Raw genomic sequence first — 57,671 nt, 5'->3', positions numbered from 1 at the left:
CATATACTCAATACAGTCAGTAATCCATTCAACATGCTGCTCAATCGAGACAGGCATGTTACTTAGAACAGAAGGACTTTCTGGACCGGTAATCATGAACATATTCGGAAAACCAGCGTTGGCAATACCAAGATAGGTCCTTGTCTGCGCACCCCCTGCCCATTTCTCCTTCAGTGTCACTCCGTCTTTCCCGCGGATATCAATTTTCAACAATGGCCCTGTCATTCCATCGTATCCAGTCGCAAAAACAAGAGCGTCCAGTTCATACTCCCCGTCCGTGGTCCGGAGCCCATTAGTAGTAATTTCCTCAATAGGTGCCTTCTTTACGTCTACTAATGTGACGTTGTCACGGTTATACGTTTCATAATAATTTGTGTCAATGATCGGCCGCTTTGTCCCATAAAAATAGCTTGGCAGGAGTTTTTCGGCTACATTAGGGTCTTCGACGATTTGACAGATTTTGTTCCGGATAAATTCGGCCACAGTTTCGTTGGCTGCTTCATTAATCGTAATATCATAATAAGCGCTAAACAGCCCTAATCCACCTTTCTCCCACGCCTCTTCGTAGACCAGCTCACGCTCCTCGGCGGTGACTTCTAATGCTGATTTAGTAGGTACTGGCACTGGCTGGCCGCCCTGAGATTCACGCATTTGACGTTTGATTTCGCTGAAATTCTCCTTCGTCTTCCGGATGTACTCTGGGTCATACGGATGATTTCGCGCTGGAGCGCAGTACTGTGGTGTCCGCTGAAAGACGGTAAGGTGCTTGGCCTCTTGTGCGATGACTGGGATGGCCTGAACACCAGTTGACCCCGTTCCAATAATCCCTACCCGCTTCCCCTTGAAATCAACTTTTTCATGCGGCCAATGCCCCGTGTGGTACCACTCGCCTTTGAAATTTTGGATTCCTTTAAAGTTTGGAATATTGGCGGCTGATAGACAACCAACACCCGTGATAAAGAACTTGGCTGTTACACTCGTCCCATCATTTAGATAGATCAGCCATCTATTCGACTCTTCGTTATAATGTGCTGCGTTAATCCGTGTCTTAAATTGGATATCACGGCGAAGATCAAACTTAGTCGCGACAAAGTTTAAGTAACGCAGGATCTCTGGCTGCTCGGGATATCTAGAGGTCCAGGTCCATTCCTTATAGAGTTCTTCTGAAAACGTATAGTTATAATAGATGCTTTCTGAGTCACAGCGTGCTCCCGGATAACGGTTCCAATACCATGTACCGCCAACACCATCCCCCGCCTCAAAAACACGGGTAGAGAAACCAGCCTCACGTAAGCGATGAAGCTTATATAACCCCGAAAAACCTGCCCCGACAACAACAGCGTCGTAATTAGCAACATGATTCGATTGTTTCATAGATTTCATCATACTCCTCCTCCAGGATCTAAATTATTCATTAAACCCTGCCAACCCTTTGGTCAATTTCACTTAGAAACTTGGCGAATTTAGAAATAGATCCTTTAATCCGCTCTGGAAATACCGCCATATTTGTAAAATAACCATGCACAAGTCCCTCTTCAATAATTGATTCAACCTTGATCCCTGCTTGCTTTAGGCGTTCAGCATAGGCTAAACCTTCATCTCTTAGGACATCATTTTCTGCAGTAATGACATATGCCGGCGGAAGATTGCTTAAATCGTCTGCCAATAATGGAGCGATGTATTTATTTTTTGTATCCTCTTCATTGTTAATATAGTAGTTGCCAAACCATTTCATTAAGTCTCGATCCAACCCAAACCCCTGTTGAAACTCTTCATATGATTTGGTGTCATATCCTAATGCTGTTACTGGATAAATAAGAACTTGTGCCGCAACCTCTGGACCGTTTTGTTCCTTTGCAATTAACGAAACGACTGCAGAAAGATTCCCACCAGCACTATCACCGCCAACCACTAAGTTGAAAGCGTTTCCATTTAATGCCGTAGCGTTTTCACTTACCCACTTTAAAGCAGCATAAGAGTCTTCTACAGGGATAGGGAATTTATATTCAGGTGCAAGCCTATAATCCACAGAAACTACTACTCTTCCTGTTTGATTGGCAATCATTCGGCAGCTTGGATCGGCCATCTCGAGATCACCTATTACCCAGCCGCCGCCATGATAATAGACAAACAGTGGAAATGGTCCTTGACCTTCCGGTGTGTAGATCCTGACCTTGATTTCCGCATTATTTGCTACAGAAATCATTCGGTCCTCTACCTTCGCAAGCGGCGCCAATTCTACCTCAACAGGAGGAGCTAAAGCAAACATTTCTCTAACGGTTTGTGCATCTAATGTCTGGATCAATGGCATCTGACTGAACATTTCTAAATAAAGTTTTGCTTGCGGATCTAAATTGGCCAAAGAACATCTTCCTTTCCTAATGAGGATTTATTAACTTTCATAGAAAAAGATTTTCCTAAAAGTCTATCTAAAGATTACAATTTTTTGTATAATTTGAATATTCCTAATTTTAGACGTGTTATATCCCCAAAAAGGAGATGATAATTTGACATCTCAGTATACCTTTCAGCAACAAATTCAAAAATTAGAGGAAGCAACGTGCCATGAAGAACGATTATTTAAAATTCTTGATGTCTACATGGAGCTTTATCCCGTCAGGAATGCCTATTTATTTAGATTTTCCCCGTTAGGCTTCCTTGGTGAAGGTATTATTTTATTGACCGCTGAGGGGTTGGTACATATTGGGGATATTCGGGATGATGTCCGTTCCCTGCCGATTATTTACTCAGCGATTCATGAAAAGAAAGCGAAGTATTGTTCAGGAATTGAGTATTTGAAGCAGACAAGTAGTAAATACATAACATCCTCGAGTGTACATTCGGTTGTGGTTGTCCCTATCTGTTTTCGTTCGGTGATTATTGGTTATATTTGCACGAATGAATTTATAAAAGGATCTAGGATAGATGAAATTCTTCTTTCCTCCTTCACTCATTATGGAAAAGAAGTTGGAAAGTTTCTTGAGAAATCCGACAGTGTGGAGGATCCACAATTTTTAAGTAAGCGGGAACTTGAAGTGATGCGCAGAATTGCTTGGGGAGAAAGCACAAAGGAAATGGCAGATCTAATGAAAATTAGCGAATTAACAGTCAAACAATATGTAAAAACAGCGATTAAAAAACTTGGAGTTCAAAATCGTTCCCATGCGATTGGCGAACTATTCCGCAGAGGAATTATCACGTAGTTTTTTGAAAGCGCTTTATTTTGTTGTAGTCTCGGATGGTTCGATTAAAGGCTCAGCACCCAAATGGGTGCTGTTTTTGATTTTTATTTAGGTGGTGCAAGTGCTCCATCCACATCATAATTTTGGGGGTCAATTTCTGTTTGTTTACCTACGACTAGTTTGGCTAGTTCTGCACCAAGATACGGACCGCTCGTTAACCCCGAAGCCCCAAGACCATTGGCTAAATAGATTCCTTCAAATCGTGGCAACGCCCCAAATACAGGCAAAAAGCCTGGGGTGAACGGACGAAAACCAACTTTTGTTTCAAGATATGAGCATTCTGCGAGACCAGGCGCTGTTTCTAGCGCTTTGCTTAATATCTCATGAATTCCACCAGCAGTTATACGCGTGTCAAATCCAACCTCGTTTTCATGTGTCGACCCAACAACAACTCGGCCATTTTCAAACGTAAGGATGTAATGGTTTTGAGGCGGAATAACCACTGGCCATTGGCCTGTATCCGTCTTGGGTATTTCCAGATGAATGATTTGCGCTTTTTGAGGTTGGACTAAAAACTCCATACCTAATGGCTGCAAAAGCTCGTTAGACCATGCACCGGCGGTCAGAATTACCTGATCTGCAGGATATATTATATCTACAATCTTAATCCCAATGACTTGATTCCCCTGCATCTCTAGGGACGCATTCCCGTGGAGAAGTATAACTCCTTGTTTTGTGGCAGCGCGTATTAATGAATCACGCAATGCCCTTCCATTAACCCGTGCTCCCCCACTCACATGAACAGCCCCATATTCCTCCGATAATGGTGGGAATAGACGCTTTGTTTCAGACGGCGATAGTATCGTAATTTCTCCGATTTCAGGAGCATCTTCGCGACGTTTTTTCGCTCGTTCCGCCATTTGTTCGAGTTTATTCAGATCCGTATGTAAACTGATAGCACCAACCTGTTGGTATCCAGTTTCTCTCTCTCCATCTGCCTCTAGTTGAGCAATTAATTCTGGATAATAACGAGCTCCTCCTTTGGCTAACTGGTACCAAGCTTTGTTACGCCGCTGTGAAAGCCAAGGACAAACAATCCCGGCAGCGGCATCAGTCGCCTGTCCCGAGTCAGCTCGATCAACCAATGTTACATTTGCACCTAATTTCGCAAGATGATAGGCGGTCGATGCACCAAGTATTCCTGCTCCTATTACGATTATTTTCTGCATAACACACCTGTTTCACATTTTTTAAAAAAAGGACTTAATAATTTCTTGTTCATTCTTACATTCGGTACAAGTATATTCTATCTCTAATGCATCTTCGTGTACCATATGCTCGGTTTCTTTGCCGCACTTTTCACAATAAAGATTTTTCGGAAATTCAATCATATCATTCATCACTCACTTTCTCAATTAAATGTATACCCAACTATAAGGGTAATATTCCCTACCCTTGGGACACTATTCCCTGTGGTCACCCTCTCGAATTCCTAGTGTACTTTTAATGAAAATAATAATAATCGGTTAAATTATATACGAGCAATGACATATTGCTCAAAAAACTTCGTCGGGAGTGATGTATCATGGCTAGAAACAAACTATTGGTTCCTGGAGCTGACAATGCTTTAGATCAAATGAAACAAGAGATTGCCAACGAGTTTGGAGTTCAACTTGGTGCTGATACGACCGCACGAGCAAACGGTTCAGTCGGCGGCGAAATGACGAAACGTCTTGTTGCTTATGCTGAACAAAGCCTCAGAAATCATCAAAATCAATAACGGATGATTTCAATCAAAGGCTGTCCCACGGATTTTGGGACAGTCTTTTTCGATTTTAGATATACAACCATCGCTATTTTACGTTTAATATAGTAGAAAAGGAATTCTAGGAGGAAATCATGATACAACGAACAGCGATTGTTACAGGGACTTCAAGCGGTTTCGGGATGTTAACCGTGATTGAATTGGCAATAAAAGGCTTTACAGTGATCGCAACCATGAGGGATATCAATAAATCAGAGTCGTTATTCACTCTTGCTAAAGAAAACAATGTCGAGGATTTGATTCATGTTCAACCGCTTGATGTCACTTCCAGTGATTCCATTCAACATTTTCAAGGGATCCTCAACGAGTACCCAGCTATCGACGTATTAGTAAACAATGCCGGATTTGCCCTTGGGGGTTTTAGTGAGGAGCTTTCAATTGACGAGTATAGGAGTCAATTCGAAACAAATCTGTTCGGAGTAATTGCTGTCACCCAAGCAGTTATGCCCTTGATGCGGGCAAGGAAACAGGGCAGAATTATCAATATCAGCAGCATTAGTGGGAGACTAGGATTCCCAGGATTATCTGCTTATGTCGCTTCTAAGCACGCTCTTGAAGGTTATAGCGAAAGCCTGCGACTTGAGTTGAAACCATTTGGGATCGACGTTTCCCTCATTGAACCTGGATCCTATCAAACCAATATTTGGGCAAGTGTGGACGGAATGGAAGTCAATCCTGAGTCTCCATACCTATCCTATATGGAAAGTTTACTACATGAAATTGAGGGCGGTAAGGCCAAGCATGGTAATCCCATCGAGGTTGCCAAGTTGGCAGCAAAAATTGCTTCTCAGCCCCAATCACCAAGCCTTAGGTATCCCATCGGGGCTGGTGTGAAGACGATGTTGAAGCTAAAAAATTTGCTGCCGTGGAAACTATTAGAAGCAATTATTCTCAAGCGACTTAAATCTTAATTATTGGTCGCATCAATCATAACAAGGTTATTTTTTCGAAGGGCTTGTTTATCACGAATCCTTGCAAGTCTTTTCGTTTTTTCTTTTTCATAAAAATAATGAACAAAGAAGTAAGAAATAATACCAAGGATGATGCCAAAAATCGTCATTCCAATTAACACATGGACACCACCGTGAAGTAAACTGACTACACTGCGGAAATCTCCTTGCATCAACTGTTCAAACGAAAAAGGGGACTTATGCCCTATACTCTCGTTTATAGGATAAATCAGTTTACCGATAGTCTTAGCTAAAGGTAGGAGTAATACTGGTAGAAAGGATAGTTTTCCGATTACATTTCCGATAATCGCCGCTGGCAAGGAACCTCTTGCCATTCGAACCATTGGTAAAAATACGATATAAACAAGGGAAGCTGTTGAAAGAACAATCATTTCTAAGCCAAAACCAATTGCAAATCCCAACGAAACTTTTTTGGCTCCACCTGGAGAACGAAGCAATTTTATAAAATTCAACTTAAATGCTCGTCCAATTCGCTTAAAAAAAGGATACTTTTTGTGTTTAAGGTTCATACGAAGACTTCCTTTTTATATCAGATTTTCGTGACTAAATAGCATCGTGTTTAGGGCGATTTAACTAATACCTTTATCATAACATTAAATAAAGAAAAATTAAGATAATTGTAAGCGAACTCATAAATTACCAAGGATAATTTTCCCACATACCACTTCAATTAAAAAGGAATGATTCTTATTATGCCTTTTTTAATGAAAAAAAAGCCGTGAAAGGTGATAAAAAATCACTATTCACGACTTTTCCTTTAGGATGGGAAAATTCGATCAATTTCTTGAATCTCTTCAGTTGTTAATTGGATCTGTAAGGTTTTTAGATTATGAAGCACTTGGTCTGCTCGCTTTGCACCAGGAATAATTACATCGATGCATGGGCGGTACAGATACCAGGCAAGAATCACTTGGGCAATTTCAGCACCCTTTTCTGATGCAATTTTACGGACCTGTTCAATCTTTTGCAAGTTTTGTTCGAAAACGCCTTCTTTAAACTGTGGTCTTTTACGGTTCTTTTCATTGATATTCGTCTCTCGAGAATACTTACCAGTTAATAATCCAGATGCTAATGGGTAAAAGGGAACGAATGAGATTTGCTGGTCGGTAACGTATGGGAATATTTCCCGTTCTGCACCACGGCTTAGCAGGTTATATTCCCCTTGGTAGACATCAACATAACCATCTTTATTAGCTTCTTTTAGTTGATCAATTGAAAAATTAGATACCCCGATTGCTCTAATTTTTCCTTCATCCTTCAATTGCTTTAAAGCCCCAACCGCTTCGTCCTTCGGTGTATCCTGATCGGGAAAATGGATATAAAATAAATCGATGTAATCGGTTTGAAGCTTTATTAAACTCTCTTCGACAGCTTGTTTTAAAAAAGCTGGTGAATTATCAAGAACCATTTCATTTCCAATCAATTTATGTGCTGCTTTGGAGGCGATGACTATTTCTGAACGATTTCCGCTTTCCTTCACGACTTCCCCGATGATTTCTTCGGACCGTCCTAAACCATAGACATATGCTGTGTCAAGGAAATTAATCCCATGAGCCAAACCGGTTCGAACTAACTCCCTGCCAGCTTCTTCATCTAAGTTCGGAAAAAGATTATGACCCCCAACGGCATTGGTACCAAGTCCAATTGGATTGACAAATAAATCAGTTTTCCCGATTCGAGTATGTTTAGTCATTAGCGTTCACTCCCTTATTTTACTAATTTGATGATAACAAACGATTGGAAAAGAATACAAAGTTAATGATTTAATTTTTCAAATAAATATTATTATTTTTCTATGTATAAAAAAGACCATCAGGGATCGATGGTCTTTAAACGCGTTTTGTTCCAATGTATCTTGAATGCCAATATGGGTTATTAGTGCTTGTAATCATGACTCCTTTTAATGAAGAAGCCATAATTATTTTACCATTTCCGATGTACATCCCTACATGTGTCGGTTTACTTGCCTTGGTTGGAGCATAGAACATTAAGTCACCTGGTTGTATATTTGAATATATACAATGTCCGTTCCCATAAAACATTTGTGCCGCTGTACGATTTAAGGTTTTTCCAGCCCTTGCATAGGAATACTTAATAAGACCTGAACAATCAAATCCGCCGGGCGACATTCCACCCCATTGATATGGTACTCCAATATTAGACTTTGCTACCGAAATAGCCTTTGTATGATAATAAGCCGCTTCCGCTTTATCACCCATGTTAGCAAACAAAGAGCCACAAGAAACGATAATGACAAATGCAACGATGAATTTCTTTAGCATAATTGTTACCCCCTAGTGTGATTTGGTAGGTCAAATATACTAGAAAGGTGTAACAGTGACATCTCAGCAATATTACAATATCATTACAAAATTATATTGATATATCTTTTGCAGATCGTCTGTTTTCATTAACAGAGACAAAATAGATAGGTATTTAGGTAAGAATACTATTGTGTAGGAAACGTATGGTGCCCGTGAAGGCTGAGAAATCGAGGAAATGGTAATCATACCTGGTGTATGTTACCCGTAAAGGGTGAAAAATCGGGGCAATGGTAATCATACCTAGTGTATGTTCCCCGTGAAGCGTGAAAAATCAGGATAACGGGAATCATTCGTTTTGTATGATTCCCGTGCACGTAGAATAAACGGAGGTTTTAGAAATCATCGGTAACCAAATTAAATTGACGAGGAGGATTTGATGAAGGTAACAGATGTACTTGTCCATTGTTTAGAAAACGAAGAAGTAGAATATGTGTTCGGAATCGTTGGCACGGAGGTCCTAGACCTCGTTGATTCCCTTTCCAAATCGACACAAATTCAATACATAAATGTCAGGCACGAGCAAGGAGCGGCATTTATGGCAGACGTCTATGGAAGGTTGTCAAACAAAGTTGGTGTATGCTTATCAACGCTCGGACCTGGCGCCGCCAACTTAATAACGGGGATGGCCAGCGCCTGGCTCGACCACTCCCCAGTAGTGGCCATCATTGGTCAGGCCGGTGTGGAGCGACATCATAAGGAATCCCATCAATACCTTGATCTTGTGACGATGTTTGAACCCGCAACAAAATGGAGCACACAAATCAATGAATCCCAAACAGTGCCGGCGAAGGTTCGAAAAGCATTCAAGATGGCAAAAATGGAGAAACCGGGTTCCGTTGCCATTACATTACCAGAAAACTTTTCAAGTCAAATGATCGGCGGTAGTCCCTTACCCGTTACATCCTTGCCTGTATGTGTTCCGGCTCAAGAGTCAATTGAAGCTGCAGGTACCCTTATCAAAAAACATCTTAAACCATTTGTCATCGTCGGAAATGGTGTAATCAGGCAAGAGGCAGTCCCAGATCTACTGACCTTTGTCGAAACCCTTCAATGCCCTGTAACCCATAGTTTTATGGCAAAAGGAGTCCTCCCAAAAGAACATCCGCTTAACTACTATACCTTTGGTTTTAAGGAAAATGACGAGGTGTTACCTGGATTAAAAGAGGCAGATCTCCTGATTGTCATCGGCTTTGACTTTGTCGAAAAACTGCCTATAGACTGGAATGTGAAGAAACTTCCTATTTTACATATTGATTCTTTACCTTCAGAAATTAATGACTATTATCCTGTAGAGGTGGAGCTGGTCGGAAACATAAGAAACACCTTGCAACTTTTAAATCAATCCATCCTTCCGATGAAATCATGGCTTCCCTCCGGCGGGCTAAAGGACCAAATTAAAACTGCATATCAAATTGATCAGCCGGTGTCAGGCACTCTTTCCTTTACAATTGAGCATGTTCTCCACTGTGTTAATTCTCATACAACAGAGGATACGGTTGTGATATCGGATGTCGGTGCACATAAGGTTTCCATTGCGAGAACCTATCAGCCGAAAAAGCCAAATCGGCTTGTTATTTCAAATGGGCTTGCATCCATGGGGATCGCCATTCCCGGTGCGATTGGGGCGAAGCTTGCTTGTCCAGATGACCTAGTTATTTGCATAACCGGGGATGGTGGTGCTTTAATGAATTTTGCAGAAATTGAGACAGCTAAACGACTCGGACTTTCGTTCATAATTATTGTATTAAATGACTCGATGTTAAAACTTGAGGTCCAGCAAATGGACAAAAAGTTCGGAGAAAACTACGGAGTAACGTTCCAAAATCCGAACTTTGTCCAATTGGCCGCTAGTTTCGGAATTAAAGGTATGCGGGCGAGTACGCTTGATGAATTTGAAAACATCTTTAATGAGGCAATGCCGTCTGATGGGGAAATCTTCTTAATCGAGGTTACCTTAGAAAATTAATTTACAATTTCATTCATCCAAAAAAAGCAACTACATCTGTTTCATGTAGTTGCTCGTGTTTTTATTCTTGGTGCCTGACACCCTATTGGGCTTTTGCTTCAATGCGGCGCTGATGTAAAATCGGTTCGGTATATCCGTTTGGCTGATTATATCCTTTAAATACTAAGTCGCAAGCTGCTTGAAAGGCTACAGATTGATCTAAATCTAGAGCCATTGGACGATACGACGGATCTCCCGCGTTTTGTTCGTCGACTACCTTTGCCATTCTCTTTAGGGTTTCCAGTACCTGTTCCTTCGAACAAATCCCATGATGGAGCCAGTTGGCAATATGCTGGCTTGAAATCCGGAGTGTCGCACGGTCTTCCATCAACCCAACGTGATTTATATCCGGTACCTTCGAACAACCAACCCCCATTTCTACCCAGCGAACAACATAGCCAAGGATTCCCTGTGCATTGTTATCAAGCTCTTGCTGAATTTCCTCGGCAGACCAGTTTGTTTGTTCAGCGACAGGTATAGTTAATATCTCATCTCTTAAATCCTGGACACCCTTTGCTAATTCATCCTGCACCTTTGAGACATCCAATTGATGATAATGTAGCGCATGCAGGGTCGCCGCTGTTGGTGAAGGTACCCAAGCCGTCGTCCCGCCTGCTTGCAGATGACCGATTTTTTGCTTGAGCATTTCGGCCATAAGGTCCGGCATTGCCCACATTCCCTTCCCAATCTGTGCACGGCCTTTTAGACCAGCTGCCAGCCCGACAAACACATTGGATTTTTCATAGCTTTGCAGCCATGTAGAGAACTTCATTTCATTTTTCCGGATAACGGCCCCTATTTCCATTGAAGTATGGATTTCATCGCCAGTCCGGTCCAAGAAACCAGTATTTATGAAAACAATTCGTTCCCTTACTTCACCAATGCAATTTTTCAAGTTCAACGACGTTCTTCGCTCTTCATCCATGACCCCAATCTTTAGCGTATTCCGCTCCAGTCCTAGCATATCTTCCACGCGATTAAACGTTTCATTAGCGAAAGCGACTTCTTTAGAACCATGCATTTTTGGTTTAACAATATAAATCGATCCCTTTGCAGAGTTCTGATATGGACCATTGGCCAAAAGAGAATGCTTGGCAATTAAACTAGTAACGACCGTATCCATTAACCCTTCTGGTACCTCGTTTCCATCCTTATCTAGGATAGCAGAATTCTTCATTAAATGACCGACAATACGGACAAACATGAGAGAACGCCCTTTTAGGGCAAATTCCTCACCAGTTGGTGAGATATACGTGCGGTCAGGCTGAAGCGAGCGAGTAATTGTTTTATTATTTTTTGTGAATGCAGTTGTTAAGTCACCTTTCATTAACCCGAGCCAATTGGAGTATACAAGGACCTTATCCTCTGCATCCACGGCGGCAACGGAATCCTCGCAATCCATAATCGTCGTAAGAGCCGACTCTATGAAAATATCTTTAACGCCAGCTCGGTCGGTTTTTCCTATTGGATGGCAAGGGTCGATTTGAATTTCAAAATAGAGACCATTATTTTTCAGTAAAATGGCGGAAGGCTCGCCTGGATTCCCTTGGTAGCCACAGAATTTGGGTTCATCTTGAAGCCCAACGGTCGCGCCATTCCCAAGTAAAACTGCTAATCTTCCATCAACAATCGAATATTTGACAGCCTCCTTATGGGAAAACTGCTTGAGCGGGATGGCTTGATCCAGGAACTCCCTTCCAAAAACAATAACTTTTTCTCCGCGAATCGGATTGTAAGCCCCTGCACGATTAGCACCCCCTTCTTCACTAATCGCATCCGTCCCATATAAGGCATCATAGAGGCTTCCCCAACGGGCATTAGCTGCATTTAGTGCATAACGGGCATTATCGACTGGAACGACGAGCTGCGGACCTGCCTTTAAGGCTACTTCTTCATCCACATTTTCCGTGTTGATCTGAAAATCAGAAGTCTCCGGTTCTAAATAGCCGATTTCTTTCAAGAAAGATTGATAATTTTCAAAGTGGAAGGATTTATTGATTCTGTGCCACATATTGATTTTACGCTGGAGGTCATCTCGTCGATCTAATAGTTGGTTATTGATTGGTGTTAAATCAGCAAAAAGTGCTTCAAAATCAGTCCAGAACTGCTCACGGTCTAAGCCCGTACCTGGTAATGCGCTGTCGTTAATAAAATGATAAAGTACATCCGCTACTTGAAGATTTCCTACTTTTACATAGTTTGACATCTTATCAATTCCCCCTTATGTAGTTTAAACATTACATCGGATCAAAATCTCTGAATCTGCGAATCTCTTTGCTGTTATCACAGCTGCCCTCCCTTCACTTGTTTACCACGGACACAGTTACATTTATTATAAAAAAATGAAACGCTTCCTTTATTATACAATACTTAAAAAGAGAAAAAACCTTGCATTGAGCAAAGGTTATTTAAAAATTTTATTAATGAAGTATTATGGCAGCTGCGGCTGCCATTTGATATTAACTTCAGAAAAAATTACTTGACAGAGAGGATTCTGATTTCATTTTCTGCCTCAACCAGCCGCCCGAATCGATAGCCTTCAATGAGAACATGCCTCTCATGATCACTTAGTCGACGCTTCCATTTCGTTTCTAAAAAATAGATGACTTCGTTATAGTACATTTCCGGGTATTCAAAAGGTTTATTCATACATATGTCTCCTTCCTTATCTTAATCACCTCTGCATATCAGTTTTGACAATTTGCAGAGAAATTAAAAATAAGATTTTTATCAACAAATATAGCCATCAACCAAAAAACAATATTAATGGACAGGAAGCCTACCACATCCTGTTTATGGGTTATTCATTTAGGGTAAATTGAAGAGCAAAAGAATTCGTTTCTTAAAGGAGAAGAAAATGGCGGAGAATAATAACAAAACAAATTACCCTAAAAATCTCTGGTCCGGCTTACTTTTTGGCATAGGACTTGTCGCCTTTATCGATGAAGCAGTTTTTCATCAACTACTGCATTGGCATCATTTTTACGATAAATCCACGACTGGAATCGGACTTGTTTCTGATGGATTTTTTCATGCCTTTAGTTGGTTTGCTACAGTTGGATCCTTATTCATGCTTGCCGACCTTCGCCGCCGAGGTGGTTGGCTGCCAATGAGGTGGTTTGGAGGGTTATTACTGGGTGCAGGTGGATTTCAATTATACGATGGTACCATCCAGCATAAATTAATGGGTCTCCACCAAATTCGCTACGATGTTAATATCGTCCCATACGACATGGTTTGGTACATTACCTCAGTTTTGATGATAATAATTGGCATTGCTATCCTCGCTCGCTCAAAAGGGAAATCAAGTCAATTAGGAGTTACAACGAATCATGCACCTAAATAATCACATACATGATGGATCTGAGATGGAATTTCATGGATTAAGCGTCCAACTGATTTTATCAGTGCCGTTTTTCATTGCATTAGTCATTTATCTTTACGCAGCCATCCTATCTAAGCGGCGAAAAAGATCATGGCGGTCTTACCGAATTGTCAAGTGGATTACAGGTATTTTCTGTGCATTAGCGGCTATTATTGGGCCGCTTGCTACTCGTTCTCATTCAGATTTCACGGCTCATATGCTCGGCCATCTCCTTCTCGGAATGCTGGCGCCGCTATTACTGGTCTTGGCATCCCCAATGACACTGATTCTTCGTACACTAGACGTGAAGCACGCACGGACTTTATCCCATATTTTAAAAAGTAATCCACTTCGACTAATCACTCATCCGTTAACGGCCTCTTTTCTGAATGTTGGAGGCCTTTGGGTCCTATATACGACCAGCCTTTATCAGACAATGGAACAAAACGAGCTGGTTCAAATTGCGGTTCACCTGCACGTATTTCTAGCAGGCTATCTTTTCACAGGTGCCTTCATTTATGCAGATCCAAACCCACACCGGACGGGTTATATCTATCGTTCATGCGTATTAATAATCGCCTTGGCATGTCACGGCATCCTTTCAAAATATATTTATGCTCATCCCCCTATGGGAGTTCCGATTGACCAAGCCAAAACGGGCGGATTGATCATGTATTATGGCGGCGATGTCATTGATTTGATTCTGATTACGATCCTTTGTTACCAATGGTTCAAGGGAACCCGACCAAGAACGAATAAGGCTTTAAATGTATTGAATAAGTAAAAGACTGTCCCAAGAAATCTTGGGGCAGCCCTATGTTCTTACGTACCTTTCTCGTCACCTATTCTAGTTAAATAATAATTTACTAACTCCGGGTATTCTTTTAACTCTGCTTTCCCCTTTTCCGTTATCACATAGGTTCCTCGTTTGATTCTTTCAAACCAACCATAATAATTTTTCGTAAGAATGGATGAGGTATTTTTCCCTGTTCCTAATTGAATTAGCATCCTAGGGGACAATGGACCCAAACATTCAAGATTACAAGCAATCTGGACACAATTTTCTTTATATGCAGTCATAATCTTGGTCCGATTACTGCCCCCTACATTATAGTCTGCACTGCGGCCGTTAATTTCCTTTATAATAGATTCGCGCCTTAGTTTGTTTTTTCTATACTTAAATGGCGAAGGATCAAATATTATTTCAGCTTTTCCGCGTTTCCCAGGGCTCGAAACAACGATTAATCCCAACTCTAGCTTGCGAATTAAATTGCATTTCTCTGCCCACTTTTTGGAATTCAGACGTTGCTTTGGTTTCGGGATTGCCACATAAACTTTATCTGTAATCCGCTGTCTTTTGGCTGCTTGGACAAGTAAGTCCACACTTAAAGTGAGCTTTAATTCGACTACAACTATCTCTTCATCCTTGACTGCAACAATATCACAGTCCTTCACCTCACCATATACCTCATAACCTTCACGGACAAAATAGGTTTGAATGGGTTTATATAAATCGACTTCTTGCAGTTTTTTTGTTTCCTTCATATTGTATCACCATCCCAATGCAAACCTCTCGAATCATTCTATCAAAATGTAACGCAAATTTTCTTTTAGAAAAAGTATGTTTCACCGGTCAACGAACTTTATATGTAAACCTCTAATAAACTAATCATCAGGGGGTGGATGTAATGAGCTCTGATTTATCATTTTCATTAGAAATGTTAACCCTATATGGGATTGCTTTATTGGGATTTATATTACGAAAAACGGGTATTCTTAACAACCATGCGAATGAAGTCTTAACACAGTTAATCCTCTATGTGACCTTGCCGGCCCTTATTTTGGTTTCCTTGGATATCCCCTTTTCCAATTCGTTGGTGAAAGAATTTATTTGGCTTTCCGTGATGTCCGTCTTCATTCTTACATTTTCCTGTTCCTTAGCTGCCTGGATGCGCAAGCACGCAAAACTTCGGGAAGATCAAAAGAGCGTCTATGAAGGTTTAATTATTTTTGGAAATCAAGGATATATAGGGTATGCAGTCAGTTATATCCTTTTAGGCGAACAAGGAATCCTTTACCTGACCATGTTTAATATGTGTTATTTGATTCTTATTTGGACCTATGGAATTTACCTGTTTAGCAAAAATAAAGAAACGATTAAATGGAGAAAAATTTTCTTCAATCCTGGAATTCTCTCCACATTAACAGGACTAATTCTATTTATTTCCCCGCTAAGTTGGCCTGAAGTGGTATTTAAAGGGCTGGATAGTGTTGGAAAAATGACCATCCCACTTTCAATGATTCTGATTGGTTGTTTAATCGCAAATGTTAGTTACAAAGGCTTTTTCCTGTCGTTAAAAAATCCGTATCTTTGGACATCCGCATTTACCAAACTGATCTTTATCCCACTGTTTTTACTCCCGTTTGCGGCTTTTTCTGTCCCATATCCAGTTCTTGTGATTGCGGTGATTGTTTCAGGGATGCCATCCGCGCCAACCATCTCGCTTTACTCGCAAAAATTTGGGGCGGACACCTTTTTTGCATCTATGGGAACATTATTAACGACATTATTATGTGTCCTAACCGTTCCGCTGCTTTATTTTCTTTGTAAACTATTTTACTAATGTAATTGCAGTTGTTCTCTAACCTTTTTCCCAATATTCATAAATTAATTTTTGAAATAATTCATTTAAACTTTTCTTTTTATGTTTTTTAATCCATTCGACCTGGTCGATTGGTAAATTTAGTTTAATACTAACGTCCTCATTGGGCATTTCGATTTTTCTTATTTCTTCTATTGTAATGCCCTCTTCTATATTCGGAAACCAAGCATCATTTTCGCCAACCCGAGTGAACCCTTCGTAGTCATGAATATCATCGAGTTCACAGAATAAATTTATTTGAGGTAATCCGCCAGTCAATATTTTCACATGCATGATGGAATTGATCGTTCTACCATCCTCTAATTCTATCTCGACAATGACGTTTTCAAGGGTCTTATATTTTTTTACAACAATCTCACTAACAATTAAATCCAATTCTAGGGTAAAGCCGGAGCTCGATTCAAAGATGTAGATCCCGTTTCGAAAAACATGGATACTTTCACCATCGATTGTAACTGATTTTACAACTACCATAAACCTATCCTCCATACATTTGTATAAATCATTCTGACCTAAAATTCACTCTTTAAATTTACCATAGTAATGTGATCTGTTGTATTTTTCCTATAAACTTTTGAAAAACAATAATTTTTATATCAATGGGGAATAATAAAAGTGGCAATTTATTGGAAAGAGGTGCTTTTGTAAATGAATCAAGATTATTCTATTGATCCTAATCAAATGCCTAAATTCACTAGTCATGAGGAAGCAAGAGAGTGGTTTAAAGGGCAATTTGGGGATCGATTTTTACTGAGAATGACTGATATGAAAGATGGAAGAAGAGTCAATTTCTACCATCTCGTCAAAGATCCTGAAGTGTACAAGCCATACATGGAGAGCTTTGCAAGCGTTGTTCCGCATGAAATCACCAATATTGACACCTTTAAAAGCTATACAACCATCGAAATTGATGAAGATGGAAATGTTGATATTAAGGATTAAAAAAATAGGGGGCACGGAACTAGTGGCTTAAAAGTAACAGGCTGCTCCTACATGGTTACCATGTATAACCTGTAGCAGCCTCCTTTTTTAAGCCCTATTTCCTATTTTCTGCTTCTGCAAAAACAAATAAATCCCGATAATATTGATGCACTAGAATAATAGGTATTTCTTTATTCCTTAGTAACTCTAAGGTGTTCCTGTTTAAATGGCACCCATCACAAATTTCTTTCCACGCTGGAGTCAGCCAGTTCTGAAGTGAGGATAGGAACCGATTTTGCATTTTAACATGCTCAAATAGAAGGATCTTCCCACCTGGTTTACAAACACGTTTCATTTCGATAATGGCTTTTTCCGGATTGGGAATAGTGCAAAATACAAGTGTCGCCACAACGGTGTCAAAAGAATCCGTAGCAAAGGGCAGTTCTTCTGCACTTGCCTGTACGATTTCAATGGGGACAACTGCTTGCCCGTGTTTAGTTAATGATCGCTCAATCATGTGCTGACTCGGTTCTATCGCAGTTACTATAACATCTTCCTTATATAAAGGAAATTAATCCCAGTACCCGACCCTAATTCAAGAACGCTCCCCGTTGCCTTCGCTAGGAGTTCCTCACGAATTCTCTTAAACTTCTTTTTCTCCAACGGTTTCATAAAAAAATCATACCAATTGGCAAATAATTGACTCAAAATTCTCCACTCCAAACAAGTTTTTAAAGTTTACATAACACTTTTACAGGTAACTAATTTTGTTATTTTGTCATCATTCCCTCTGACAAAATATGGTTTGCCGGCCTGCCGATTCATTTTCTTCAAAAAAATGAATCGTCCAATCTCCAAATTCAGCCAATAACTCATTGGGGAGAAGTTTATATTGACTAGACACTCCTTGATTTTCGGTTCCCGGTGATTGGTAGAAGGTCTCCATAAAAAAATATCCTCCCTCTTTAACTACGCTTTTAACAATCGGGAAAAGTGAACGATCAAGGTAATAGGAAATAACAACAATATCATAAGTATGGTTGGTCCAGTTAGGATTATTCAAATCAGTTAGATCACAAACTTCTGCTTGAATCTTGAGATGGCTCTGTGCAGCACGTTCCTTAATAAAGTCAATCGCAACATCCGAAATATCAACAGCCTGAACGTGATAATTCATACACGCAAGGAACAAACTGTTCCCTCCAAGGCCACACGCAAGATCAAGTGCAGTACCTCCATTTAAATACCTTGAAAAGTTTTCTAGTCTTGGATTTGGTACAGGGTCTTTTAAGTCACTCATCCGTTCTTTATATTTATTATTCCATTTCGTTTTACTGTCCATTTGAAACCTCCTTAACACTTCGATATGAACCTAAACCTACATTATCAAAGTGGAATTGTCCATTTAGATTCAGATACACATGAATAAAATTTTTATTTTGTTACATTCCAATATTAGTTAATTGTGTCTGATATAATGAAAGTATCTAAAGTAAACTGAAAAATCAATAAAGGAGGGCAAAATGAGAAGTTATATTATTAATCGCTTATTAAAACCAAAATATATAAAAATCATTAAGGCTGAAGGGTATCCTTTTACAATAAAGATTAAAAATATAAATATACTTTATGAACAAATGAACAACTATAAAGACACAAAAAATATCCTTTGTCCTTCCAAACCGATTTTAATAGACAATCATGGGCTCAAACGATGGAACGAAAGAGTTGGCCCGATCATCTGTCTAGACTCTTTGCAAAAATCATTGGAAATCATTTTTCGAAATTGTTCTTATCGAATTGACCAGTTAGCACATGGCATTGGGTCCATTGATAATGATATAGTCTTTACTTACGAAAACACGGAAAAATTATTTAGAATTACCACTTTCTATGGACGGAAGAACCTGCATCCTAGTCTAAATCAGGTCCAGAACCTAAGAAGATATAATTTATATAGCAATGAATATGTTAATCTAGCACTTACCACAGAAGAAATTTGTAGGCAGAATTTGCCGCTAATCCCCAAAGAAATGATTCATTTCCAAGGTAGGATCACTTCCTACATTCTAGAAAAGTATCTGATTTCCAATCGGAAACTCCCCTGTTTTCTTTGCTATAGCAAGGACAATAAAAGTAATGACTATTATTCCTTTGTGATTGACTTAGAAAACCCAGAAGAAATGATGATCCCCAATAATGTTTTGTACCTTTTAAACAAGCTTGGTTACAGTGATTTCATCTTAAAATACTTTTCATATCACAATCCTGAAAAATTAGATAGGGCAAGAAGCAAAGCACTCGACTATTATATGACATCAATGCACAATGGGATATTTTTTCATTAAAACAGGTCGCCAACAAGAATTGGCGACCAACTTTATTATTGATTATTTAATTGGCTGCATTAATGTCGCTTCATACTCCGTTAATGCTTCATCAAACATCCGGAGACCCTCATCAATTTGTTCCTTGGTGACGACTAGTGGTGGAATCATTCGAATGACTTCTCCATGATTTCCGCAAAGGTAGAATAGTACCCCCTTTTCAAGAGCAAGATCAAGAATTTTTAACAATCCTTCTCCATTCGGTCCACCTGTCACTGGGTCAATGATTTCAATTCCAATCATTAAGCCCACCGCGCGGATGCTTCCTATAACAGGGTGTCGTTCCTTGATTTTTTCGAGTTCCTGAACAGCATAACTCCCCATATTTCTAGTGTTTTCAAGAAGGTTTTCTTCTTTCATCACTTCCAAGGTAGCCAGTGCAACAGAACAAGCAATCGGATTACCCCCAAAAGTCGTTCCGTGGCTTCCGAGCGGCCATTGTTTCATTAACTCAGCGGAAGCAACTGTTGCGCTGAGCGGCAGGCCATTGGAAATTCCTTTAGCGATGGCCATAATATCAGGGGTCACATCAAAAGTTTGAGCTGCGAACCATTGACCGGTACGGCCAAATCCGGTTTGAACTTCATCAAATATTAGTAAAATATTATGGCGGTCACAAATTTCTCGAACTTTCTTTAACCAGCCCTTCGGTGGAACAACATAACCGCCTTCACCGAGTACCGGTTCTAAAATAACACAGGCCACCTCTTCCGGTGTTACTTGATGACTAAATAAGGAAGCGAAATCTTTTTCTAATTTCTCAATCACATACGTCTCTGGATCCATACCTTCTGGACACTCTTTAACATTAGCATAGGGTACTTGATAGGTAAGACCAGATGGCTGAATGAATTTCCGATATTTGCTTTTCGATGTAGTCACACTTAATGCACCTAACGAACGACCATGAAAACAACCGGTAAAGGAAATAACATACGGGCGTTTGGTTACATATTTTGCTAGTTTGAGTGCTCCTTCGATAGCTTCTGTCCCACTATTAGCAAAGAAAAAGCAATCAAGCTCTCCTGGTAAAATTTCGGCGAGTTCATCGGCCAATCGTAAAATGGACTCATACATAATTACCCCAGAAGGACCATGCATCAATCCATCGGCAGCATCCTTAATTGCTTGGACTACCTTAGGGTGACGGTGTCCAACATTTGTTACCGCAATTCCAGAGGTAAAATCAAGATATTTCTTTCCATCCACTCCAAAATAATAACAGCCTTCCTCTTTCACCACCGGTAGATTTGGATGATCCTTTGCCATGCTTGGTGCCAGTCGATTTGGCATATTTTTCACGAGGTGATCCCATTTGTTATCCATACTTTGACCTCCGTATTCAAATTCCTTAACTCTGAAAATTGCTGTTTTATTTAATTGCTTTTAACGTTTCATCTCGAATCAATGATAATAATCCCTCTTTGTACTCGGCAAACTCTGCAGTTGTTTTCACACTGAAATCCCTTGGCCGCTCCAATGCAATCGGGATTCTTTTCTTTAAACGTCCTGGTCTTGCCGTCATAACATATACCGAATCTGCTAAAAAGATCGACTCATCAACATCATGAGTGATAAACAGAATTGTCTTCTTCGACTCTTCCCATGCTTTCAAGAGCACTTCTTGCATGATGTTTCGTGTTTGGGCATCCAATGCCCCAAACGGTTCATCCATTAATAGAATCTTTGGATCGTTTGCCAGCGCTCGAGCAATTGCAACACGTTGTTTCATCCCACCGGATAACTGAATCGGAAAATGATTTTCAAATCCTTCTAAACCGATTAATTGCAAGTAGTGTCTAGCAATATCGTCTCTCTCTTTTTGAGAAACACCCTTTAGCTTTAACCCAAAGGTAATATTGTCTTTCACTGATAACCATGGAAATAATGTGTACGATTGAAATACCATTCCGCGATCAGGTCCTGGACCATGGATTTCCTGCCCATCAAGGAGTACTTGGCCGGAAGTTGCTTCTTCTAACCCTGCAACAATCCTTAAAACGGTTGACTTCCCACAGCCCGAAGGTCCTAAAATCGTAACGAATTCCCCTTCCTCAATCGAAAAGGATGTTTTTTCCAATGCGGTCGTTTCACCTTTTTTTGTTTTAAAAACTTTTCCAACCTCTTTAATTTCTAATTTCGGGGTCCCAGTCATATTTAAAAGAGATTCTTTCTGGTTTGGTACAACTATTTTTTCCTTTTCTTTAACACTCAATTGAGGTGTTACCATTTAAAAACCATCCTTTCTCATCCAAGAAAACGAAGCCTTATATATGGCTTTAAAGAGAATGTCTGTAATCAGCCCGAGGATACCAATAATCAAGATTCCGACAATGATTTTATCTGGCTGCAGAAAACGAGAAGCCTGCATGATCATATATCCTAAACCGCTAGATGCACCAACAATTTCAGCAACCACTAAATAGGTCCAAGCCCAGCCGAACGTAATCCGGAGGGTATCAACAATTCCCGGTAAGGAAGCAGGGAGGATAACTTTGGTAAACACTTGTGCCTTCTTTGCCCCTAATGTATAGGAAACATCAACTAAATCATTTTGAACATTCTTGGTGACGTCCATAATCATCAACGTCAGCTGAAAAAACGTTCCAAGGAAAATAACACTCATTTTTTCTGTCTCACCAAGTCCAATCCAAAGAATCAGTAAGGGAATAAAAGCAGATGCCGGCATATAACGAATGAAACCAATGATTGGTTCAAAAGCACCCTCCATAATCCTTAGTGAGCCCATTAAGATCCCAAGCGGTATACCAATAATGGCTGCAGCAAGAAATCCAAACAGAACCCTGGTAAAACTGATCCCAATATCTGAAAGAATTTGACCATTTACAAACATATCCACCGCGGTAGATAATACGGCAGTAGGAGTCGGAAGGAATAATGGATTCACGAACTGTCCGTAACTAAGTACTGACCAAACTAATAGAAAAATAATAAATGTGATAAAGCCCGCGGAAGTATAAAATACTTTGGGTATTTCCTTATTAGGAGTAAACAATTTTGTGATCAATTTTTTCACCTTCTTATGTGTCTATTTTGTAAAAAAGCCTAACTGATGAGGTTAAATAAAACATCTCATAAGTCAGGCTGTTTAAAGTGAATCCTTAAACTAACTTAAACCTTATCATTATTGGAAACTCGGATTGATAATATCTTCTGCTTTTGGCTCGGTTTTAAGAAGTTTTTGATCCTTATAAAACGAAATCGCATTTTCTGTAGATTGATAGATGGAACCTTTAGCGCTTTCTGTCCCAAATAACTTTTCATTATCTTCTTTCGAGAAGAATTTCAAACCAGTAACCGTTCCTTCAAATTCTTTCACATCAATATTTAAACCTTTTGCCATAATTTCATTGGCTTCTTTTTCATGTTCTTTCCAATACGTCATGGCTTCGCCCATCGCCTTAACAAAAGCTTTCACATCTTTCGGACGGTTTTTGATTACATCTTCTTTAAAGCTGACCGTATCAACAATGATTCCAGATAAATCTTTAGTTGTTAATAAAACTTTACCGTTTGCTTCTGCTCCCTTTGATAACCAAGGCTCCCATGTAACAGCTGCATCCACTTTACCAGCGGCAAAAGCAGCACCGGCATCACCGGCAGACATTTGCACGACTTGTACATCTTTTTCAGTTAATCCGCCTTGTTTTAATGCTTGCAGTGCTAACATATGGCTAGTTGAACCTACCTCAAATGCTACTTGTTTGCCCTTTAAATCTTTTACACTATTAATTCCATTTTTTACGAGAATCCCGTCCCCGCCGTAAGAATCATCTAATAACCAAACTACTTGGACAGGAATTTCAGATGCTGCCAGGGACACTTGGACATCCAGTGCCGTTGCCATCCCATCAATTTTCCCACTGGCTAATGCTTGTTTACGTTCTCCTAATCCTTCTACAATGGAAAGGTCCACATCAATCCCATTCTTTTTGAAAAAGCCCTTTTCTTTTGCTAAAAATAACGGACCGTACCCTGTCCAGGTTGGCAGTGTCACTTTCAATGACTCAGACGACTTCCCATCCTTAGCAGTACTTGCTGCATCCTCTTTCCCACACGCTGCTAATGCAAATAGCAACATCAATGAACAAAAAACCAATAACCACTTTTTCACTCCAAATTCCCCCTTGTAATTAAATATATAGCTATTTAAATCTGTTTCTCTGTTAAACGAAATGAAGAATGAAGAACACCTGTTAACATTCTATTTCCAATTTCATCAGCTCGGCGAACAGCTTCAATCACCATTTCAGGTGAGACTTCAAATGGCATATTTGCCATATCCTCGATTGTAACAGTAATTTCCCCAAGCTTCTGCCACTGACTTTCTGTTAAATTTGTAATTCCCATTTGCTTTAAAGTAAATGGAAGTCCAACTTCCTGGTAATAACTTATTAACTTTTTAAGTTCGACCTCGCTGGTATTCTCCATACACAACTGTGCAAGGATCCCGAAGGCAACAATTTCCCCGTGATAGGTGTGATGTACTTCAGGGAAAATCGTTAACCCTGAATAAATCGCATGGGCTCCAGCTGTTCGGCAATCATCCCCGCCATATCCACTGACACTGCCACTGACTAAAATAATGGTATCAATCACATCTTCGAACTCTATTGTTACTATTTGGGTTTGAACAGATGTGACAGCATTTTTCCCGATTTGAAGCAGCGTTTGATAAACCTGACCTGCGATCGCAACAGCCGTTTGATTTAAAATGTTAGGCACCGCTTTTTTCACAGAGGATTTGGTCTCAAACCATTTAGCCAATGTATCGCCAATACCCGCGATTAAAAAGCGTACCGGTGCGTTCATGATGATTTCCGAATCAACTAAGACTAAATCAGGTGCCTTCGACTTTCGTTCGATCCCAATAAATTCACCATCATTGCTATATAGGATGGTAATAGGTGTTGCTGCTGCACAAGTTGCAGCGATAGTTGGGATGGCAATTAACGGTTTGTTAAGTTGATAGGCAACAGCTTTAACAGTATCAATGGCTTTGCCTCCACCTGTCGTAATAAGGACATCAATCTGTTCATCTTTTAGTACAGCTACTAATTGATCGATATTCGCTTGAGACGATTCTCCGCCATACCAAAGCGAATGTTTTAATAAAATCTCGTGTTCTGTCAAACTCTTTCTTAATGAATCTTCCACAAGTCCTCTACTAATTTGGCCTCCTATGAGAGCAGCTGCTTTTCCAAAGTTTTTTATGTACCTACCCGCTTCTTCTAGTAAACCTTTATTTCTAATATATTGAGCTGGTCCTACCGTTACTTTCATATTACACCTCAAATCCTTTGTAAATTGTTTAAAAATGAATAATATTCTTTAAATATAAATACTTGTCTATTTTATGTCAATATATTTTCTTAATATTCTATCATCAAGTAAAAATACAAACTTAACTATAAAAATACAAAAATGACGCTATTTAAAAATATCATCTTTCATTATTTCTGTATAAATATAATCAACCACCTTTCTTTTCGCCGTGGAATTTCTCCCGTTTGATATGGATTTCTATACATATGTGGCCGCTTCGTTTGTGTCTTACATCTAAAAATAATGCAAGTTTTGTGCCATTTTTAATCTATTCCGTGCTTTCTGATTTTTCTAAACACCGAAGGCTGACTTATCCCTAATGCTTTTGCCATGTCTATCGTCGTTTTGTATTGTTTCCTAGCCTTAAGTAACACTTGTTTTTCTACACTATCTAGAATCTCATTCAATGAACGATTATTGTCATCAACAGACGTCACATGAGGAAAAGATTTTCGAAAATGAGGCGGCAGGTTTTCGATTTCAATCAATTGTTTTGGAGAGGTAACTACCAATCTTTCAATTAAATTGATTAGTTCTCGGACATTTCCTTTCCATTCTTGTGTAAACAACAGATGCAGAACACCTTCATCAAGGCTTCGTTCACGATGATACTTTTTAGAAAAATACGTTAAGAAGTGTTCAATTAACGGGATGATATCGGTTGAGCGATTTCTTAATGGCGGAATGGTAATCGGTACAACATTTAAACGGAAGTAGAGGTCATGTCTAAAGATTTTTTCTTCCACGGCTTTCTCTAAGTCTCGATTTGTTGCGGCAAGAATACGGAAATCAACGGTTCGCAGCTTCGTTCCACCAACACGGTAAAATTGCTTTTCCTGAATGAATTTGAGGATTTTCACTTGATTGACTAACGATAACTCACCCACTTCATCTAAAAATAAGGTCCCGCCTCCTGCAAGCTCCGCTAGCCCGATCTTGCCTTTTGGATGGGCTCCCGTAAATGCTCCTGATTCATATCCGAAAAACTCTGCCTCAAACAGGGCTTCGGGTATGGCACCGCAGTTCACCTCGATAAAAGGGCCGTCTTTCCGAGAACTTTTTTTATGAATGAATTTCGCAATATGTGATTTGCCTACCCCTGTTTCACCCAGCAGCAACACATTGACATCAATTTCAGCCACTTGCAGAGCAAGCTGGAGTACTTTTTTCATTTCTGTACTCGTGGCAATCATTCCGTCAGAATCAAATTGGAGATTTCTTAGCATTTCCAGTTCACTTTTCACTCGTTCCATTTCGTCTTCGATGTCCGTTAAGTATTTTTTCATGTTAAGTAACTCGGTAACATCATGTGAATAACTGACGATTCTTACTAAATTATTGTTATGATCAAAAACAGGAATCCCAGTTACAAGTAACTTTTCTCCCTTATTAGTTGTTTGGACTAGAGTGACTTTCTTTTTTTCCTTAATAACCAACGGCGTCAAAATCGGTGTAAATACCCCTTCTTTTTCAAGTTCATAAACAGACCGGCCGACCATTTCATTGGACTTCATATTATAAATTCCTTCGGTAGCTTCACTTACTTTCAAAATAATCCCATCTGTGTCGGTGACTAAAATATCGTCTTGTAATGAATGTAGAATGGCTTCATTTTCATTCCAAACTTTTTTTTCATCACTCACATATTCCCCTCCTTCTTGAATTATTCAGACTCAATTATTATTCATTATTGAATAGAAAACAGGGTAAACTTCTTGATATTACAGTTATATCAGATAATTAATAAAATTTATACTTTTTTAAATAAATTATTCAATTTTGTATAATGAAAGACAATTTATTTCCGGGTCACGCCCTCAGCAATTTTACCTTTATGATAAAATATCAGTATGTGGAACGATGAGAATATCTAAATGAGGAGGATGAAGCGTGAAAAATAGAATTGCTTTATCGTGGAGTGGCGGGAAGGATTGTTGTATGGCGTTAGATACCCTAATATCACAGGGATTTGAAGTAGTATCCTTGGTTACAACAGTACCTAAAGAATTAGGGAGAACATTTGGTCATGGCGAGCGAACAGAATTGATTAAACTACAAGGTGAATCGCTAAACATACCTGTTCATTTTATCGAATGTACATACGAAAACTATACAAGTCAATTTGTAAACGCGATAGAACACTTGAAAAACCAATTAAATATCACGGGAATCGCCTACGGTGATCTATATTTAGACGAACATCGAAAATGGGGAGAAAAAGTAGCAGCCGCTGCAAATGTGGACTCATTGTACCCATTATGGATGAAAAAGGAAGAAGCCCTACAATCTTTAGGGAAATTTGTCCAATCGGGGTATGAAGCAATTGTGATTCGTGTACGGGAAGATGTCTTGGAAGACAAGTGGCTTGGTAGAATAGTAGATGAAACCTTTCTGCGAGATGTACAACAGACTACTATTTGTCCGATGGGAGAAGCGGGTGAATACCATACCTTCGTCTATGATGGGCAATTATTTTCAAAAAGAATTCAATTGGAACAAGGAGAATTAATCCAACTGGAAACCACAAAGAAACTAGAATTTAAGAGTTATAGTATTATTGAGCGTTAAGGCATTGAATTGGGTAAAATAACAAAGGGGGATGCCCCCCTTTGTTATGTCTTTAACTGATTTTCAGCTTTTGTAAATTAATTATTGTTCTGTATATTTTTTGAAGTTATCTAAAATCGCCTGCCAGCCTGCTTGTTGCATCTCAATTGGATTGGTCGTTTCCGCATCAAACGTTTCAATTACCTCAGTGTCGTTTCCTTGACCTTTAAAGGTAACAGATACTTTTCTTCCATCACCCATGGTATAAGAAATAACCTCATTTAATTTGACTTCGTCATATACTCCGCCAAAATCAAAACCAAAACTGCCATCTTTTGCTTCCATTCTTGTAAGGAATTTTCCACCAACCGTTAAATCATTTTCTGCAAATGGTGTATGCCAGTCTTCTGAAGCATTATTCCATTGGGTGATGTGTTTTGGCTCTGTCCAATGTTCCCATACTTTTTCTACCGGCGCATGAACAGTTGTCTGTACAGTGATCTTTTCAAAATTGCTTGTTGTCATTTGAATTTCCACCTTTCAACATATACTGAGTTTATTATGTAGATTGAATTCTTGCTGTCACAAACCTGTTAATATCTTATCAACTCTTCCTTGTAACCGCAATCACCAGTATTGATAAAGAAACACAAAAAACAATACAGCCAGGATGGGGTTTCCCGTCCTGGCTGTTTAAATGTTTAAGTGGTGCCTGACACCCTACTCAGAGGCTCTTGGACTGCTTTCAAATCCACCTTTTTTATGTGAACCATCACAGAACGGCTTTTTGTTGGAAAGGCCGCAACGGCATAGATACACTTTTGCCTTTTTTGGATATTCCTTGCCCTCAGAATCAAAGATCTGAAAATCACCACTTACCTGCAATGGTCCATTATCATTAATCTTAATTTGATTTTCCATTCTTATCACATCTCCTCAGTTTTTGATTAACGAATAAAATTCTGAACTCTTTTCGCCTACCCATCCACCATTCGACTAATTTTTGATAAACCTGTGATTTTCTCATTTGGGAAATAACCTACATGGGCCACGCCACACGTCATTCCTTTGACATGGGATTGAAGGGTTCATCCTCGATGATTAAACAAGGGGTGGGATGATTCACTTGCTCATTTTGTTGAATTCGAAAGGCGCAGCAGCCATCACCATTCTGTAGGCGTTGTTCTCGGTACACCTTGCATCCAAGCAACCGGGTAAGTACTGAAACAGTCACACTACACAAGATCGGACGCTCAAGAGCAACATTATGAAAGGGACAATTCCGTTCAATTAAGGAATAATCCTTACCCTTTTTGTCTATTTCCATATAAGAGTCATCTTTTACGTAAAAATCCTTAAGCACCTTTATTCTTTCGTTGATATTAAGCCCCAACAATTTCGGTTCCCATTCACGAACCCTTTCTTCAACCATCGCGGCAAGTAAATTTTTCAGAGCACTCATTCCTAGATGTTTGACCATCGTGTCAATTACTTCAATCGTTAAGTGATCATAATTCTTATCAAAGAGGTGTTCACCAGCAGAAGTTAATTGATATCGGATATGAGGCCGGCCAATGCCATTTTGCTTTTCAGAAATCCTCACAATCCAGCCATCTCTTTCTAAATGGAGGAGATGCTGACGGACGGCCTCACCGGACATATCTAACAATGAGGCCAGTTCACTCATGGATGAAGCACCACTTGTTTTTATCGCACGGACGATTCTTCTTCTTGGCTCCGACAAATGTTCGGCTTGAAAACTCAGGTCTCTTCCCTCCCTGCTCTTTCTTAAATGTATATTCACCTGCCTTTCGAATAGTTCAAGTTTTTTATTGAAAAAATGGAAAAATTCCCATATAAAAAATCGAACACAAAAAGCCCAATACTTTGATTGAGCCTAATATTTTTTATTAATGATATAATTCCAAGGTATATTTAACTAAAAATAGTTTTTAAAATGTAAACACTCGGACAAACCATTTTACTATTTTAATATTCCACGTATCTCTGATAAACAAATAGCACCATAGCCCGCTAAGTCATCAAGCTCCTTATTATCGATGGCAGTGATTTTATGAAAATACGCATCTTCATTAAAAATGACTTCATAAGCTTGTTTTAATATATCTTTACCGGCGATAACAATATGAGAATCCTGTTTCAAGGATAGTGCTTTACTATTCTTAACTGCTTTTAATTCATCAGATAACACTGCTCCTAATAAAAAGTTTGCCTTTTCATTAATTGATAAATTTGTAAATTGATCCAAAATCCTGACCGAGAAACTAAGTCTGCTAAGACCGTATTGTTGATTATTTTTATAACCTTGAATAATCATTTCTCTATTTAGCTCTTTTGCGAAAGACTTTTCTAGCGCATTTGCGATTATTGTATGATTTGTAATTACAGATAGCAGCTCTCCTGCCAAAGATGTTAAACACCCTGTAATTTTATTATCCTCATTAATGGCAACATATTTAGAATGTGATCCAGGTAATACGATCACGGCAGGTCCTTTTATTTTTAATCGACTAATTAAAGCTACTGCTTCAACTTCTTCTCCTCGCATAATATCCATAGCTTCACAATTATCAATAGTTACTTCCGAAACATGGTTCTTAACTCCTGGGACAAACCAAATCTCTTTTTCAACTATGTCAGAAAGATAGTGAGGAATCATTCCGTCAGCAAGTTCTTTCACTCCAACTGGTGCATTTAGATGGGGGACCTCAAAAATGCCTACATTTGAAGTAATCATTCCTGTAGCAAGAATATTGGTCACATCATATAAATGTAAGTTGTTTTTCAATAACACTTCTTCAATCCCTGCTTTAATGCCAGCTTTAAGTCGGAGATTGTTACCATCTACTGCCGTATCACGAACACCTACTTCACGAAAACTCCTATAAACGGCTTTTTTATTTTGCCATAAACTGATTCTGGTATTAGTTGTCCCTGTATCAATGGTAATGGTATTCATGTTGATTCCAGACCCCCTATTAAATACGCCCGAACTTATTTAATAACTCCTCCACTGTTGCCCCTCTTAAAATTTCCTCACGGGTAGCAATTTCTTTATCTGCTTGTTCACGTGCAATTTTATATACTTTTTCTAAATCCTCGTATGGGACGACAGATACACCAATTTCATCTGCGACAATTAAATCGCCTGGGTTTACAATTACACCTCCACAAGATATAGGAACATTGATTTCAATAGGCTCTTTTCGGCCAGAGTAAGCAGTATGAGCAGCACGGGGACCCGAAACCTTTGCAGTGATTGGGAAGTCTAGGAATCTTGCTTCATCATTATCACGACAGCTTCCATCAATAACTGCACCAACAATCCCTGCATTTCTTGCTAAACCTGACATTAAACCACCCCAGATGGAGGTTTCCGTTTCACCAAAGGCATCAATAACAATCACGTCCCCTGGTTTTGCTATCTCAAATACGCCTAAGCAATCGACAATATCACCCGCAGTCAATTTCACCGTAATGGCTGGACCGATTATTTTTTTGTCTGCACCCTTAGGTTTCATGTCATGACGCATAACATTACTACGTTCCATCGCATCGCCAATTACACATGAAAGGGAAAAGATATTATACATTTCACGAAATGGTGCAATTAAATTTTCATCAATAGCGGGTCTGGGTTTTACAATATTTTTCATGCTTCATTCCTCCGAATACTGTTTTATATTTAAAGTAAATTGTTCAGCAATACTTGTGATTAATTGATAGTTTTTATTATTAATAGCTTTCTTATTTACTAAACTAGTGGCTACCCCTACACCACGGACACCTAATTCCAAATACTCTTTTACATTATCAGGAGTGATGCCACCCACTGAGAGAAAAGGAATATGCTCAAGAGGTGCAAGTAACGCTTTAATGTAACTTTTACCCAACTCACCCGCTGGGAACAGTTTGACAAAGTCAGCGCCTAAATTATAAGCAAGAACAGCTTCTGTAGGTGTTAATGCACCTGGTATTGATACTACATTTAATTCATTGGCCTTTTTAATAACAAGTTCATCGACATTTGGCGAGATAATAAATTGTGCACCTGCTTCTACAGCAGCCATTACCTCTCTCTCAGTTAAAACAGTTCCAGCACCAACAGAAACTTGGTCACCAAAACTGTCAACAATTTTCTTTATTTTATTTATTGTATTTCCAATACAATTGTCTTGATTATGATCAAAAGTAACCTCTACTAGTTGAATGCCGCCATTTATCATTGCCTGGACGGTTTCAAGCAGATTATTTTCTTCAATTCCACGCATAATTGCGATAATTTTATGTGTATGTATTAATCTAGTAGTCTCAGTTTTTCCCATTAAAAGCCACTTCTTTCTAGTTTTACTTTCCACCATTAATTATTACTATTCTCACAATCAGAAAGTGGAAGCCAAGGATTTATATCGAAATAAGAATTTTCACACAGTCACCATTTTTAGCAATCATTTCGAATGCATGATCCACTTTTTCCAAGGATAATTCTTGTGTTATGATTCTTTCAAAATCAACATCCTGCTTGAGAACTGAAATGGCAATTTCATAATCTTTTTTGGTATAGACCCGAGTGCCTTTAAGCGAAATTTCCTTAAACGTTATATTTTGCAAATCCAATTCTGCAGGATATTTATATGTTCCAACGAGGACAATTTGTCCCCTTATTTTAGTTGCATTGACCAACTGTTCAGCTACTTTTGGATGTGCGGCACAGTCAAAAACGATATCATTAGAAGGTCCATTGATTGAATCTTCAGATACTTTAAATCCTAATTCTTCTGCTAGTTTTTTTCGAAAGGGATTGACTTCAACAATTGAAATGTTATTTGAACCAAAAAGCCTCAATACAATAGCTACAAAAAGACCAATTGGACCTGCACCAAACACAGTTGCAGAATCTCCTGGTTTAAATGATGATTCTCTCACTGCATGAACAGCTACTGCTAGAGGTTCAACAAGTGCACCTTTCTTTAGCGACATTCCATTTGGTAGAGGGTATACATCATCAGCAGGAACGCGAACATACTCAGACATCCCACCTGCTTCATCTATTCCAAGAAGTCTCAATGATTCATATACATGTGAATGTCCTAGTTTACATGATTCGCATTCCCCACAACTCAACAAAGGTAATGCGGTTACAAATGTACCTGGAAGAAGTGTCGGATGTTCGACCACTTCTCCCGAAAATTCATGACCCACAACTAATGATGTTTGGGCTCGTGGATGACTGCCAGCATAAATATTCATATCCGTACCACAAATACCACAGTAGTTAACTTTTATCAATGACCATCCTGGTTCAACATTCGGCCTAGGAACATGATGCATTGAAATCTTTTTTGGGCCTTCAAATACCGCTGCCTTCATCAGGTCCATTTGTCTTCCCCCCTTAACCTCAAAGAAAGTCGGATAAGATATCTTCTCTAACTTCATCAATATGCTGTTCCATTAATCTCTTTGCATCATCTACTCTGCGGTCATAAATTGCCTGGACAATTTCACGATGCATAGCATTTGCTCGAAAAGGTCGTTCATGATTGATCGTCATTATAATTCCAAACCATCTCACTTGAACTTCTAAAGAGTTCATAATTTCAATCAAACGACTGTTATCTGATTGGTAAATAATCTTCTGATGAAAATGTCGATCTGATAGGAAAAAGGGTTCTACATTTCCTTTTTTCAACTCTGACTCTACCTGGTCGGCTTCATCAAAAAGTGCTTGGCATTGCTCTTTGGTAATCGTTTTTGCTGCATTGGCAATCGCAAGAGTTTCCAACGACTTGCGCACATCATACACTTCTTTAATGTCCTTTGGTGTTGGAATACCGACATACGTACCCGAGCGGGGCTTAACTTCTACCAACTTGTCATGTTGCAAACGGTTCAAAGCATCTCGCAATGGAGTCCGACTAATGCCAAGTTCCACCATAATCTGATCATATTCTATTTTTGATCCCGGTTTTAAAACATTATTAATAATTTTCTCGCGCAAATGCACGTAAACTCTCTCATTTAAATTCAAATTATCAAATAATAATTTCTCTTCCATAATTTATCCCTCAATGTCTTTGATTGGTTGAACGTTGAAGCGATAGGGATAATCATCGAATCCTACCACTCTAATATTTGTAGCAGAAGAAACATGCTCAGTTCTTAAGCTCCCAACTTCCTATTATAACCTTAGATCAGCATTTTTCATCTCTTTTTTAGATAGCCAAAGCTTCTTAATAATTGGAGTAAACAAGGTGATAACGGATAGTAACAACAAAACAAGTGTAATTGGACGAGTGTAGAAAATGTCATAGCTGCCATTTGAAAGCGTCAAGGCACGTCTGAATTGGCTTTCTGCCATCGGACCTAGAATAATTGCCAGGACAATCGGAGAGGCCGGGAAATCATATTTCTGCATATAATAGCCAATAACACCTGCAACTAACATAATAATGACATCAAACAAATTATTATTAATCGCATATGAACCAACAACACATAACATGAGAATTACTGGAGTTAAAATTGCTTTAGGAATTTCAGTCACTTTAGCAAAATATCGCGCGGCAAACAAACCAATTATAAGCATGGCCACATAACACAGAATCATTCCACTAAATAACGTATAAACAAGATCTCCGCTATCCTTAAACAAAAGTGGACCTGGCTGAAGTCCTTGAACCATAAGAGCACCGAGCATAACAGCTGTTACCGAATCTCCTGGAATCCCAAGTGTCAATAACGGTACAAGCGCACCACCGGTACATGCATTGGCACCTGACTCACATGCGGCTACTGCCTCAATGCTACCTTTTCCGAATTCATCTTTATTTTTACTAAAACGTTTTGCTTCATTATATGAAACAAACGAAGCAATATCAGCACCAGCCCCAGGAACTATCCCAATAAATGTTCCCATTCCCGTAGAACGTAAAATTGTAGGTAAAATTTTTCTTACATCTTTTCTGGTTATACCAAAGTTTTGTATTTTCGTTTTAACATTTTCTTTAATGTTCATCTCTTCTAATGACTTAAAAGCCTCTGAAGCAGCAAATAAACCAATCATAATCGGAATAAAAGGGATTCCACTCATTAATTCAGTTATTCCGCCAGTAAATCGTGGGAAACCTTGCATAGGATCCAGACCTACAGTTGCAATAAGGAGGCCGGCAGTCCCTGAAATTAGCCCCTTAACTAAAGATACACCAGATATGCTTGCAATAATACTAATTCCAAACATCGCTAAGGCAAAGGATTCAGGGGCACTAAACTTCAAAGCAAAATTGGCAAGAATTGGCGCAAGAAACATTAGAATAAACACGCTGATTGTACCACCCGTAAATGACGAAACAGTTGCTACAGTCAATGCCTTTCCTGCCATTCCTCTTTGTGTTAAGGCATAACCGTCAATAGCAGTTGCAGCGGCAGCTGGTGTTCCAGGAGTACGCAGTAATATAGCGGTAATCGATCCACCATATATACCTCCAAAATAAACACCCGATAATAAGAGCAATGCTGGCGCTGGTTCCATTCCAAAGGTCATTGGCAATAGCAATGCCACACCCATAGTTGCTGTAAGCCCAGGTAACGCACCTACAATGATTCCTACTACAACCCCAAGTATTGAAATCAATAGAATTGATGGCTGCGAAAAAATACTCATAAACCCTTGTCCTATTAATTCTGTCATACAAACCACCTCCGAACTGTAATTTTATCCGAAGAAAATTCCCACTGGTAATGGAACCTTCAATAAATTCACAAAACAAACATACATGATTCCTGTAATGAATAAGGACCATAAAACAAGGCTAAATTTTTTTCGATATTGATAATACCACATCATTCCAGCTAGAAATAATGGTGTAGCTATTAAATAGCCGATGTAGTTTAATAGCAAGAAGTAAATGAATGTATACACCATTGCAAGAACAGCCTTTTTCCAATCTTTTTTTTCAGCGGCTTCGCTACCTTTTTTCATTGCAGTAAAAATTAGTATTACGGATAATAAGATTAAAATAATCGAGAGAATAGCAGGAAAAAAACCCGCTCCAACATCATGACCTTGGGCTTTTGGGAAGCTGGTACTTGTAAAAATAATTAATCCAGCAAGTAATATAAGGACTCCTGCAATCGATATGTCAATACGCTTGGCCATACTTTCACCTCTTTATTAACAGTTACAAGGAGGCTTAGCCCCCTTGTAACCATTCAAATGTTATTGCTTTAGGTTTAGCTTCTCAATCAACTCTTTAAAACGTGAAGAATCATCCTTAATTAAAGCAGCAAAAGCGGAATCATCTTGATATTTAAGTCCTAAATTCATTTTTGCAAGTACATCTTTAAATGCTTGCTCCTCAACAGCCTTGCTTGTTGCTTCTTTCAAAGTATCTACTACTTCTTGAGGAGTATCTTTTGGAACTGCGATCCCTCTCCACGTACCAATCGATAGGTCAATATTTTTTTCTTTTAAGGTTGGGACATCTTTGTACGATTCCAGAGGTTCATCAGCCATGACCCCTAACATACGCAATTTGCCAGCCTTAACTTGAGCACTAACTTCTGCAGGACTAACTGTAACCGCTTCCACGTGACCGCCTAATAAAGCTGTTACTGCTGGTGCGGCTCCATCATATGGAATGTGGCTGAATTTCACACCAGTTTTTTCACCTAAAGCTGCAGCTGCTAAGTGCCAGATGGAACCGCTTCCGGCATTCCCCACACGGACTTTTTCTGGATTAGCTTTTGCATAGTCAAGAAATTCTTCAAGTGTCTTCCATTTCGAATCAGCCCGAACAGTCACGGCTGATGGGTCAGCATTTAATTGTGCGACAGGTTTTAAATCATCTGTTTTAAATGATGCTAATCCCAAATTTGGCAGAATCGCATATTCAACGGTAACCAATGTGGCCTTATAACCATCCGGTTTTGCATTGACACCATCAGCCATTCCAATCGCTCCACCGCCGCCTGTCTTATTAACAACACCCATCGGCTCCGGAAGATGTTTTTTTGCCACATCCGCAAATGCTCGAGCTACCGCATCCGTACCTCCACCTGCTGCAAACGGAACAATGAGTTCAATTTGCTTTTTTGGATAATCACTCTTATTCGAAGCTGTACTTGCCGATCCACCATTACTGCAACCTATTAAACTAACAGACATTACTGAGGCAAGTATTAACCCTATCAATTTATTCTTCCGTTTCATGAGAGCCCTCCATAGAATAATTTTGATAAATTTGCGGATGAAACCTAATATTTTAAGTTTTCAATTGGAATATTATGTTGTTCACAATAATTAAAATAGAGGTTCATCTTACTAAATAAATCATCCTGATGGATGACCTTATCGTTGTCATCTAAATATTGAATGATGCCTTCAAGGATAAATAATGTAATCATTTCCTCTTCTCCGTCAACAACAAGGGTATGTATATCTCCTGGCGGCTCATATACAAATGTACCTGGCTTTGCAACCCAATCCCTTTCCAAATATCTCCACTGGCCTTGAAGTGTATATGCCATGACCTTTCCACCAGAATGGCGATGTCTGTTAACTGCTCCACCCGGCTTTACTTTTAATAGGTTAATCCAGCTTCCTGTGGTTAAATCAAAGCGAACTGGTTTGAACCATACTCTGTCGGATTGTGGAATCCATGGGATGTTGTCAAGGTTAATCGCCTGGTCGTCTAATTGAAATTGCTCCGTAAATTTATTCAAATCTGTAATCATTTTGCTTCCTCCTTATAAATGTCTCTATTAAACTAGCTCTTTTTGTGTAACTGGTGGAAATAGGCATGGATCTCCTGCAAGTAGTCCCCCATCAACCGGTAAAACAGCACCTGTTACAAAACTTGATTCCTGTGAAACTAAGAAATTAACGACTGATGCTACCTCATCAGGGGTTCCAAATCTTCTTTGTGGAGTCCTTGATAGAATTCTCTCTCTAAAACTTGGATCTTGTGTGGCTCCAACCGCTAATGGTGTTTCAATATATCCCGGGCTAACGGCATTAACTCGAATATTGTATTGTGCCCATTCGACGGCAAGGCATTTTGTTACCTGTACAATTCCACCTTTGGATGCTGCATAGGATAAAAGATTGGTACTGCCGTAATGGGCAAGCATGGATGCAAAGTTCACGATGGCACCGCTTCCATTTCGCTCCATATATGGCTGAACAGCTTGGCACATATACACGCTTCCTTGTAGGTTAATACGTAAAATCGTATCTAGTTCATTCGCATCAACTAATGCTGCCGGTGAACGCCTTATGATTCCAGCACAATTGATCAGGATACTTACGAATCCAAATTTGTCATTAATCTTCTTTACTACTTCTTTAGTTTCACTTTGATTTGTCACATCTGCCTTAAAGAAAGCGACATTTTTCCCTTGACTGACTAGATATTGTTCTTGTTCCTCCCCTTTTTCGACTGATATGTCAATAATTGCTACTGCTATTCCTTTATTGGCAAGCTGGTTTACAACTGCAAGGCCAAGGCCTGAGGCACCTCCTGTAACTATTGCCACATCTGAATTATTCATTTTTCCACCTCCTGTTTGTATTTAATATCTAATGCATCAGATATTAGTTATATTTACATTGTAGAAACAGTGTTAACTAATGTCAATGATATTTTTATAATTTTCTTATTTCTCTAAATTTAATTATTTCATAATAATATCCCTTTACAACTCTTTGAAATACGCGCAAAAAAAATCCCTAGAAATAGGGATTCACTAGAAAACAATCGTTTTATTTTGATGAACGATAATGCGGTTTTCGATATGCCATTTCACAGCACGTGCTAAAACACTTCTTTCAATTCTTCGGCCAATCTTTTTAAGGCTGTCAACATTATCCTGGTGATCGACCCGGCTGATATCCTGCTCGATAATAGGACCTTCATCCAGGTCATTGGTCACATAATGAGATGTGGCGCCAATCAATTTCACACCGCGGCCAAATGCTCGTTCATATGGTCTTGCACCAACAAAGGCAGGTAAAAAGGAATGATGAATATTAATGATTTTGTTTGGATTTTCTTTAACAAATGTTGGAGATAAGATTTGCATATAGCGGGCCAACACCACGAAATCAATCTCATACTCTTTTAGAAGTTTAAGTTGGGTGGCTTCGGCTTGTCCACGGATATCTTTATTGGCTGGAACATAATAAAACGGGATGTTCAGCCCTTCAACAACCTCTCTTGCCGTTTCATGATTACTGATCACAAGGGCAATATCAGCCATTAAATCACCGCTTTGCCATTCCCATAAAAGTTCAAGTAAACAATGAAGTTCTTTCGATACAAAGATTGCCGCTTTTTTCACATGATAAACATGCGTAAGGTTCCATTCCATGGATAACTCCTTGCCAATTTCAGCAAACTTCCGCTCCATGTCTTTCGCCTTTTCCTTTAAACCCGGGCATTCAAATTCAATTCGGATGAAAAAAGTACCGCCCTCTGGATTGGTGGAATACTGGCTGGATTCAATAATGTTTGCATTATAAGAGAAAAGAAATTTAGAAATCGCTGCAACAATTCCGGGCTGGTCAGGGCAGCTAACTAATAGACATCCCCGGTTCTTATTCTTTTCTTGAAATAATTCAATCTGATCTTTTATATAGGCATTCATGTCCACAAAACCTCTCTAATATTGTTTTACACATTATACATTAGATGGTCGAATTAGTTAATCATTATTTTGAAAATTCATATCAATCAATAATTTCCTGATTATAACATATTAACGGACAATGAGCCCCTTCCTGTTGTTGCAGCAGCGCCAACTTTATTTGCAAATTGAACATACTCTTTTAACAGAGATAGCTTGGCCGGCAAACCTTTTTCATGAAAGGAATACAATAAGGCTGACATAAATGCATCACCTGCACCAGTTGTATCAATAGCTTCCACGATCGGTGCAGGTACAAAAACTTTGTTTCCCTTAAAAATTGCACATGCCCCCTTGCTTCCCATCGTGATAAACAGATAGGGAATCTGCCATTTAGCTAATTGATCGATTCCAGCATCTAATGAATCCTTTTCGGTTAAAAAATACAACTCATCTTCAGCAAGCTTCACGATATGAGCAAATTTAAGGAAGGATGAAACGGTTTGGCGGCAATACTCCTCGCTTTCCCAACGCTTGAGACGAAGGTTGGCGTCAAAGGCGATGATGTTGCCAGCGTCCTTAGCATATTTCAGTGCCCTTTCAGTTGTCTTCCGGGCTTTTTCATGAAAAAGTGTTCCAGATCCAAAATAAAAAATCTTTGCCCTTTCAAAAACTTCCTTTTGCAATTCATCTTCAAATAATACCTCATCAGGAGTAAGATTCACGTACGAATGAAAATAGCGCTCACCGTTTTCATTTATATGGACATATACACCACAAATGCTCTTATTCGAAGTGCGTACAGAAAATGAAGAATCAATTTGCTCGTTCATAAATTCTTGTTCCACAAATTGACTAACTTCATCGGTCCCTAGTTTACATAAGTAATAAGCAGGAATACCAAGTCTCTTCGTCCCCACTGCCACATTTACGGTGGCTCCGCCCAACAGCTGCTGGTATATGGTATTTGTTTGATCCATTGAACTAAAGTCTACAAATGCTTCCCCTAGTGAAATAACTCCTGTTTGCACCAAGATGGTCCTCCTCCAATGATGTATCTATGATGATTATATGAAAAAACCTCCTCAATTGAAAATGGTTGAGGAGGATCAGTTACGATATTAAACTAGTTTATGTGCATACCACTTTTTCCCTTTAAACCGAAAGCCAAAGATGAGTCCGCGTGTTCCCCATTCTACAATCATCGCGACCCACACACCGACAATCCCAAAGCCTAAAGTAATTCCTAAAACATATCCCAAGATAACCCGCAGCAACCACATCGAGAGCAATGAAGCAATCGAAGTAAAATTGGAATCCCCTGCTGCCCGTAGTGCTGATGGCATAATAAAACTTGGTGACCACAGGATTGGCTGTGCAATGGCCGCTATTAATACTAGTGTAAAAATCGTAGGAATAATTTCTTCCGGTGGATTGAACATTTTTATCAACAACGGAAACAATGGCAATAGCAAGAAATCCGCGATAATAAAAATAATCGAAGAAAGACCAATTAACGAGAAGATAAATTTCCTCGCGTCTGCAATATTCCTACGCCCAATACATTGCCCTACGATAGTGACGATGGCGATTCCGATTGAATTAGGTCCGATTTGATAGACCATCATTAACACATTGGCAATCGCAAAAACGGTAAGTGAAAGAGTACCTAACTGGACAATAAACGTTTGCGTTAGCAGCTTTCCACCATTGAAAAAGATTTGTTCTGCGGCAAAAGGCAGCCCGATAAACATGACCTTTTTTAAAATAGAAAGGTCAATTCTAACCGCATTTTTTATCTTGAAACGGATCGTCTCATTGTATTTTAAGACATAAACCAAGGCAGCGGCCATTCCTAAAAATCTCGCCAAAAGCGTGGAAATCACTAGACCCTCCACACCCATGTGAAAGATTGTAATCAGTAGTAGATTTAGAATCGTATTGGTTAAATTCATTACTAGCGATAAAATCAAACAGGGTTTCGTCTCCCCCACACCTCTTAACGCGCCAGTCACCGCTTGAAAGATCGCGATGAATGGATAAGAAAGACAGCTGCCGATAAGATAAATTCGAGCATTTTGAAATACATCCGCTTCCGCTTTACCAAATAATAGGTTTAAGGTTGCCGTATGAAAAATGATAACTAAAGTACTGATTAGGACTGAAAATAGGGTTACGGCAGTGATCGCTTGTGTCGCCGTTTTGGACACCATCTCCCCATTCCCGCTCCCTTTATATTGGGCTACAATCACGGTCCCTCCTGTTGCGACCGCTATAAAGACATTGGCTAGGAAAATATTCAATGAATCTACCATACTCACGGCACTAACCGCTGCCACTCCAGCAGAACTAATCATCGCTGTGTTTAATAAACTCATGATAATTAAAAAGGCCTGGTCTACGAATATGGGCAGGATAATCGCAAATATTTTCTTGTAACCTATCGACTCACCAGAAAAATACTTATCTAACAAAGGAACCGCTCTGTGCCTAATATTCAGTTCTAATTTATTCATTACGCAACACTTCTTTAATGGGATTTTTGGAAACGTACCGACCGTATTTTAATACGGCTTATTATACCACGATTTGGAAGTGAGTAAAGGTTTTTATCTTCTGTCAGAAATGTCCATTTATCGTTGTGTACGCAGTTCGACACGACGAATTTTTCCCGAATCCGTTTTCGGTAGTGCGTCGATATACTCAATCACCCTTGGATATTTATAAGGAGCCGTTAATTTCTTTACAAATCCCTGTAACTCCTTTGTTAACTCCACTGTTCCAAGAATGCCATCTTTCAACACAACAAATGCCTTAACAACGTTTCCTCTGATTGGGTCCGGTAAAGCGACTACCGCACATTCCTTAACCGATTTATGTTTCATTAATGCATCTTCTACTTCAAATGGTCCAATCGTATATCCAGAGCTGATAATGACATCGTCTTTTCGTCCTTGGAACCAATAATAATTATCCTCGTCTTTCAATGCACGGTCACCGGTTAGAAAATATTGACCTTGATAAGATGAAGCCGTGGTTACCGGATTTTTATAATACTGTTTAAATAAAGCCGGAAAATCGCTTCGAATGGCAATCGTTCCGACTTGGTTGATTGGTGCCGGATGGCCGTTTTCATCAACGACAGCAATAAATTCATCTAACAACGGCTGTCCCATGGAACCTAATTTTTTCTCATTAACATTTAAGTTTGCTATCAATAATGTACTTTCTGTCTGTCCGTAGCCATCGCGTATCAGGATCTTGAATTGTTCTTTAAACACATCGATGACTTCACGATTTAGCGCCTCCCCTGCAGATACAGCCGTATGCAAATGGGATAGATCGAAGTTGGAAAGATCATCTAATTTAGCCATCATCCGGTATTCGGTAGGTGTACAGCATAAAACATTTACCTGTTGATCTTGAAGAAGACGTAAATATTTGTGCGGATTGAACCTTCCATGATAGATAAACCCTGTGGCTCCTGAACCAAGAATCGATAAGAACGGACTCCAAACCCATTTTTGCCACCCTGGGGAAGCTGTAGCCCAAACCAGATCGTCTGCACTAATATTCAGCCATCTGGATGCCGCAATTCTTAAATGAGCATAACCCCATCCATGGCTGTGAACAACTCCTTTTGGTTGACCAGTTGTCCCAGATGTATAAGCTAAAAAGGCAAAATCGCCACTCAGGGTATCGACATCGTTGAAAATTTCTGATTCCTCAGCTGCTAAATCTTCTAAGGAAAGCCAATTTGGAACTTCCTGACCAAAAGCAATCTTATATTGTAAAAAAGGAGTATCCTCTTTAATATTTTCAAATTCTTCAATTAACTCAGAATAAGAAATGACAGCTTTCGCTTCCGAATGATTTAAGCGATACAGTAAATCCTTTGCTCGTAAAAGTTCTGAAGAAGGGCTAATGACTAATCCTGCTTTTAAACAGGCTAAATAAATAACATAGGATTCAATGAGGCGAGTGCTCATGACAACAACCCTGTCACCCTTCTCTAGTCCTAATTTCGTTAATCCATTTGCTAATTTATTAGCTTTTGTGATTAACTGAGCATAAGAAATCGTTTTCGTTTCTCCTAGTTCATTTTGCCATCGTAAAGCGATTTTTTCGGAGTAATGTTTAGAAATTTCACTTGCTAAATTGAAGTGTTCTGGTGCAATAAATGATTTCATATCCACAATTGTCAATCTCCATTCTTGGTAGTTTAAATTTGGGTTTCCCATTGTAATTTCGTTTGATCTTCCTGGTTAGTACCTGGTTATAACACTAGATATTGAGTAATATTCACTCTTATAATCATATCATTTTCTAAAACTATGTAAATTATTTCGCCTCGGTTAATACTAAGGCCTATTATCTAGTCTTAACCAAACTCCAAAAAACCAACTATAAGAAATAGTTGGCTTCGTAGGATCACTTATTCAAATAAAGGACTTACTGCTTTTTCATTATGAATCCGGTCGATTGCTTCAACAAGAAGAGGCGCAACAGAAATCGTTTTAATTTTACTACTGATTTTATCTTCCGACAATTCAATAGTATTTGTCACGACTAATTCCTTAATTGGTGACGATTCAATTTTTTCAATCGCTCGGTCTGTAAAAACAGGATGCGTACAGCCGGCATAAATTGCTTTTGCCCCATTTTCTTCTAGAGCTTTAGCTGCTAAAGAAATGGTTGCACCGGTATCAATCATATCATCAATAATTATGGCATTTTTGCCCTCGACATTACCAATAACATTTATGGTTTGGGGACCATTTTCTTCAAATCTTCTTTTATCGATTAGGGCAAGTGGAACGTGTAATAGGTTGGCCACTTTTCTTGCCCGGCCAATACTGCCATTATGTGGTGCGACAATAACAATATCTTCTAAACCTTGTTCCTTAAAATACTGTCCAAGGATTGGAACACCATAGAGATGTTCTACGGGGATATCAAAGAAACCTTGAATTTGTGATGTATGGAGGTCCATTGTAAGAATTCGACTTGCTCCAGTCGTTTCTAAAAGGTTCGCTACTAGTTTCGCTGTAATCGGCTCCCGTGAACGTGCCTTTCTGTCTTGCCGTCCATATCCATAGTATGGAATGACCACATTAATAATACTAGCTGAAGCTCTTTTTAGAGCATCAATCATGATGAGGAGCTCCAAAATATTATCATTGACAGGGTAAGATGTAGATTGTACAACATAGACCTCACTGCCACGAACACTTTCTTCAATATGAATCTGAATCTCTCCATCACTGAAATGTGACACAGAACTGTTTCCTAAATCGCATCCTAAGAGCTCTGCCATCTCTGTTGCTAGCTTTTGATTGGAATTCAATGAGAACAATTTAAATCGTTTATTTTGTTGATATGTCACCTTAGATCCTCCACACGTTTGAATTTCTAATTTTACTAATTATCGATCCATCTTATTTTACTATATTAATCAACATAGTGGTAGGAAATACACCAAAGAGGTAACTTTTAATCGGAAATCCTTGTGTTTTTCTACGTCACCCGTTTGAGTTAGTTAATTTTGTCATTATATTAGCTGTTGTCATAATGGTTGCAAATTCATGATGCAAAGTGGCAAGTTCGAATGTTTGTACATCCTCGGCAGAGCGCTTTATTCCTTTATGGTCTATAAGTTCAAATGCAGCGATCGCATCCTCGATTAAATATGTATCGAAACCCAAATTTCCACTCATCCGAGTGGTGGTGGATACGCAATGTTGGGTCGACAGGCCTGTGATTATTACCGATTTAATTTGCTGATCACGTAAATAAGTTTCTAATTCCGTACCGATAAAAGCACTATTTACATTTTTTTGAAAGACCTTTTCATTTGCTTTAGGCCGAATTATCTCCTTAAATTTTGGCCCGTTTGTATTTTTATAATAGAGCGGTGAATGAGGCAAAAGGGATAAATGTTGAGAATAGATAACCGGCCATTTCCGTCTGCGCCATTCGGTAAGCAATTGTAATATATTTTCCTCCGCCTCGAGATTGTTCCGCTTCCCCCAGTACGGATCATCAAACCCATCTTGAACGTCTAAAACCAAAAGTGCTGGTGGATTTACAAAAAGATTCATTCTGTATTTCTCCTAACTTACGTTTTCCAGTATCTTGAAATGATTAGGTTAATTTTTTGTAAAAAGAATAAATCGTATTCACGGAACATCCCAAAAGCGCGCGAAAGATTTCACGCACTCATTCATATCTGCAATATTTCGGGGACTATTATTGATTACTCATAGATTCATTAGTAGATAGTAACTGTTTTGCCCCTGTAACTACATCATGGATAACTTTGCTTGCAGGAATTTCGTATTGTAAAAGTCTTGTCGCCTGTCCTGCCCATAGTGCTATATAGTCCGGATTATTTAGAAGGGCACCCTGTCTACGGATATCATTCGCCATAGTATTTTGTGTTGGGAAATCGGCTGGAGAAATCTTGGCATCATCGTAAGCTTGAATAAAAGCATTTTTAATTCCCCTTGCCGGACGACCAGAAAAGACTTTCGTAATCACTGTACTTTCCTCCGTGCTATTGATAAGTGCCTCTTTATACACACGGTGCGCACCTGACTCAATCGTTGTTAGGAAAGCGGTTCCCATTTGAACTCCCTGTGCACCCAAAGCTAAGGCAGCCACCAAACCGCGGCTATCCATAATGCCACCAGCAGCGACAACAGGCACTGAAACTGCATCAACGATCTGTGGGACTAGCGAAAAAGTTCCGACTGTTGCACCATGAGTGTTTTTTTCAATTTCAAATGTTCCTCGATGACCTCCGGCGTCACTCCCCTGGGCAATGATAATATCTGCTCCATTTTCCTCAGCGAGCAGCGCTTCTTGAACGGTTGTTACCATGGTAGTGATAGTGATATTTTGTTGCTTGACGATTGCCATTTTATCTTCCGGAAGGACCCCGAATGCTGTGGAAATGACAGGAACTTTTTCTTCTATTAATACAGCAAATTGTTCGTCAAAAAAGTTATTTGTTTTCACTTGGTGGTTTGCCGGCTCCATACCTAACTCTTTCCTTATTTTATTAAGGACTTTCTGTGACTCTTCCACACCTTCATAATGATCGGTCAGATTTGTACAAAACAAATTAACGGCAAATGGCTTGGTTGTCCGTTTCTTAATTTCTTTAATGGCCATTCTAATTTCTTCTGGTTTCATATAGGCTGCGCCCAACGTCCCTAAGGCCCCAGCGTTCGATACATTAGCAACAAGATCCACGGTCGTAGGCCCTCCCGCCATTCCAGCTTGAATAATCGGATAATCTATATCTAGAATTGCACATAGTTTTGTGTTTAATTTCATAGAAATCCTCTTTTCTTCTATTAATATTGGTTTGCATTTCATTCATGGACACTTTTTTCCTCTATTAATATTAAAACACAATTAGAGAAAAAGTGTCAGGCACCACTTTTGAATTCCGTAGACTCACCATCATAGAACGTAGGCAATCAGAACGATTCGTTACCTTTTCCTTTAAATTATGGGGTTGACGGGCACGATTAATGATTTATCGTTACCGTTTCATTAAAAAAATGAGGACGGCGGGCACGATTAGTGGTTATTCGTTACTATTTCCTTTAAAAAATGAGGACATTGGTAAAGATTCGTGGTTCTTCGGTACCTTTTTCTTCAAAAGTTGGTTAGAAACATTGTCCATGAATAAGTAGGCATAAAAAAAAAGCGAGTACCAGAGCTGCTGACAATGTTTATCAGCAGCCCTGCCCCACTTCTTCCTTTAAATTTGTAAAAATCGAAAACAACTATATAAATGTTATGCGAAACGATAGTAAATTAATAAAAAAGTTGCTAGTACAAAAATGAAGTTTAAAAACACAAAGATAAATTGATCTGTTTTCGTTTTATGCATTTTTATTGGCGGGTTATAGAATGATACACCTTCAATAATAAAGATTATCAACACAATGTGTATCATAAAATGTCCAATGACTTCTGTCATTCCAAAGAGCATGGTGGTGGAGATGAAAATAGCTGTAACCACAAAACCTAATACACGATTTAAAACTCCGACCACTAATAAATAACCGACGACAAATTCAATAAATGCTGCCATAACAACAAACAAACTCGGTTCAAAGCCAAATGTTGGAACATGGTGGTTTGCGACAATATCTAAAGCCATACTTGGATAGACCCATTTTTCAACCGCTACCCAGCTAAGCGATAATCCTGTCCCTAAATACAGAAATGGGAATCCGGCTTGCTCTAGTTTTGTATTTCCTACCAACAATACACCAATAATGGCTACGTAAAATCCGTAATCTAACATATAGAAAACACCATGATGGATGGTTACATAAATAAATAATCCTAATAATATCGAAGCACCAATTTTTGTAGAAATATGATGAGGTATCAATAAGAAACCGATTGTCACCCATGCTAATACTGTAATAATTGTACTATTAACATGAAACTCTGGAGCAAATAGAGTTCCATTCACCATTTGTATTATCAGCGAAACGGCGGTTCCATATTTTAATAAATACCTAGAATACTTTCTTAAACTGGAAAGACGATCCTCCATTTTTTTTACTGTTCCCCATTTAGCCATTTTCGGAATGATCAATGTTAATGTAGCTAATACAACAGCAGCCACAAGAGTTAAAAGTAAAAACATTGGGGATAATATATTTTCTATGGACTCCTTATGTGGCTCCACATTTGTGAACCATTTCACATGTGCTTGCGCAAAAATTGGTGTCATAATAAGCCCTAATGTTAATAGTATCTGAAATATCTTTTTCATCATCTGTAACCCCCCTAGTGAATATAAACAACATGAATATAGTGTTAATATACCGTATTCCTCCAATCTAAAACCATCTTAGAATTGAACAATTTGTGAAATATATCACAAATATCGCGTTCGGAAAGTATTTTCATGTGAAGAGGAGTATTTAGTCATTGATTAACACTATTTAATTCTTGGCAATACAATCTATGAGAGTTGTATGCTATTATATTGTAGGTAAATTATTAACAGGAGGCGTATCACCCCTTGTCCAAATTTGAAAGAGCAATAATTATTGGCGGAGGCATCTCAGGGAAATTAGCAGCACGTGTTGTGTCTGATTTTTTCAAAGAGGTAATGATTATCGAACGTGATTACGAGCCTCAAGGTTCCATTCCGAGAAAAGGTGCCCCACAAGGTGAACACTTACATGCGCTCCTCCAAGCTGGTGAGCATGGTCTCGAAGCGTTGTTTCCAGGTATAACAAAGAAATTCCACTCAAGTGGTGCAGTGAAAATAAACTCTACGCAGGATCTAGCATGGTTCCACCATGGTGTCTGGAAATTACGTTTTAATGGAGGATACACAACAACTCTGCAAACGCGCCCACATTTAGAGTGGCACATTGAGCACTACATAAAAGCTATACCGAACGTAACCTTTCTATATAATCACACGGTTGAAAACTATATTTATAATGAGGAAAAGAATCAAATTACAGGAGTCGTTCTTATCGATAAAAGTGGGACAAAAAAAAATCTAACAGCGAACCTTGTTATTGATGCAAGTGGAGTGAGCAGTCTCTCTAGTAGTTGGCTAAACAAACGTGGTGTGTCTATCCCTGAACAAAAAGTGAAAATTGGATTAAGTTACATTAGTAAAACTCTTCAACTGCCCGAGAACGGTGAAAGGGATTGGGAAATTAAAATCGTTTATCCTAATCCGCCACATGAAAAAATAGGCGGGACCATCTCAAAGGTAGAGGGAAATCGTTATATTGTCACACTCAATGTATATCATAATGAGGTAAACGAAAAAGAGGTAGTCAAAAGTGATAATGGCTTTATAGACCTAACAAAAAAATTACCTAAATTAGATATCTACCATGAAATAAAGGATGCAGTTCCTCTTTCCGGAACCTCGGTCTATCGTGTACCACATATCGTTTGGAAACAATTTAATAAGGTAAAGAATTTGCCCGGCGGACTGTTATTGATAGGTGATACGGTTTGCAGAATTGATCCTGTTTTTGGTCAAGGTATGAGTATCGCAGTTTTAGAGGCACTTAAACTGCAAGAACTCCTTCAAAATCAAAGTCATGATCTTCTAAAAGTCATTACTAATTTCCATAAACAAGAAGCTAAAATCATCGCCCCTATTTGGAATATGGTGATTACAGAAGATTTTCGATATCCCGAGACCATTGGGAAAAAACCTGCAGGTCTTTCCATTCAGCAATGGTACGCCAAAAAGATTTTCCTCTTATCATCAGAAAATCAAGAAATATATAATTCGTTCATCAAAGTCATGAACCTAATTCGTCCGATGACCATCTTAATGAGCCCTCGAATTATCAAACAGGTATTGAAAAAGAGCTTTTCAAAATGAATTTTTATGGGACATCGTCCCGCAAATAGGGTGTCAGGCACCAATAGTTAATAATAGCAGGTTCATATAAAATAGTTAGGACCTGGTTCAATTTGAAAGAACCAGGTCACTTTTATTCTTCTAATCAGCTACTCTTCAAATTATCCATTTTATTTAGCATCGGAGTTTCATTCAAAGCCCGTAACTTTTTAATATCTACTCTTATCAAGAGTGAAATCGCTAATGCAATGATAAACAACCCCGAAAATACAAGAAGTGTTCCTTGGTAGCTTCCAGTGTTTCTCGGATCCAAGAGACGAATATCGGACCGACTAAACCGGCTGCTGCCCAGGCTGTCAAAATGTAGCCGTGAATGGCGCCCAACTGCTTCGTTCCGAATAAGTCGCCTATATAGGCTGGTATAGAGGAGAATCCTCCCCCATAACAAGTCATGATCATATAAACAATGATTGAAAACAGAATACCCACTGTAATGTTAGGTAAAACAAAGAAGGCAACGATTTGGAAAGCAAAAAATAGAGTATACACATTTGGTCGGCCAATGTAATCAGAAATAGTTGCCCAAAGAATACGTCCGGAACCATTAAATAACCCCATAATTCCTACCATTGTCGCAGCAGATGCCGCTGTTAAACCAACCAACTCTTGTGCCATAGGCGATGCAACGGAAAGAATGGCAATCCCACAGGTTATGTTGATAAAAAGCATGATCCACAACGCCCAAAATTGTCTTGTTTTTACTGCTTCATTTGCCGTTAATTGTCTAAGATCCTTTTTTATCCTTTTATTCCTTGAAGTTTCAACCGTTGAATCAAAACCTTTAGGTACCCAACCTGCTGCTGGCGGAGCAAGGTACTGAGCGGAACAAAAAATGACTAGAAAATATGTTCCGCCAAGAATATAAAAGGTGTTGGAAATGCCGTAAGTTTGGATTAAGTGATTCATTATTGGACTGCTAATCATTGATGCAAAGCCAAACCCCATAATAGCTAGTCCTGTTGCCAATCCTCTTCGATCAGGAAACCATTTGACCAATGTTGACACTGGTGTAATATAACCAACCCCTAAGCCAATACCAGCAATGACACCATAAAATAAATAGAGTAATAGTAAAGATTCAAAGTGTACAGCTGCCCCAGCACCAGCAACACCAACTCCAAAAAACAAGGAACTAAGAATTCCAGACACTCTTGGTCCGAACTTCTCCACAAAATGGCCTAAAAAGGCCGCGGATAATCCTAAAAATAATATGGCTAAACTAAATGTAAATGAAATCTGTTTTAATCCCCAGCCCATTTGCTGCTGTAATGGGTTTGTAAATACACTCCATGCATATACCGATCCTATCGAAATATGTATTCCAACTGCAGAAAGAGCTATAAGCCATCGATTCTTCATCTGACCCTTCATCCCCGTTTCACATAATATTTATTTAGATATCAAATTTAGATTAATCTTTTAAACAACTTCCACTTCACGTGTAACGTTTGTTATTTGACTATATTAACCTACAATTTTATGTGTTTCAAGCAAAAAATTCAATTTAAATACGAATTATAAATTATATTTTTTAATTATTGTTCGTGTTTTTATCAAAAAATCATGTTTAGGTCTTTCGCCTTTTTTCTATTTTCATAAAACATCTTCAATAGAAACCGCATACAATGTTGGTGAACAAACAAGGACAGGGGGTGAAATCAGATGGGTTCTAACCATTGTTCCTGTGGCATTTTTGGAATTTTTCTTGGATTTTTAACAGGTGCCATTTGGCTATTGTTTGGATTATTGTGGGTGACTTCTTTGCTTGGAGTTATCGGTCTAGTTGGTTTAATTGTTACCGTTCTAAAATTCCTTATCATTGTAATTGGCTTCCTTGCATTCCTTATCTTTGGATTATACGTATTTAGGAGGGCATGGCATCACATTAAGTGAAATAGCAAGCAGAATTGAGCCAATTTGGATTTATATATAAGGGCAGCCTCAATTAGAGGCTGTCCTTTACAGTTACTTCCATAAAAAAACGGGCAACTAGGGTTGTTTAATGCCCTAGTGCCCGCTTTTTAAATTAGAATTTAGAATGATAGTTATCGATTTCCCATGCATGAACCGCTGTACGGTAGCTGTCCCATTCTGCTTTCTTCATTGAAACATACTCGTTGTATACGTGCTCACCTAGTGTATTAGCCGCAATATCTCCTGATTCTAATTCTTTTATTGACTCTGCTAAACTTCCAGGCAGGCTATCGATGCCACGGAAGGCTCTTTCTTCTTCTGTCATATGGAAAATATCTTCATTAATCGGAGCTGGTGCTTCTAGTCCTTTTTCGATTCCATCCAGACCCGCAGAAGCAATCACTGCAAATGTTAAGTAAGGGTTAGCTGATGGATCTGGACAACGTAATTCAACACGTGTCGCAAGGCCCTTTTTCGCTGGAATACGAATTAACGCTGAACGGTTTGACGCAGACCAAGCAAGATAACAAGGAGCTTCATAACCAGGCACTAATCGCTTATAAGAGTTTACTAGCGGGTTTGTTACTGCCGTAAAGCTCTTCACATTTTCTAGAACACCCGCAATGAATTGATAAGCTTTTTCAGATAATTGTAACTCATCGGATGGATCAAAGAAGGCATTTTCGCTACCTTCAAAGAAGGACATGTTAACATGCATACCAGAACCATTGATTCCGAATACTGGCTTCGGCATAAAGGTTGCGTGTAATCCGAATTTCTTCGCTACTGTCTTCACGACCCATTTATATGTAGTGGAAAGGTCAGCAGCCGTTAATACATCTGCATATTTAAAGTTAATTTCATGTTGCCCTTCAGCTACTTCATGGTGAGAAGCCTCAATGGTGAAGCCCATTGCTTTTAAGGCACGGTAAATTTCTAAACGAACACGCTCGCCAAGGTCATGTGGAGAAGGCTCGAAATATCCGGCTTTATCACCGAGTTCTTGTGTTGCATAACCATTTTCATCTGTTTTAAAAAGGAAAAATTCTAACTCTGGACCCACTGAAATCGTGTATCCATGTTTCTCGGCGCGATCCACTGTTTTCTTTAAAACATTTCTTGTGTCTCCTTCAAACAAGGAACCATCTGGGTTCTTAACAGAACATAGGAATCTAGCTTCCGAATATCCGTTTTCAACTGTCCAAGGAAGAACCGCAAAAGTAGCTAAATCAGGCTGTAAATAAAGATCTGATTTGTTAATAGGTGAGAAACCTTTGATTGAAGAACCATCAAACATCATTTTACCTTCGACGACATCTTCCAATTGCTCAATGGTTACCGTAACGTGCTTTAAGATTCCTTCGATATCGACAAATTGCAAGTGTAATAGTTCAACACTTTTTTCGTTAATGATTTCTTTAATTTGTTCAAGAGTTGTGGCAGCACCTGGTGTGTTTGAAATTAATGTTTTTGTCATGTCACTTTACCTCGCAATTTCATGTTATATTTTATTACATCGATTAATATAAACTGATTATAATAAAAAAAGAATAGTTTGACAATCTTTTTAGGTAAATATTTTGAATATTTATTCTGAAATTTTAGTAAGCGTTTTCATGAAATGCCTTATTAAACCTAATATTCTTATGAAAACCGGCTAATCTCGTGTTCATTTTTATGCAAAATTATGTATATTATTTTCAACCTATAACCTAAGCAATCCATCGCTTTAGCTAAAATAAAAAAACAGCTGCTAGAGAGCTCTCTAACAACTGTTTTGAATTCAACCTATTCATCTACTGTTTATGAGGCTTTTTTAACAGTAATACTCTTCCCTTGTTTACGTTTTTCATTAAATTCTGCCGCAGCAGTGAAAAGTACGTCTGTAGATGAATTTAATGCCGTTTCAAAAGAATCTTGTAAAACACCAATAATAAATCCAACGCCAACCACCTTCATGGCAACATCCATTGGAATTCCGAATAAGCTGCATGCCAGCGGAATCAGTAATAAGGAACCTCCCGCAACACCTGAAGCACCACAAGCACAAACAGCTGATAGAACGCTTAGGATGATGGCTGTCGGAATGTCCACTTCAATATTTAATGTATGGACCGCTGCAAGTGTCAATACAGAAATGGTAACAGCTGCTCCCGCCATATTGATGGTTGCACCTAAAGGAATCGATACGGAATAAGTATCCTTATCCAAACCTAGTTTTTCACATAATTTCATATTGACCGGAATATTTGAAGCGGAACTGCGTGTGAAGAAAGCTGTAATTCCGCTTTCCTTTAAACACATAAATACAAGCGGGTATGGGTTTTGACGAGTTGCAGCGAACACAATGATTGGATTAACAACAAGCGCCACAAATACCATACAGCCAAGCAAAACAGCAAGCAATTTCCCGTAACTCAGTAATGACGAGACTCCGTTAGTTGTAATAGATTCAATAACAAGGCCCATGATTCCAAATGGAGCAAATTTGATTACCCATGTAACCAGTTTGGACACCGCATCTGAAAAGTTAGAAATCATTGTCTTGGTTGTATCTGGGGCATTTTTTAACGCTAAACCAAGGAGTACAGCCCAAGCTAAAATACCAATATAGTTCGCATTGTAAATAGCTTTAACTGGGTTATCTACAACGTTTAACAATAACGTTTTGAGAACCTCTACCACACCGCCTGGAGCTGCTAATTCCTCCGAACCGGTTGCAAGTGTTAAGCTGACCGGAAAAATAAAACTGACAATAACCGCAACGAATCCAGCCAAAAAGGTACCTAAAAGATAAAGAAAAATAATGGATTTCATGTTTGTTTTGTGACCACTCTTATGCTGAGCGATGGCTGACATTACCAAGAAGAGCACGAGTACTGGTGCGATGGCTTTTAGCGCACCTACAAACAAAGAACCTAAGATAACAACAGGCTTTGCTGCTGCTGGGACCGTAACAGCTAGAATAATGCCAATAATCAAACCGACAATTATTTGCTTTACCAGACTAATTTGATTCCACTTGTTCACTAGACTTTTCATAGAATTCCCCCACTAGTTTAAGATAATTGCAAATTCATAGTCCATTTAGGTGTACATATCCTCTCTCTGCTTTTTCTACTGAACTATTTTAGAACTAATAGTATTATAGTGAATATTTAGATATATTACAATAGTATTTCCTGGTATTAATCAGTAAGCAACCAATGCAAACGATTTTACTTTCGTAATTTCATTCTAAAGCCTCCTTAATAACAATTGAATAAAAGACTATGAAAATGGAGGCTAAAAAAATTTACACGGAAAGGAATAAAGAAAAGTCTAAATAAAAAGGAGTGTTTCACGGTGCCTGACACCAATGAAACACTCCTTTTTAAATCCAGCATCTATCTCCTAAAGACAATATAGTCTAAAATAACAGGCTCGGTATTATTGGCCCTTAAAAGTTGATTGATCTGTCCTCGGTGATATTGACCATGTAAAGCAACATGGGTCAAGATGTCTCTTACCGAATTCTTAAACTCTATGCCTTTGCTGTTCCTGTACGAAACGATTTGTTCGAGACCAGAGTCAGTTAAACCCAAAAGGAATTCTTTGAAGTTTTGATTATTTCGATTAGCCAGTTCTACACATGATTCTATACTAACATCAGCCCAGATAGGCAAATTTGAACTATTTGATCCTGTTAACCTGGTCAACCACACCTGTTCAGCGAGAAGGATATGTGCGAATAGCCTGTTAATTTGTTCATTCTCCCCCTTCATATTTTGCAAGGTTTCAAGAATCCGTTGATTAGACCAATGTAAATGCTCAAACATATTTCGGATTGTTTTCATGCGTACACCTCCATGTATTAACCAGTGTTGTTACTTTTGCGTCCTTCGATTTTTTTCGATTAACCATTTATATATCGGAACTTTCTGTTCCAAGTCGTAAGACAAGAACCTATTCATCATCATTCTCATCTTCACCATGAACCCATTCAATCGAATAATACGACGACTCAATTATTGCTTCCTCAACCCCCCAGCCAATTAAGTCGACATTAGAAATAATGTTACGTAATCTATTAGAAAAGGCTTTATATAGTTCTTCATCACGATCACATTCCATGGCTACTTGATCAAACATCCTCACTAGACTGGTGTAGAAACCTTCATTTATATCACCATATGAATTTGTAAATTTCACACACATTTCCACATAAAAAAGCATAAGGTCAACTGTTCGTTTCTCATCATTTGTTGCCTTTTTAAAAGCAGTTATCTCCTTTTTTGCTTCTGTCAATCGGAGTTTCTCAGTTCCTCTTTCTGGAAAAAATTCATTTTTAATTTTTTTCTGGGTTTGATGAAAAAGAACTTCAATTACTTGGTCCCCTAGAAATTTACTGGATAAGTAGTTTTGAACCTCTTTGTTTGACTTATACATAGCCACGATCAGTTCAATCAATTCCTTTTGGTCATATCCTTTTAACTGTTTTTTTAAATCAGTAATCTTGATTTTCATAGATCCTCCACTATTACTACATTCATCATAACATTTAATTTTCAAATATTTTATGTGAATGATATTTAAATCCTAGATACTCATAGTTTTGTTTCCTGTACATTTCTCTCGGAGTGTCTTCACCATCCGCTACTAAAATGATGGTTTTATTAGTATATTTCTCCATAACAAATTTTTGCAGCCTGCTGCCAATTCCTTTTTTCTGAAAATCCTCATCTACCACCAGGCCATCAATTTCGGCGGTTTCTTTCGAAATAATCACTTCTACTGAACCTGCTGGAACCCCTTTATAAAATGCAAGCAGCTGCTGAATAGACGGATCTTCAAAATTTCTTTTAGCTAATTCCCTCTTTTGATTTGCAAATTCCGAACCTAATTCCAAATCATGCTTATACTGCAATTCAAGGAAAGTTTCCAGGTTTTTATCTGTCACAACTTGTACCTCTACATCCGGGTTGTCACCCACCAAAGGAAATTGTTTAGGCTGGATGGCGTACAATTCGAGAAATCCAATACTATAACCTGAGTCCTTCATGTAAGCTACTAATTCCTCCGCTAGCTTTTTGTTTGGAGGAAAATAAAACTTTACATGATTTTGACCATTTTTTAAATGATAATTTCGCAAATAAATTTCAGCGCTTTTAAATTCTGACAAAGATGGAGATATTTTAAACTCTATAAAATTACTATCATACCTAAGTAACATTTCAGGATAATGAATGTGTTTGTATTGATTATTTTCAAATACAACCTGACCAACCACATAAATATTCTCGAATGTTATATTCTTCATCGATTTAGTCCTCTTTTCCACAAATGTCCGACCATATGAACTATCCAAATTCATTATATACTTTTTCTACAATCGTTGGAATAATTGACATTTTTTGAATGGGGACCAAATTGAATTTCTAAAAAGTATTTTATTAGAACCTATGCAAAAAGAGGAGTATGATGAGGTAGAGATAATCTATAAAACCAACAACTAAAGGAGTATTTTTCAATAATGAACTATATTCAGCGCGGGACACACACATTTAAAATGGTAAACATCGCTTTATTTGCCGGTGGTTTTAATACATTCGCGATCCTTTGGGGGACACAACCATTACTACCGGAAATCGTGAAGGAATTTCATATTTCACCAGCTGTATCCAGTTTAAGCTTGTCCTCTACCACTATCGCTTTAGCGGTGAGTATGTTGATTGCTGGTTCTTTATCAGAAGTATTTGGCCGGAAACCAGTCATGACTATTTCTTTAATTGTTTCATCGATTCTATCCATTTTAACTGCGTTTAGTCCAAATTTTCATCTATTAATCTTATGTAGAATCTTACAGGGGATTTCATTAGCGGGATTGCCTGCTGTTGCGATGGCCTACTTAGGCGAGGAGATTGATCCTAAAAGTTTAGGACTGGCAATGGGATTATACATAAGCGGGAACTCCATCGGCGGAATGGGAGGTCGAATAATTAGTGGAATTTTAACAGATTATTTTAGTTGGCATGTTGCATTGGCCTTTATTGGAATCATTAGTTTACTTGCTAGTCTTATTTTCTGGTCTATTTTACCGAAATCTACACATTTTAAACCGCGAAAATTTGAAATTAAAAAATTAGCAATCTCCTTGTTTGT

Annotated in this window: 59 protein-coding genes and 1 pseudogene (2 of these 60 cut by a window edge); 13 read left to right on the top strand and 47 right to left on the bottom strand. The window is 38.7% G+C overall.

Translation table 11 applies throughout. The annotated features are described in order from the left end of the window. Both ACE198_RS13710 and ACE198_RS13705 read right to left on the bottom strand, forming a co-directional pair. Positions 1-1,383, bottom strand: the 5' portion of a protein-coding gene (locus ACE198_RS13710) for a flavin-containing monooxygenase (RefSeq protein WP_375375917.1). The gene continues 261 nt to the left of window position 1, outside the view; the window shows 1,383 of its 1,644 coding nt (coding positions 1-1,383); its start codon is at positions 1,381-1,383; the stop codon falls past the left edge of the window. Positions 1,384-1,414: 31 nt separating this feature from the next. Beyond that, positions 1,415-2,362 carry an alpha/beta hydrolase gene (locus ACE198_RS13705; protein ID WP_375375916.1) on the bottom strand — a complete coding sequence of 316 codons (948 nt, stop codon included), beginning with the start codon at positions 2,360-2,362 and terminating at the stop codon, positions 1,415-1,417. A gap of 145 nt (positions 2,363-2,507) precedes the next feature. Between ACE198_RS13705 and ACE198_RS13700 the strand changes: the two genes are divergently transcribed. Further along, positions 2,508-3,203, top strand: a complete 696-nt coding sequence (locus tag ACE198_RS13700) for a response regulator transcription factor (protein WP_375375915.1) — start codon at positions 2,508-2,510, stop codon at positions 3,201-3,203. 83 nt (positions 3,204-3,286) lie between these two features. On the opposite strand, the gene ACE198_RS13695 is transcribed toward ACE198_RS13700, so the two are convergent. Further along, positions 3,287-4,411: an NAD(P)/FAD-dependent oxidoreductase gene (locus ACE198_RS13695; RefSeq protein ID WP_375375914.1), complete on the bottom strand. Its 1,125-nt coding sequence runs from the start codon at positions 4,409-4,411 to the stop codon at positions 3,287-3,289. 356 nt (positions 4,412-4,767) lie between these two features. Between ACE198_RS13695 and ACE198_RS13690 the strand changes: the two genes are divergently transcribed. Both ACE198_RS13690 and ACE198_RS13685 read left to right on the top strand, forming a co-directional pair. After that, the gene (locus ACE198_RS13690) at positions 4,768-4,962 is read left to right on the top strand and encodes an alpha/beta-type small acid-soluble spore protein (RefSeq protein WP_375375913.1); all 195 of its coding nucleotides are present in this window, start codon (positions 4,768-4,770) and stop codon (positions 4,960-4,962) included. Positions 4,963-5,081: 119 nt separating this feature from the next. After that, entirely contained in the window at positions 5,082-5,918 is an 837-nt protein-coding gene (locus ACE198_RS13685) for an SDR family oxidoreductase (protein WP_375375912.1), read from the top strand. Here the strand turns inward: ACE198_RS13685 and ACE198_RS13680 are convergent. The 3 genes from ACE198_RS13680 to ACE198_RS13670 all read right to left on the bottom strand — a co-directional run bounded on the left by ACE198_RS13680 (position 5,915) and on the right by ACE198_RS13670 (position 8,260). Further along, the gene (locus ACE198_RS13680) at positions 5,915-6,487 is read right to left on the bottom strand and encodes a DUF2062 domain-containing protein (protein ID WP_098571906.1); all 573 of its coding nucleotides are present in this window, start codon (positions 6,485-6,487) and stop codon (positions 5,915-5,917) included. The two genes, ACE198_RS13685 and ACE198_RS13680, sit on opposite strands and share 4 nt — an antisense overlap. A 248-nt stretch (positions 6,488-6,735) precedes the next feature. After that, positions 6,736-7,671: an aldo/keto reductase gene (locus ACE198_RS13675; protein WP_375375911.1), complete on the bottom strand. Its 936-nt coding sequence runs from the start codon at positions 7,669-7,671 to the stop codon at positions 6,736-6,738. A gap of 136 nt (positions 7,672-7,807) precedes the next feature. Then, positions 7,808-8,260 (bottom strand): C40 family peptidase, encoded by a 453-nt coding sequence (locus tag ACE198_RS13670; RefSeq protein WP_375375910.1) that lies wholly within the window; start codon positions 8,258-8,260, stop codon positions 7,808-7,810. A gap of 418 nt (positions 8,261-8,678) precedes the next feature. Here ACE198_RS13670 and ACE198_RS13665 point away from each other — a divergent pair, with 418 nt between their 5' ends. Continuing rightward, positions 8,679-10,268 (top strand): acetolactate synthase large subunit, encoded by a 1,590-nt coding sequence (locus tag ACE198_RS13665; RefSeq protein ID WP_375375909.1) that lies wholly within the window; start codon positions 8,679-8,681, stop codon positions 10,266-10,268. An 82-nt stretch (positions 10,269-10,350) separates the two neighbouring features. On the opposite strand, the gene ACE198_RS13660 is transcribed toward ACE198_RS13665, so the two are convergent. Both ACE198_RS13660 and ACE198_RS13655 read right to left on the bottom strand, forming a co-directional pair. Continuing rightward, the gene (locus ACE198_RS13660; RefSeq protein ID WP_375375908.1) at positions 10,351-12,513 is read right to left on the bottom strand and encodes a malate synthase G; all 2,163 of its coding nucleotides are present in this window, start codon (positions 12,511-12,513) and stop codon (positions 10,351-10,353) included. Positions 12,514-12,782: 269 nt separating this feature from the next. After that, a complete protein-coding gene (locus tag ACE198_RS13655) occupies positions 12,783-12,956 on the bottom strand; it encodes a hypothetical protein (RefSeq protein WP_180229986.1) in 174 nt (57 codons plus the stop codon). 208 nt (positions 12,957-13,164) lie between these two features. Between ACE198_RS13655 and ACE198_RS13650 the strand changes: the two genes are divergently transcribed. Next, positions 13,165-13,653, top strand: coding sequence for a DUF2243 domain-containing protein (locus tag ACE198_RS13650; protein WP_098571901.1), 489 nt, complete (start codon positions 13,165-13,167; stop codon positions 13,651-13,653). After that, on the top strand, positions 13,640-14,455 hold the full coding sequence (locus ACE198_RS13645; protein WP_098571900.1) for a cytochrome c oxidase assembly protein: 816 nt from the start codon (positions 13,640-13,642) through the stop codon (positions 14,453-14,455). The genes ACE198_RS13650 and ACE198_RS13645 overlap by 14 nt, the downstream gene beginning before the upstream one ends. Before the next feature lie 38 nt (positions 14,456-14,493). Here ACE198_RS13645 and ACE198_RS13640 read toward each other — a convergent pair whose 3' ends face one another. Then, the gene (locus ACE198_RS13640; RefSeq protein WP_375375907.1) at positions 14,494-15,216 is read right to left on the bottom strand and encodes a DUF2161 domain-containing phosphodiesterase; all 723 of its coding nucleotides are present in this window, start codon (positions 15,214-15,216) and stop codon (positions 14,494-14,496) included. A 143-nt stretch (positions 15,217-15,359) separates the two neighbouring features. Here ACE198_RS13640 and ACE198_RS13635 point away from each other — a divergent pair, with 143 nt between their 5' ends. Continuing rightward, on the top strand, positions 15,360-16,295 hold the full coding sequence (locus tag ACE198_RS13635; protein WP_098571898.1) for an AEC family transporter: 936 nt from the start codon (positions 15,360-15,362) through the stop codon (positions 16,293-16,295). Between the two features lie 18 nt (positions 16,296-16,313). Here ACE198_RS13635 and ACE198_RS13630 read toward each other — a convergent pair whose 3' ends face one another. Beyond that, positions 16,314-16,808, bottom strand: coding sequence for a hypothetical protein (locus ACE198_RS13630; protein WP_098571897.1), 495 nt, complete (start codon positions 16,806-16,808; stop codon positions 16,314-16,316). Between the two features lie 174 nt (positions 16,809-16,982). Between ACE198_RS13630 and ACE198_RS13625 the strand changes: the two genes are divergently transcribed. Continuing rightward, positions 16,983-17,276: a hypothetical protein gene (locus ACE198_RS13625; protein ID WP_098571896.1), complete on the top strand. Its 294-nt coding sequence runs from the start codon at positions 16,983-16,985 to the stop codon at positions 17,274-17,276. A 94-nt stretch (positions 17,277-17,370) separates the two neighbouring features. Here ACE198_RS13625 and ACE198_RS13620 read toward each other — a convergent pair whose 3' ends face one another. From ACE198_RS13620 to ACE198_RS13610, 3 genes are all read right to left on the bottom strand, one after another. Then, complete coding sequence (locus ACE198_RS13620; RefSeq protein ID WP_375375906.1) at positions 17,371-17,772, bottom strand: class I SAM-dependent methyltransferase; 402 nt, start codon at positions 17,770-17,772, stop codon at positions 17,371-17,373. Positions 17,773-17,798: 26 nt separating this feature from the next. Beyond that, positions 17,799-17,963, bottom strand: a complete 165-nt coding sequence (locus ACE198_RS13615; protein WP_375375905.1) for a class I SAM-dependent methyltransferase — start codon at positions 17,961-17,963, stop codon at positions 17,799-17,801. 73 nt (positions 17,964-18,036) lie between these two features. Beyond that, positions 18,037-18,597, bottom strand: a complete 561-nt coding sequence (locus ACE198_RS13610; RefSeq protein WP_375375904.1) for a class I SAM-dependent methyltransferase — start codon at positions 18,595-18,597, stop codon at positions 18,037-18,039. A gap of 181 nt (positions 18,598-18,778) precedes the next feature. Between ACE198_RS13610 and ACE198_RS13605 the strand changes: the two genes are divergently transcribed. Continuing rightward, positions 18,779-19,603 carry a hypothetical protein gene (locus ACE198_RS13605; protein ID WP_375375903.1) on the top strand — a complete coding sequence of 275 codons (825 nt, stop codon included), beginning with the start codon at positions 18,779-18,781 and terminating at the stop codon, positions 19,601-19,603. A 42-nt stretch (positions 19,604-19,645) separates the two neighbouring features. Here ACE198_RS13605 and ACE198_RS13600 read toward each other — a convergent pair whose 3' ends face one another. The 6 genes from ACE198_RS13600 to ACE198_RS13575 all read right to left on the bottom strand — a co-directional run bounded on the left by ACE198_RS13600 (position 19,646) and on the right by ACE198_RS13575 (position 26,631). Then, complete coding sequence (locus tag ACE198_RS13600; protein ID WP_375375902.1) at positions 19,646-20,968, bottom strand: aspartate aminotransferase family protein; 1,323 nt, start codon at positions 20,966-20,968, stop codon at positions 19,646-19,648. Positions 20,969-21,014: 46 nt separating this feature from the next. Then, the gene (locus ACE198_RS13595) at positions 21,015-21,872 is read right to left on the bottom strand and encodes an ABC transporter ATP-binding protein (protein ID WP_098571891.1); all 858 of its coding nucleotides are present in this window, start codon (positions 21,870-21,872) and stop codon (positions 21,015-21,017) included. After that, a complete protein-coding gene (locus tag ACE198_RS13590; protein WP_306460579.1) occupies positions 21,873-22,679 on the bottom strand; it encodes an ABC transporter permease in 807 nt (268 codons plus the stop codon). It lies immediately after the preceding gene. A gap of 108 nt (positions 22,680-22,787) precedes the next feature. Next, positions 22,788-23,777, bottom strand: a complete 990-nt coding sequence (locus ACE198_RS13585) for an ABC transporter substrate-binding protein (protein WP_375375901.1) — start codon at positions 23,775-23,777, stop codon at positions 22,788-22,790. A gap of 35 nt (positions 23,778-23,812) precedes the next feature. Continuing rightward, entirely contained in the window at positions 23,813-24,946 is a 1,134-nt protein-coding gene (locus ACE198_RS13580) for an iron-containing alcohol dehydrogenase family protein (protein ID WP_098571888.1), read from the bottom strand. A 305-nt stretch (positions 24,947-25,251) separates the two neighbouring features. After that, positions 25,252-26,631: a sigma-54 interaction domain-containing protein gene (locus ACE198_RS13575; protein ID WP_375375900.1), complete on the bottom strand. Its 1,380-nt coding sequence runs from the start codon at positions 26,629-26,631 to the stop codon at positions 25,252-25,254. 247 nt (positions 26,632-26,878) lie between these two features. Here ACE198_RS13575 and ACE198_RS13570 point away from each other — a divergent pair, with 247 nt between their 5' ends. Then, complete coding sequence (locus tag ACE198_RS13570) at positions 26,879-27,556, top strand: Dph6-related ATP pyrophosphatase (RefSeq protein WP_251458731.1); 678 nt, start codon at positions 26,879-26,881, stop codon at positions 27,554-27,556. Between the two features lie 81 nt (positions 27,557-27,637). On the opposite strand, the gene ACE198_RS13565 is transcribed toward ACE198_RS13570, so the two are convergent. The 22 genes from ACE198_RS13565 to ACE198_RS13460 form a co-directional block, all read right to left on the bottom strand. Next, positions 27,638-28,060: an SRPBCC family protein gene (locus ACE198_RS13565; protein WP_251458728.1), complete on the bottom strand. Its 423-nt coding sequence runs from the start codon at positions 28,058-28,060 to the stop codon at positions 27,638-27,640. A gap of 195 nt (positions 28,061-28,255) precedes the next feature. Continuing rightward, positions 28,256-28,456: a CDGSH iron-sulfur domain-containing protein gene (locus ACE198_RS13560; protein WP_251458725.1), complete on the bottom strand. Its 201-nt coding sequence runs from the start codon at positions 28,454-28,456 to the stop codon at positions 28,256-28,258. Between the two features lie 56 nt (positions 28,457-28,512). Then, on the bottom strand, positions 28,513-28,599 hold the full coding sequence (locus tag ACE198_RS13555; protein WP_375375924.1) for a GTP cyclohydrolase I: 87 nt from the start codon (positions 28,597-28,599) through the stop codon (positions 28,513-28,515). Then, positions 28,596-29,339 (bottom strand): helix-turn-helix transcriptional regulator, encoded by a 744-nt coding sequence (locus ACE198_RS13550; protein WP_375375899.1) that lies wholly within the window; start codon positions 29,337-29,339, stop codon positions 28,596-28,598. The genes ACE198_RS13555 and ACE198_RS13550 overlap by 4 nt, the downstream gene beginning before the upstream one ends. Before the next feature lie 180 nt (positions 29,340-29,519). Further along, positions 29,520-30,515 (bottom strand): 2-dehydro-3-deoxygalactonokinase, encoded by a 996-nt coding sequence (locus ACE198_RS13545; RefSeq protein WP_375375898.1) that lies wholly within the window; start codon positions 30,513-30,515, stop codon positions 29,520-29,522. A 19-nt stretch (positions 30,516-30,534) separates the two neighbouring features. Continuing rightward, complete coding sequence (locus ACE198_RS13540; RefSeq protein WP_375375897.1) at positions 30,535-31,212, bottom strand: RraA family protein; 678 nt, start codon at positions 31,210-31,212, stop codon at positions 30,535-30,537. A 3-nt stretch (positions 31,213-31,215) separates the two neighbouring features. After that, positions 31,216-31,881, bottom strand: a complete 666-nt coding sequence (locus ACE198_RS13535; protein WP_375375896.1) for a bifunctional 4-hydroxy-2-oxoglutarate aldolase/2-dehydro-3-deoxy-phosphogluconate aldolase — start codon at positions 31,879-31,881, stop codon at positions 31,216-31,218. 79 nt (positions 31,882-31,960) lie between these two features. Next, complete coding sequence (locus tag ACE198_RS13530; protein WP_375375895.1) at positions 31,961-32,935, bottom strand: zinc-dependent alcohol dehydrogenase; 975 nt, start codon at positions 32,933-32,935, stop codon at positions 31,961-31,963. A 19-nt stretch (positions 32,936-32,954) separates the two neighbouring features. After that, entirely contained in the window at positions 32,955-33,611 is a 657-nt protein-coding gene (locus tag ACE198_RS13525; RefSeq protein WP_375375894.1) for a GntR family transcriptional regulator, read from the bottom strand. A 123-nt stretch (positions 33,612-33,734) separates the two neighbouring features. Next, positions 33,735-35,243, bottom strand: coding sequence for a tripartite tricarboxylate transporter permease (locus ACE198_RS13520; protein ID WP_375375893.1), 1,509 nt, complete (start codon positions 35,241-35,243; stop codon positions 33,735-33,737). A gap of 24 nt (positions 35,244-35,267) precedes the next feature. After that, complete coding sequence (locus tag ACE198_RS13515) at positions 35,268-35,711, bottom strand: tripartite tricarboxylate transporter TctB family protein (RefSeq protein WP_375375892.1); 444 nt, start codon at positions 35,709-35,711, stop codon at positions 35,268-35,270. 60 nt (positions 35,712-35,771) lie between these two features. Then, positions 35,772-36,764, bottom strand: coding sequence for a tripartite tricarboxylate transporter substrate binding protein (locus ACE198_RS13510; RefSeq protein WP_375375891.1), 993 nt, complete (start codon positions 36,762-36,764; stop codon positions 35,772-35,774). A gap of 44 nt (positions 36,765-36,808) precedes the next feature. After that, positions 36,809-37,288 (bottom strand): 2,4'-dihydroxyacetophenone dioxygenase family protein, encoded by a 480-nt coding sequence (locus ACE198_RS13505; protein ID WP_375375890.1) that lies wholly within the window; start codon positions 37,286-37,288, stop codon positions 36,809-36,811. 27 nt (positions 37,289-37,315) lie between these two features. Beyond that, a complete protein-coding gene (locus tag ACE198_RS13500) occupies positions 37,316-38,104 on the bottom strand; it encodes an SDR family NAD(P)-dependent oxidoreductase (protein ID WP_375375889.1) in 789 nt (262 codons plus the stop codon). 195 nt (positions 38,105-38,299) lie between these two features. Then, complete coding sequence (gene purU, locus ACE198_RS13495) at positions 38,300-39,199, bottom strand: formyltetrahydrofolate deformylase (protein ID WP_251458718.1); 900 nt, start codon at positions 39,197-39,199, stop codon at positions 38,300-38,302. Between the two features lie 101 nt (positions 39,200-39,300). Next, positions 39,301-40,209: a carbohydrate kinase family protein gene (locus tag ACE198_RS13490; protein WP_251459018.1), complete on the bottom strand. Its 909-nt coding sequence runs from the start codon at positions 40,207-40,209 to the stop codon at positions 39,301-39,303. Between the two features lie 90 nt (positions 40,210-40,299). Next, positions 40,300-41,694, bottom strand: a complete 1,395-nt coding sequence (locus ACE198_RS13485; RefSeq protein ID WP_375375888.1) for an MATE family efflux transporter — start codon at positions 41,692-41,694, stop codon at positions 40,300-40,302. A 117-nt stretch (positions 41,695-41,811) separates the two neighbouring features. Next, positions 41,812-43,374, bottom strand: a complete 1,563-nt coding sequence (locus ACE198_RS13480) for an acetate--CoA ligase (RefSeq protein ID WP_375375887.1) — start codon at positions 43,372-43,374, stop codon at positions 41,812-41,814. Between the two features lie 239 nt (positions 43,375-43,613). Further along, positions 43,614-44,564 carry a ribose-phosphate diphosphokinase gene (locus tag ACE198_RS13475; protein WP_098571879.1) on the bottom strand — a complete coding sequence of 317 codons (951 nt, stop codon included), beginning with the start codon at positions 44,562-44,564 and terminating at the stop codon, positions 43,614-43,616. Between the two features lie 136 nt (positions 44,565-44,700). Further along, complete coding sequence (locus ACE198_RS13470; protein WP_375375886.1) at positions 44,701-45,279, bottom strand: cysteine hydrolase family protein; 579 nt, start codon at positions 45,277-45,279, stop codon at positions 44,701-44,703. Positions 45,280-45,427: 148 nt separating this feature from the next. Then, the gene (locus tag ACE198_RS13465; RefSeq protein WP_375375885.1) at positions 45,428-46,519 is read right to left on the bottom strand and encodes an NAD(P)H-dependent flavin oxidoreductase; all 1,092 of its coding nucleotides are present in this window, start codon (positions 46,517-46,519) and stop codon (positions 45,428-45,430) included. 469 nt (positions 46,520-46,988) lie between these two features. Beyond that, positions 46,989-47,987, bottom strand: a complete 999-nt coding sequence (locus ACE198_RS13460; protein WP_375375884.1) for a hypothetical protein — start codon at positions 47,985-47,987, stop codon at positions 46,989-46,991. A 249-nt stretch (positions 47,988-48,236) separates the two neighbouring features. Here ACE198_RS13460 and ACE198_RS13455 point away from each other — a divergent pair, with 249 nt between their 5' ends. Further along, positions 48,237-49,577 (top strand): FAD-dependent monooxygenase, encoded by a 1,341-nt coding sequence (locus ACE198_RS13455; protein ID WP_375375883.1) that lies wholly within the window; start codon positions 48,237-48,239, stop codon positions 49,575-49,577. Positions 49,578-49,701: 124 nt separating this feature from the next. On the opposite strand, the pseudogene ACE198_RS13450 reads toward ACE198_RS13455, so the two are convergent. After that, positions 49,702-50,975: pseudogene (locus ACE198_RS13450) on the bottom strand (L-lactate MFS transporter). 303 nt (positions 50,976-51,278) lie between these two features. Here ACE198_RS13450 and ACE198_RS13445 point away from each other — a divergent pair. Then, positions 51,279-51,509, top strand: a complete 231-nt coding sequence (locus tag ACE198_RS13445) for an ABC transporter (RefSeq protein WP_098571874.1) — start codon at positions 51,279-51,281, stop codon at positions 51,507-51,509. A 133-nt stretch (positions 51,510-51,642) separates the two neighbouring features. On the opposite strand, the gene glnA is transcribed toward ACE198_RS13445, so the two are convergent. From glnA to ACE198_RS13420, 5 genes are all read right to left on the bottom strand, one after another. Then, complete coding sequence (gene glnA, locus ACE198_RS13440) at positions 51,643-53,007, bottom strand: type I glutamate--ammonia ligase (protein ID WP_098571873.1); 1,365 nt, start codon at positions 53,005-53,007, stop codon at positions 51,643-51,645. Between the two features lie 326 nt (positions 53,008-53,333). Beyond that, a complete protein-coding gene (gene sstT / locus ACE198_RS13435; RefSeq protein WP_251458703.1) occupies positions 53,334-54,572 on the bottom strand; it encodes a serine/threonine transporter SstT in 1,239 nt (412 codons plus the stop codon). A gap of 344 nt (positions 54,573-54,916) precedes the next feature. After that, on the bottom strand, positions 54,917-55,366 hold the full coding sequence (locus tag ACE198_RS13430) for a DinB family protein (RefSeq protein ID WP_251458701.1): 450 nt from the start codon (positions 55,364-55,366) through the stop codon (positions 54,917-54,919). Positions 55,367-55,475: 109 nt separating this feature from the next. Continuing rightward, on the bottom strand, positions 55,476-56,036 hold the full coding sequence (locus tag ACE198_RS13425) for a DUF6155 family protein (RefSeq protein WP_375375882.1): 561 nt from the start codon (positions 56,034-56,036) through the stop codon (positions 55,476-55,478). Between the two features lie 34 nt (positions 56,037-56,070). Next, entirely contained in the window at positions 56,071-56,829 is a 759-nt protein-coding gene (locus tag ACE198_RS13420; protein WP_375375881.1) for a GNAT family N-acetyltransferase, read from the bottom strand. Positions 56,830-57,042: 213 nt separating this feature from the next. On the opposite strand from ACE198_RS13420, the gene ACE198_RS13415 reads away from it, so the two are divergent. Continuing rightward, positions 57,043-57,671: the 5' portion of an MFS transporter gene (locus ACE198_RS13415; protein WP_375375880.1), read on the top strand. It continues 583 nt past the right edge of the window; only the first 629 of its 1,212 coding nucleotides appear in the window; the start codon lies at positions 57,043-57,045; the stop codon falls past the right edge of the window.

It is taken from the genome of Neobacillus sp. KR4-4 (genome assembly GCF_042136325.1).
Lineage (GTDB): Bacteria > Bacillota > Bacilli > Bacillales > Cytobacillaceae > Neobacillus.
Note: the sequence above shows the minus strand (reverse complement) of the source record. Positions and strands in the feature narration are given on the sequence as shown.

Excerpts from the sequence above, each read along its gene's own strand:
- ACE198_RS13695 (WP_375375914.1), bottom strand. The coding sequence starts at position 4,411 with ATGCAGAAAATAATCGTAATAGGAGCAGGAATACTTGGTGCATCGACC.
- ACE198_RS13690 (WP_375375913.1), top strand. The coding sequence starts at position 4,768 with ATGGCTAGAAACAAACTATTGGTTCCTGGAGCTGACAATGCTTTAGAT.
- ACE198_RS13685 (WP_375375912.1), top strand. The coding sequence starts at position 5,082 with ATGATACAACGAACAGCGATTGTTACAGGGACTTCAAGCGGTTTCGGG.
- ACE198_RS13680 (WP_098571906.1), bottom strand. The coding sequence starts at position 6,487 with ATGAACCTTAAACACAAAAAGTATCCTTTTTTTAAGCGAATTGGACGA.
- ACE198_RS13675 (WP_375375911.1), bottom strand. The coding sequence starts at position 7,671 with ATGACTAAACATACTCGAATCGGGAAAACTGATTTATTTGTCAATCCA.
- ACE198_RS13670 (WP_375375910.1), bottom strand. The coding sequence starts at position 8,260 with ATGCTAAAGAAATTCATCGTTGCATTTGTCATTATCGTTTCTTGTGGC.
- ACE198_RS13665 (WP_375375909.1), top strand. The coding sequence starts at position 8,679 with ATGAAGGTAACAGATGTACTTGTCCATTGTTTAGAAAACGAAGAAGTA.
- ACE198_RS13660 (WP_375375908.1), bottom strand. The coding sequence starts at position 12,513 with ATGTCAAACTATGTAAAAGTAGGAAATCTTCAAGTAGCGGATGTACTT.
- ACE198_RS13655 (WP_180229986.1), bottom strand. The coding sequence starts at position 12,956 with ATGAATAAACCTTTTGAATACCCGGAAATGTACTATAACGAAGTCATC.
- ACE198_RS13650 (WP_098571901.1), top strand. The coding sequence starts at position 13,165 with ATGGCGGAGAATAATAACAAAACAAATTACCCTAAAAATCTCTGGTCC.
- ACE198_RS13645 (WP_098571900.1), top strand. The coding sequence starts at position 13,640 with ATGCACCTAAATAATCACATACATGATGGATCTGAGATGGAATTTCAT.
- ACE198_RS13640 (WP_375375907.1), bottom strand. The coding sequence starts at position 15,216 with ATGAAGGAAACAAAAAAACTGCAAGAAGTCGATTTATATAAACCCATT.
- ACE198_RS13635 (WP_098571898.1), top strand. The coding sequence starts at position 15,360 with ATGAGCTCTGATTTATCATTTTCATTAGAAATGTTAACCCTATATGGG.
- ACE198_RS13630 (WP_098571897.1), bottom strand. The coding sequence starts at position 16,808 with ATGGTAGTTGTAAAATCAGTTACAATCGATGGTGAAAGTATCCATGTT.
- ACE198_RS13625 (WP_098571896.1), top strand. The coding sequence starts at position 16,983 with ATGAATCAAGATTATTCTATTGATCCTAATCAAATGCCTAAATTCACT.
- ACE198_RS13620 (WP_375375906.1), bottom strand. The coding sequence starts at position 17,772 with ATGATTGAGCGATCATTAACTAAACACGGGCAAGCAGTTGTCCCCATT.
- ACE198_RS13610 (WP_375375904.1), bottom strand. The coding sequence starts at position 18,597 with ATGGACAGTAAAACGAAATGGAATAATAAATATAAAGAACGGATGAGT.
- ACE198_RS13605 (WP_375375903.1), top strand. The coding sequence starts at position 18,779 with ATGAGAAGTTATATTATTAATCGCTTATTAAAACCAAAATATATAAAA.
- ACE198_RS13600 (WP_375375902.1), bottom strand. The coding sequence starts at position 20,968 with ATGGATAACAAATGGGATCACCTCGTGAAAAATATGCCAAATCGACTG.
- ACE198_RS13595 (WP_098571891.1), bottom strand. The coding sequence starts at position 21,872 with ATGGTAACACCTCAATTGAGTGTTAAAGAAAAGGAAAAAATAGTTGTA.
- ACE198_RS13580 (WP_098571888.1), bottom strand. The coding sequence starts at position 24,946 with ATGAAAGTAACGGTAGGACCAGCTCAATATATTAGAAATAAAGGTTTA.
- ACE198_RS13565 (WP_251458728.1), bottom strand. The coding sequence starts at position 28,060 with ATGACAACAAGCAATTTTGAAAAGATCACTGTACAGACAACTGTTCAT.
- ACE198_RS13560 (WP_251458725.1), bottom strand. The coding sequence starts at position 28,456 with ATGGAAAATCAAATTAAGATTAATGATAATGGACCATTGCAGGTAAGT.
- ACE198_RS13555 (WP_375375924.1), bottom strand. The coding sequence starts at position 28,599 with ATGACGTGTGGCGTGGCCCATGTAGGTTATTTCCCAAATGAGAAAATC.
- ACE198_RS13545 (WP_375375898.1), bottom strand. The coding sequence starts at position 30,515 with ATGAATACCATTACCATTGATACAGGGACAACTAATACCAGAATCAGT.
- ACE198_RS13540 (WP_375375897.1), bottom strand. The coding sequence starts at position 31,212 with ATGAAAAATATTGTAAAACCCAGACCCGCTATTGATGAAAATTTAATT.
- ACE198_RS13535 (WP_375375896.1), bottom strand. The coding sequence starts at position 31,881 with ATGGGAAAAACTGAGACTACTAGATTAATACATACACATAAAATTATC.
- ACE198_RS13530 (WP_375375895.1), bottom strand. The coding sequence starts at position 32,935 with ATGGACCTGATGAAGGCAGCGGTATTTGAAGGCCCAAAAAAGATTTCA.
- ACE198_RS13525 (WP_375375894.1), bottom strand. The coding sequence starts at position 33,611 with ATGGAAGAGAAATTATTATTTGATAATTTGAATTTAAATGAGAGAGTT.
- ACE198_RS13520 (WP_375375893.1), bottom strand. The coding sequence starts at position 35,243 with ATGACAGAATTAATAGGACAAGGGTTTATGAGTATTTTTTCGCAGCCA.
- ACE198_RS13515 (WP_375375892.1), bottom strand. The coding sequence starts at position 35,711 with ATGGCCAAGCGTATTGACATATCGATTGCAGGAGTCCTTATATTACTT.
- ACE198_RS13510 (WP_375375891.1), bottom strand. The coding sequence starts at position 36,764 with ATGAAACGGAAGAATAAATTGATAGGGTTAATACTTGCCTCAGTAATG.
- ACE198_RS13505 (WP_375375890.1), bottom strand. The coding sequence starts at position 37,288 with ATGATTACAGATTTGAATAAATTTACGGAGCAATTTCAATTAGACGAC.
- ACE198_RS13500 (WP_375375889.1), bottom strand. The coding sequence starts at position 38,104 with ATGAATAATTCAGATGTGGCAATAGTTACAGGAGGTGCCTCAGGCCTT.
- purU (WP_251458718.1), bottom strand. The coding sequence starts at position 39,199 with ATGAATGCCTATATAAAAGATCAGATTGAATTATTTCAAGAAAAGAAT.
- ACE198_RS13485 (WP_375375888.1), bottom strand. The coding sequence starts at position 41,694 with ATGAATAAATTAGAACTGAATATTAGGCACAGAGCGGTTCCTTTGTTA.
- ACE198_RS13470 (WP_375375886.1), bottom strand. The coding sequence starts at position 45,279 with ATGAATCTTTTTGTAAATCCACCAGCACTTTTGGTTTTAGACGTTCAA.
- ACE198_RS13465 (WP_375375885.1), bottom strand. The coding sequence starts at position 46,519 with ATGAAATTAAACACAAAACTATGTGCAATTCTAGATATAGATTATCCG.
- ACE198_RS13460 (WP_375375884.1), bottom strand. The coding sequence starts at position 47,987 with ATGATGAAAAAGATATTTCAGATACTATTAACATTAGGGCTTATTATG.
- ACE198_RS13445 (WP_098571874.1), top strand. The coding sequence starts at position 51,279 with ATGGGTTCTAACCATTGTTCCTGTGGCATTTTTGGAATTTTTCTTGGA.
- glnA (WP_098571873.1), bottom strand. The coding sequence starts at position 53,007 with ATGACAAAAACATTAATTTCAAACACACCAGGTGCTGCCACAACTCTT.
- sstT (WP_251458703.1), bottom strand. The coding sequence starts at position 54,572 with ATGAAAAGTCTAGTGAACAAGTGGAATCAAATTAGTCTGGTAAAGCAA.
- ACE198_RS13430 (WP_251458701.1), bottom strand. The coding sequence starts at position 55,366 with ATGAAAACAATCCGAAATATGTTTGAGCATTTACATTGGTCTAATCAA.
- ACE198_RS13425 (WP_375375882.1), bottom strand. The coding sequence starts at position 56,036 with ATGAAAATCAAGATTACTGATTTAAAAAAACAGTTAAAAGGATATGAC.
- ACE198_RS13420 (WP_375375881.1), bottom strand. The coding sequence starts at position 56,829 with ATGAAGAATATAACATTCGAGAATATTTATGTGGTTGGTCAGGTTGTA.